This window comes from Nocardioides sp. (assembly GCF_035481145.1).
In the GTDB taxonomy this organism is placed as follows: Bacteria; Actinomycetota; Actinomycetes; order Propionibacteriales; family Nocardioidaceae; genus Nocardioides.
Genome location: NZ_DATIHB010000064.1, coordinates 1 through 53,946, shown reverse-complemented (window position 1 = coordinate 53,946; position 53,946 = coordinate 1). Strand labels below are relative to the sequence as shown.

The window sequence follows — 53,946 nt, the reverse complement described above, 5'->3', positions numbered from 1 at the left end:
CACCTCCCCCTGGTCGGACACCGGCTCGTCGTGCTGCGCCAGCCACGCCTGGAGCACCTCCTCCGTCGCGATCGGGTCGGCCGCGATCGACGCAGCCACCGCAGCGCGCGAGGCAAGCGTGACGCGCCCGTCCAGCACCGTCTGCGCCGTGAGGGAGTGGGTGCTGACGTCATACGGGTGGGGCACCGCGGTCGCTGGATCCTCACCGCGGCCGACGTGGAACCACGAGGTGCCGTCGCTGCGCAGCGGCTTGATGACCGCGAAGCCGTGCGCATCGAAGACGTCACTGGCATGGAGGGCCGTCGCTGCGGCGCGCACGGCATCGGTGGAGTACGCCACGAAGAGCACAGTGTCGGGGCGCTGGCGCAGAGCAGGAGTCAGCAGCATGTCGACGACCGCCCCGACGTGCCCCGGCTCCTCGGGGAGGTCCACGCGCGCGTGGAAGGAGCGGCGGCCGCCGAAGGTGAGCATCACCAGCGACTCCTCGGGGTGGAAGCCGAGCACGGCGGGCACGACGGCCAGCAGGTCCTCGGGAGTGCGGGCCTTGAACACAGCCCCTGCCTGGGTGGTCTCAGTGGTCATGCGCCGACGGTCCCCGCACCCCGCGCCGTGCCGCAGCGTCCGGCGAGCGTCCGGTGGAGGACCAGACCTCCGCGACGCATGTGCACGGAAAGCGGGCTCCGGTAGGTTCCGGCCCATGGAGGCGGGGTCATGAGGCAGCACGCCTCGGTGCTCCACCTCGACCTCGACGCCTTCTACGCCTCGGTCGAGCAGCGCGACAAGCCGTCCCTGCGCGGCAAGCCGGTGATCGTCGGCGGCACGGGTGGCCGTGGCGTCGTCGCCACCTGCTCCTACGAGGCCCGTGCCTTCGGCGTACGGTCCGCCATGTCGACCCGCGAGGCGCGTGCCCGCTGCCCGCACGCGGCCTTCCTCGGCGGCCGCTTCCCGGCGTACGGCGAGGCCTCGCGCGTGGTGATGGGCATCCTCCGCGAGGTGTCGCCGCTGGTCGAGCCGCTCAGCCTCGACGAAGCGTTCGTCGACCTGGCGGCGGGCGGCGTGAGCGACTTCAGCCTCGAGGGCCTCACCGCCTTCGGGCACGCGCTCCGCGCGCGCGTGGCGGACGCGACGGGCGGGCTGACCGCCAGCGTCGGCATCGGCACGAGCAAGTTCATGGCGAAGGTCGCCAGCGACCTCGACAAGCCGGATGGGCTCGTCGTCGTCGAGCCGGGGCGGGAGCAGCAGCTGCTGCGGCCGATGTCGGTGAAGGTGATCCCCGGCGTCGGCCCCGCGACCGCGGAGCGGCTGCGCCGCATCGGCGTCACCACCGTGGCCGACCTCCAGTCACGAGGCGAGGAGGAGCTGGTCCTCGAGCTCGGCCAGTCACATGGCCATGGGCTCTGGCGGCTCTCCCGCGCACTCGACGAGCGCCCCGTGGTGGCCGAACGCGAGGCGAAGTCGGTCAGCGTCGAGGGCACCTACGAGGAGGACCTCACCGACCGACGCGTGATGGAGGCCGTGCTCGCGCGCCAGGCGTCGTCGGTGGCCACGCGCCTGGTCAAGCACGGGCTCTCGGGGCGCACCATCAGCATCAAGGTCCGGCTCCACGACTTCACCACGCTGTCGCGCTCGACCACCCTGCCGAGCCCCACCGACAGTGCCGCGACGATCGCCCGCCTGGCCCGCGCCATGCTCGCCGACCTCGACCCGACCGGTGGCGTACGCCTCCTCGGCGTCGGGGTGAGCGGCCTCGCCGACTGGGTGCAGGACGACCTCTTCGGCACTGTGGCGGACGCCGAGCCCGAGGAGGAGCTGCCGGAGCTCCCCTCCCGCATGCGCGCCCAGTGGTGGCCGGGCCAGGACGTCGTGCACGCCTCGATGGGCCGTGGCTGGGTCTGGGGCGCCGGCAGCGGTGTCGTCACCGTGCGCTTCGAGACCGCCGAGACCGGCCCGGGGCCCGTGCGGTCCTACAAGGCCGACGACGCCGACCTCGCACCATGGACACCTGAGCCCCGCAACGACGAGACCTCCTGATTCGCTGGGCTCTCAGCCGCGCCGGAAGCGCACTGCCTCCCCCGGCCTGACCTGCGCGCACACCCACAGGTCCTCTGCGCGGACCACGGCGGCCACCGGGTAGCCACCGGTGACCGGATGATCGGCGAGGAAGACCACCGGCTGCCCCGAGGGCGGCACCTGCACGGCCCCGAGGACCATCCCCTCGCTCGCCAGCTCCCTGCCCTCGTACGCCGGGTTGCGCCGCAGCGCGGGCCCCTCCAGGCGGAGCCCCACCCGGTTGGAGTCGGCCGCAACGACCCACGGACCGGCCACGAGCAGGCCGACGGGATCGCCCTCGAACCAGTCCGCGCGCGGACCGGGCAACAGCCGCAGCGCCCCGGCGACTGGCGCGCGCGGGGTGTCCAGCGGGTGCGGCTCCCCCACCTGCGCCCCGACCGGCAGCGTCTGGCCGGAGGTGACCGCCGGCGGCCCCACCCAGGCCAGCGTGTCGGTGGCGCGAGACCCGAGCACGGGGTCCACGTCGATCCCGCCGGCAACGGCGAGGTAGGCACGGACTCCGGTCACCGGCAGGTCCACCCGGATCATCCCGCCCGCGGGCACGCGCACGGGCTCACCGAAGGCGACCACGCGACGGTCGACCCGCACCCGGGAGTGCGCACCGGTCACCGCAACCCAGGTGGGCCTCTCGGCACGAGCGATCATCGACCCCAGCGACAGCTCCAGCACCGCCGCTGAGGGGCCGTTGCCGACGAGCCTGTTGGCCAGCGCCGCCGCGGACGCGTCGAGCCATCCCGATCGAGGGAGGCCCAGGTGTGCGTAGCCGGGTCGGCCGGCGTCCTGCACCGTCACCAGTCCGACGACCTCGAGGATCCGCAGCATCAGGACCCACCACCCCAGGAGGCGACCTCCACGAAGCGCACCCGGGTCCCCGGCTCGAAGAGAGCAGGACGAGGAGCAGACGGGTCCCACAGCACGACGTCGGTGCGGCCGATCAGCTGCCATCCGCCGGGAGAGGCCGTGGGATAGACACCCGTCCACGCACCCGCAAGACCCACCGACCCAGGCTCCACCCGAGGCCGCGGCGACGCGAGGCGCGGCACCTCCCAGGGCGAGCCCTGCAGGTAGCCGAAACCCGGAGCGAAGCCACAGAAGGCGACCACGTGCTCGACCGCCGCGTGTGCCGCGACCAGCTCATCGACCGCCAGTCCGAGGAGCTCGGCCAGCGGCGCCAGGTCAGGGCCGTCGTAGACCACCGGCACCTCGACGAGCGGGCCGTCGGGCACCTCGGTCGACCCCGACCACTCCTCCACCAGCGCTGCCACCATCGATGCCGGGCAGCCATCGACGAGCACGGTCCGCGCGGCCGGAACGATGTCGACGGCGACAACCCGCGCACGCAGCCAGAGGGAGAGCGCGAGGGCCCGCGACGGGTCATCGACCTCGACCAGCGCAGCAGCCGACCCCACCGGCCGAACCCCCGTCACCCCGGTCACCCCCGTCACGGAGAGCACGGCCGTCACCGGGCGAAGGGTGCCAGCGACCAGCCTGCGTCCTCGAGCGCCCGGCGTACGGCGTGGGCCGTGGCGACTGCGTCGGGAGAGTCGCCGTGCACGCAGATGGAGTCGACCGACGGCCCCAGGGCAACGGCGTTGGAGGCGATCTCCGCAGCGTCGTGGACCAAAGCATCGGGCTTGTCCCGCGGAACCAGGCGACCCTCGGGCGTGTAACGGCGGTCCGGGAAGCCCTCCCGGAAGACGGTCCTGCCTGCGGCCTCGGCCAGCGACAGCAACACCCCACCGGGCAGCCCCAGCACCGGCAGCTCCCCCGACCCCTCGAGCACCGCAGACGCCTGCTCCTCGTCGGTCACCACCCGGTTGTAGAGCGCGCCGTGCGGCTTGACGTACGACACGGAGACCCCGGCGGCGTCGGCGATCTCGCAGAGCAGCCCCACCTGCTCGAAGACGTGCTCGCGCAGCAGCGACGGCTCGATGTCGAGCGAACGCCGGCCGAAGTGCTCACGGTCGGCGTAGGAGACCTGTGCGCCGATCACCACGCCGAGCCGCGCGGCCTCCTCGCAGACGAAGCGCATGGTCTCCGGCGTACCGGCGTGGTAGCCGCAGGCCACGTTGGCCGACGTCACCACGGCGAGCAGGGCGGCGTCGTCGGTGACCTCCTCGCCGAGGTCAGCGTTGAGGTCGATCGTCCGGGTCATGGCTCCATCTTGCCCGTTAGGCTCACCCGCATGTCTGAGCAGCCTCCGTCCGTCGCTCCCACGGCCAAGAAGGTGCCTGTCACCACGACGCACCACGGCGACACCTTCGTCGACGACTACGAGTGGCTGCGGGCCAAGGAGGACCCCGAGGTGATCGCCCACCTCGAGGCAGAGAACGCCTGGACGACCCGTCAGACCGCGCACCTCGCCGACCTGCGCCAGCAGCTCTTCGACGAGATCAAGGCGCGCACGCGCGAGACCGACCTCTCGGTCCCCTACCGGATCCGCGGCCACTGGTACTACTCGCGCAGCTTCGCCGGCAAGGAGTACGGCGCGAGCTGCCGCGTGCCGGTCGCCGCACCCGACGACTGGACGCCCCCGAAGCCCGCCGAGGACTGCGCCCCCGACCAGCCGGCGCTGCCGGGCGAGCAGGTCCTGCTCGACCTCAATGCCCTCGCCGACGGCCACGACTTCTTCTCGCTGGGCGGGTCGAGCATCTCGCCCGACGAGCAGCTCCTCGCCTACGCGACCGACGTGGTCGGTGATGAGCGCTACACGATCCGCGTGAAGGACCTTGCGACCGGAGAGCTCCTGCCCGACACCATCGAAGGCGTCATGGGCGGCGCCACGTGGGACCCCGACGGCACCGCGTTCCACTACGCGACGGTCGACGAGTCGTGGCGGCCCGACAAGATCTGGCGCCACGCCCTCGGCACCCCGCAGGCCGACGACGAGCTGCTCTACACCGAGCCCGACGCCCGCTTCTGGCTCGGCGTGGGCCGCAGCCGCAGCGACCGGTTCCTGATGATCGCCAGCGGCTCCAAGACGACGAGTGCCTACCGCGTGCTCGACACCCGCGACCGTGCGAAGGGCTGGCAGGAGTGGCCCCGCGTCGAAGGCGTGGAGTACTCCCTCGAGCACGCGATCATCGGTGGCGAGGACCTCTTCCTGGTCCTGCACAACGCCACCGGTCCGGACTTCGAGCTGGCCACCGCCCCCGTCACGCCCACCCCGGTCGAGGCCTGGAAGCCGCTCATCCCGCACCAGCAGGGCGTCCGCCTGGAGGACGTCGACGCCTTCGCCGGCCACCTCGTCGTCCACCAGCGGAGCGAGGGGCTCACCCGCCTGCGACTGCTCCCCCTGGACAGCAGCGGCATCGCCGACGACTTCCTCGTGGAGTTCGACGACGAGGTCTACACGATCGGCTCGGGCTCCAATCCCGAGTTCACCCAGCCCGTCGTCCGCCTCGGCTACACCACGATGGCCCGCCCCGGCGCCGTCTACGCGTACGACGTGGCGTCGCGCGGCCTCACCCTGCTCAAGGAGTCGGAGGTGCAGCCTGCACCCGACGGGCGCCCGTTCGACCCCGCGGCGTACGAGCAGCACCGGATCTGGGCCACCGCCGAGGACGGCACGCGGATCCCGATCTCGATCGTCGTGCCGGCAGGTGCCCCGCGCGACGGCTCCGTGCCCGTCCTGCTCTACGGCTACGGCTCCTACGAGGCGTCGATGGACCCCTACTTCTCCGTCGCACGGCTGAGCCTGCTCGACCGCGGTGCCGGCTTCGCGATCGCGCACGTGCGCGGCGGCGGCGAGATGGGCCGGCACTGGTACGAGGAGGGCAAGCTCCTCGCCAAGCCCAACACGTTCACCGACTTCGTCGCGTGCGCCCGGCACCTCGTCGCCGAGGGCTGGACCTCTCCCGACCGGCTCGTCGCCGAGGGCGGCTCGGCGGGTGGCCTGCTGATGGGCGCGATCGCCAACTTGGCGCCTGAGCTGTGGGCCGGCATCGTCGCGCAGGTGCCGTTCGTCGACGCCCTCACCACCATGCTCGACGCGAGCCTCCCGCTCACCGTGATGGAGTACGAGGAGTGGGGCAACCCGACCGACGACCCCGCGACGTACGCCTGCATGCGCGGCTATGCACCGTTCCACAACGTCGCGGCGGTCGACTACCCGCCGATCCTCGCGGAGACGTCGCTCAACGACACGCGGGTGCTCTACGTCGAGCCCGCCAAGTGGGTCGCGAAGCTGCGCGACACCGCCGTGGGACGCCGCCAGTTCCTGCTGAAGACCGAGATGGCGGCCGGTCACGGCGGTGTCTCCGGGCGTTACCAGGCCTGGCACGACCGCGCCTTCACCCTCGCCTGGATCCTCGAGCGGATGGGCCTGGCCTGAGCTGGCTCCTGCGCCAGGACTGAGGCGTCCTGAGAAGTCCCTGAGATTCGTTGCCGCGGGCAACTTCCCGGCCTGATCACACGTCAATGTGTGTGAAGGCAACACCGGGGTACGGGGGGAATCCCGCACCCACACGGGACGTTGCAGGAACGTGTGGCAGTACTCCCCGCTGCCACGCAGACGGGAAGGAGGGCTGCCATGACTGCAGGAACCCGTGAGATCGAGGGACGCGACAGCGTCGGCCTCTACCTGGATGAGATCGCCCGCAATCCGCTGCTCGACGCGGCGACCGAGGTCGAGCTCTCCAAGGCCATCGAGGTAGGCCTGCTCGCCGAGAAGCTCCTGGCCGAGGGCCGCTACGCGACGCGCGGCAAGAACCGCGCCCCGGGCGGCGCCACTCGGGAGGAGCTGGAGTGGCTCGCTGAGGAGGGCCAGCGCGCCGTCGACCGGTTCATCACCGCCAACCTGCGCCTCGTGGTCTCGATCGCGCGCAAGTACGGCCGCGCGCAGATGCCGATGCTCGACCTGATCCAGGAGGGCAACACCGGCCTGATCCGTGCGGTCGAGAAGTTCGACTACACCAAGGGCTACAAGTTCTCGACGTACGCGACGTGGTGGGTCCGCCAGGCGATCACCCGTGGCATCGCCCAGCAGGCGCGCGTCGTCCGCCTCCCCGTCCACGTCGTCGAGGAGATCAACCAGATCGGCTCGGCCCGTCGCACCCTCGAGCGCCAGCTCGGCCGCGACCCGGAGCCCGAGGAGATCGCCCAGGAGCTCGGCACGCCGCTGGAGCGGGTGCTCGACCTGATGGCTTGGGGCCGCGAGCACGTCAGCCTCGACGCCCCGATCGACGACGACGGCGACACCTCGCTCGGTGACCTGATGGCGCAGGACTCCTCCCCCGGCCCCGACCTGGAGTTCCTCGACGTCGAGGCGCGCGACCGGCTCAACACGCTCGTCGAGAAGCTCGACGAGCGCGCGGCCGACATCATCCGCTCCCGCTACGGCCTCGTTGACGGGCGCCAGCACAAGCTCGCCGACATCGGCGCGAAGCACGGCATCTCCGCCGAGCGCGTGCGCCAGCTCGAGCGCGAGGCCCTGCAGAAGCTCCGTCGCTTCGCCGATCCCGACCTGGCTGCCTAGTCGCTTGGGCGCCAGTCGTCAGCCCGCCTCGCTCGAGGCGGGCTGACGCCATTTCGTGGCGTGGACTGCCTAGCGCGGAAGCTGCTCCCAGACCTCGCGTACCCGGTCGTGGAGCGCGGCGAGGGTTCCGGTGTTCTCGATGACGTACGTCGCGACCGCCAGCCGCTGCTCGCGCGATGTCTGCGCGGCGATCCGGCCCTGGGCCTCCTCCACCGTCATGCCCCGGTCTCGGACCATGCGCTCGACCTGCAGCTCCGTCGGTACGTCGACCACGACGACCGCGTCGAAACGGTCGGCCTGGTTGGTCTCGACGAGCAGCGGGATGTCGTTGATGACGACGTCGTGCTCACCCGCTGCCTCGTCGATCTCCAGCGCGCGCAGGAAGACCCGCGGGTGGATCACCTGCTCGAGGACCTTCCGCATCGCTGGGTCGGCGAAGACGATCGCCCCGACCTTGGCGCGGTCCATCTCGCCGGCCTCGGTCAGGATCTCGTCACCGAAGGCCTTCACCACCTCCGCGAGTCCCTCGGTGCCGCGCGCCACGACCTCGCGGGCGAGGACGTCGGAGTCGATGATGATCGCGCCGAGCTCGGCGAAGATCCTCGAAACCGTGCTCTTGCCGCTCGCGATGCCGCCGGTGAGGCCGAGACGAAGGGTCATGCGCGGGATTCTGACATGCCCCCGACTCACCCCGCCGCCAGGAGCCCTACGGACAGCAGGAGACCGAGGGCACTGACCCCCGCGACTCCCACGAGGACGCCGAGCGCGCGGCGCTCGCGCCACCCGAGGACGCACGCGGCAATCGCGACGACCACCGCCAGCACGATCGATCCGCCGCCGAGCGCGTTGGTCGCCCAGGTCGTGCCGACGGCACACGCCGCAAGAGCGGCGGCCGCCAGTCCGGCACCCGCGGGAAGCGCCCGGCCCCGCATCGTCGCCGCCAGAGCGGCTCCGACCAGCGCGACCCCGGCGTACCAGAGCAGGTGGCCGACCTCCTCGTCCCACAGGTGCGCGGTCTCTCCCGGCGCGACGTTGCCGATGGAGTTGGCCGCGAGGTGGACGCCGTGACCCGACGTGTAGAGCAGCGCGCCCACGGCGAAGACCGCCCACACGCGCCGGGAGGCACCCGCGACCACCAGCACCCACGCGGCGGAGCCCAGCACGAGCCAGGGGACGAGCAGGTCGAGCCAGTCGTTCCACCGCGTCCCGGTCGGGCCCTCCCAGGCGGGCAGGAGCCCGAGGTGGTGCAGCGACGCGTAGGCCAGCGCAGCGACGAGGAGCGCGCCGTTGCAGGACCGCTGCGCGCTCTTGTCCGGTCCCATGCGAGCACCGTAGCGACGACGCCGCCCGTCGACCGGGAGAATGGCCCCATGCCCCTCCAGCCCGGTGACCGCGTCGCCCTCCTCGTCCCCGGCTCCCGGACGTACGTCGACGCCGTGCTGTCGCTGCTCGCCGACGGCGTCTTCCCGATCCCGCTGGACCCGCGCCTGACGTCGTACGAGCGTGAGCGGATCCTGGGGAACCTGGAACCTGCACTGGTCGTCACCGAACCGGACGAGCTCGCTGCACTGGCTTCGACAGGCCCCACCGGCGCTCTCCCGCTCGGTCGCCCCATCCATGTCACGAGCGGCACCACCGGGACCCCGAAGGGCGTCTTCAGCGGGCTGCTGGCCCCTGGCGACGCTGCCGCACTGGTCGCCGAGGAGCGCGACCTCTGGGGCTTCACCGACACCGACGTCAACCTCGTGCTGAGCCCCCTCTACCACTCCGCTCCCCTGCGCTTCGCGATGGGAACGCTGCTGGCCGGCGGGCGGATCACCGGATTCGACGGCGACGGCAACCAGGCCGGGTTCGACCCCGGAGCCGTCACGGCCGTGATCGTGCGCGAGCGCCCGACGACGATGTTCTGCGTGCCCGCGCACCTGCAGCGCCTCTTTGCGCACTGGGACGAGCACGGGCAGCCCGACCTGGGCAGCTTCCGGCTCGTCGCGCATGCCGGCGCGGCCTGCCCCGAGCCGCTCAAGCGCCGGGTCATCGAGGCGTTCCCCGCGGGGAGCACGTGGGAGTTCTACGGATCCACCGAGGGCCAGTTCACCGCGTGTCGGAGCGAGGAGTGGCTCGAGCGCCCGGGCACGGTCGGGCGGGCACGTCCGGGCCGCACGCTCCAGGTCGACCCGGACGGCCAGATCTGGTGCACCGTGCCGGCGTACGCCCGGTTCAGCTACGTCAACGACCCCGGGAAGACGGCCGCGGCCTGGCGCGAGACGGCGAGCGGGCCGGCGTTCACCGTGGGCGACCTGGGCCGCATCGACGACGACGGCTACCTCTGGCTCGACGGGCGCCGCGAGGACCTGATCATCACCGGCGGCGTCAACGTCTACCCGGCCGAGGTCGAGAGCACCCTCGCTGCACACCCCGGCGTCCTCGACGTCGCGGTCTACGGCGTGCCGGACGCGCGCTGGGGTCAGCGCGTGGTCGCGTCGGTGGTCGGCACCGCCACGGCGGACGAGCTCGACGCCTTCGCTCGCGAGCGGCTCGCCCCGCCGAAGCGGCCGAAGGAGTACCGCGCGCTCGACGTCCTGCCGCGGACGCTCACCGGGAAGGTGCGCCGCCGGGAGCTCGCCTCGGAGTAGCCCTCAGAGCCGCTCGTCGAACCATGTCAGGAGCTCGAGCGAAGCGGCGACCGGCGCGGGCCAGTGCACCGCGCCCTCCACCGGCACGTAGGTGAAGGTCGATCCCTTCGCCAGCCTGCCCTCCAGCCAGTCGGCCGGCGGGAAGGTGACCGTGCGGCCGAGGATCGTCGTCGAGCCTCCGCCGATGGGGACCACGGGGTCTGCGGTGCCGTGCCAGTGACCGATGGTCACGGGCCCGCGGTCACATCGTCCGCGCCAGCTGGCTGCCCAGACCGCGACGACCTTGAAGAGATCCGGGCGCTCACACGCCGCCTTCGTCGCGAGCATGCCGCCGTTGGACATGCCGACCAGGCCCACCCGCTCGGGGTCGATCGGAGCCGCGTCACCGACGTCGGCGATCACGTCCTGGAGATACCCCACCTCGTCGACCTCCTCGACCGTGCAGCAGATGTCAGCGTCCCAGACCCGGGTGTCCCCGGCGCTCATCCCGAAGACGATGACGGCGTTGCCCTGGGTGACCTTCCACATCGTCGACACGAGGTACGACGCGTTGGCCCTGCTCTCGACCTGGCGGGCACCGTGCAGCCAGACGATCAGCCTGCGCGGATGGTCCAGCCAGTCGGCACACGTCGCGGAGCCGACACACGTGGGCACACCGACCCAGTAGGCACGGCCGTCGCCCACGCGGCGCTGCTCGAGGCTCCAGCCAAGGCGCGCGTCAGGGCCAGGGTCCGGCAGGGCCGTGGGCGTGGCGGCCGGAGTCTTCGACCTCGACGGGGTGGGAGTGGGCTCGGCGGCCGGGTCGCCGCCGCGGCAGCCGGACAGCGTCAGGACGACCAGGAGGAACCCGGCGAGGAGCCGCATCGGAGTAGGCATCGTGGGCAAGTCTCGCCCACCGCTCAAGCGGTGCCCGCGGCCGGGCAGAACGTACGCCGGTACTGCTGCGGGCTCACCCCGCGCGAGCGCGTGAAGTGGTGGCGCAGCGTCGCCGCGTTGCCGAAGCCGACCTGGTCGGCGATCCACTCGACCGGCTGCTCGGTGGTCTCGAGCAGCTCCTCGGCAGCAGCCACGCGCTGGCGCGTGACCCAGCTGTGCGGCGTCGCACCGGTCTCGTCGCGGAACCTCCGGGCGAACGTACGGGGCGACATGTGCGCCCGACGTGCCAGCGACTCGACGCTGTGGTCGTCGCGGAGGTTCTCGACGACCCAGACCAGGAGCGGTCCCAGCGTCTCGGCCTCGCACGCCGGGACGGCCCGGGCGATGTACTGCGCCTGACCCCCATCGCGGTGCGGGGGCACCACCGCCCGCCGGGCGACCATGCTCGCGATGTTCGCGCCGTACTCCTGGCGCCAGATGTGGAGGGCGGCGTCGAGGCCGGCGGCACTGCCAGCCGAGGTGACCACCTGGCCGGTGTCGACGTACAGCACCTCCGGCACGACCCGCGCGGTCGGGAACTGCTTCTGCAGGCGCTCGGTGTACATCCAGTGCGTCGTGCACTCGCGCCCGTCGAGCAGCCCGGCCTCCCCCAGCGCGAAAGCGCCGCTGCAGACCGAGAGGATCCGTGCCCCGCGGGCGTGTGCCGCCCGGAGCTCGGCGAGGACCGGCTCCGGCGTGCCGCCCAGGGACGGCGTCGCAGAGACCGCGACGAGGTCCGCAGCGCGCACCCGGGAGAGATCGTGCTCGGGCTGCATGGTGAGGCCCATCGCCATCCGCACCGGACCGCCGCCGGGCGAGCAGACCGCGAAGTCGAGGGGCGGCACACCGTGCTGCGAGCGGTCCAGCCCGAAGGCCTCGCAGAGCACGCCGAGCTCGAAGGGAGCCGCACCGTCCCAGACCATCACGGCGACGTTGGTCAGCATGGCGCCACTCTTCCAGCGTGATGGCAGGAAATCAACCAACAACGACATATCTGCCACTGGTGGCAGGATGTCCATGAGCGAAGAATTACTGCCATGACCACCATCCTCGCCCTCCTCGTCGTCGCCGCCCTCTTCGCCCTGCTGGCTCACTTCGCCAGCAACGACCGGTTCAGCGCCGGCCCCGTCCCCCACGACCGCTTCCGCGACAGCGATGCCTGGCTCTTCCACGGCATCACCCGGCTCCCCTGAAATGCCGAACGGCGGCCACCCCGAGGGGATGGCCGCCGTTGCGGAGTGGGTCACTGACCGCCGGTGAGCTTCTCGCGGAGCGCCTGGAGCGCCTCGTCGGAAGCGAGCGAACCGCCGGTCTCCTCGGCCGGAGCCGCGGAGGAGTACGACGAAGCCTCGCCGGCCTCGGCGTCAGCAGCCTTGGCCTCGGCCTGCTGCTTGACGTGCGCCTCCCAGCGAGCGTGCGCCTTGGCGTACTGCTCCTCCCAGACCGCGCGCTGGTCGTCGAAGCCCTCAAGCCACTCGCCGGTCTCCGGGTCGAAGCCCTCGGGGTAGACGTAGTTGCCGGCCTCGTCGTAGGTGGCCGTCATGCCGTAGAGCGTCGGGTCGAACTCCTCGACGTTCGCAGCGGTGTCGGTCTCGTTGGCCTGCTTGAGCGAGAGCGAGATGCGGCGACGCTCGAGGTCGATGTCGATGATCTTGACCATGACGTCGTCGTTGACCTGGACGACCTGCTCCGGGATCTCGACGTGGCGCTCGGCGAGCTCCGAGATGTGGACGAGACCCTCGATGCCCTCCTCGACACGGACGAAGGAACCGAACGGGACGAGCTTGGTGACCTTACCCGGGACGATCTGGCCGATCTGGTGGGTCCGGGCGAAGTGCTGCCACGGGTCCTCCTGCGTCGCCTTCAGCGACAGGGAGACACGCTCACGGTCCATGTCGACGTCGAGGACCTCGACGGTGACCTCGTCACCGACGGTGACGACCTCGGACGGGTGGTCGATGTGCTTCCAGGAGAGCTCGGAGACGTGGACGAGACCATCGACGCCGCCGAGGTCCACGAACGCACCGAAGTTGACGATCGAGGAGACGACACCCTTGCGGATCTGACCCTTCTGGAGCTGGGTCAGGAAGCCCTGGCGGACCTCCGACTGGGTCTGCTCGAGCCAGGCGCGACGCGACAGGACCACGTTGTTGCGGTTCTTGTCGAGCTCGATGATCTTCGCCTCGAGGACCTGGCCGACGTACGGCTGCAGGTCGCGCACGCGGCGCATCTCGACGAGGGACGCGGGCAGGAAGCCGCGGAGGCCGATGTCGATGATGAGGCCGCCCTTGACGACCTCGATGACGGTGCCCTCGACGACGCCGTCCTCCTCCTTGACCTTCTCGATCGTGCCCCAGGCGCGCTCGTACTGCGCACGCTTCTTGGACAGGATCAGACGGCCTTCCTTGTCCTCCTTCTGGAGGACGAGGGCCTCGACCTGGTCACCCACGGAAACGACCTCGTTGGGGTCGACGTCGTGCTTGATGCTCAGCTCGCGCGAGGGGATGACACCCTCGGTCTTGTAGCCGATGTCGAGGAGGACCTCGTCGCGGTCCACCTTGACGATGGTGCCCTCGACGATGTCGCCGTCGTTGAAGTACTTGATGGTCGCGTCGATAGCCGCGAGGAAGTCGGCCTCGGAACCGATGTCGTTGACGGCCACCTGGGGCGCGTCGTAGTCCGGGGCAGTCGAGAGGGTGCTCGTCATGAGGAGGAAGTAGTCCTTGGGGATGGATGGAGTCGTGCGGGCACGCCAGAAGCGTTGATTCATCACCCGTGGTGATGAGCGAGCGAACGTCCCCTCTGTCCGGGACGAAGGCACACTTCTTGCGCAACCGTCAGGATACCCGCGAGCGCCCCGCCTGGTCCAACCGGGGCCTACCCCCACACCCCGTCGTACGCCGACTGCGCAGCGTCGGCGAGCGGCTGCGGCGCCCAGCCCAGCACCGTGGCGAGGTCGTCGCCGGGCGAGCCCGCATGTGCGCTCTCCCAGTCGAGCACCCCGGTGACCCGCAGGCCGATCGGGTCGACGAGGAGGCGCGCCGGGGTCAGGTCGCCGTGGACCAGTACCGCCCGGCTTGCGGTGCGCTCCCCCGGCGGGAACGGAGCGATCGCGAGCTCGGCGTCACGGAACTCCCCCGCGCGCAGCAGGGCGACGCCAGCGAGCCGCGCAAGGACGGCGCCGACGGACGTGCCCACGCGACGCTGTGCCTCACCGTCGAGCGTCGGCAGCAGCTCATCGAGCCGCTCTCCGGGCAGGAAGCTCGTCACCACCAGGGGTGGCATCTCCCCCACCGGCCGCCGCACCTCCCGCACCTCCGGCACCGGGACGACGCCGCGGAGGAGCGTCATCAGCGCGACCTCGATCGCATAGCCCTCCGAGCCACGACGGTCGGGCCGGAGGCAGAGCCGGACCACGCTGACCTCGTCGCCGGCCTGGGCCAGGAACGACGACTCCGACCGTCCGCCTGGGAGGGGGCGGAGGCCGGAGTCGAAGAGGTCCACGGACGGGATCCTCCCACGCGTCACACGGTGCGGTGTGACGCGTTCTCGTTCTTCAGGGTGCTGTTGAGGTTGACCTTCGCGCCTGCCGCGACGGACTGGTAGGACCCGCCGTAGCCGGTGTTGAAGTAGACCCGGACGGTGCGGCCGGTGCGGTTCCAGACCGAGGCCGCGTGGTTCTTCACGCAGACCCCCTGGCCGTTGCCGGCCGTCTTGAACACGTAGCAGCCCGGCTGCGTCGCGCCGTAGTCCGCCTGCGAGGGCTTGTGGTCCGACATCGAGCCTGCCTGGTAGCTGTTGTAGTAGTAGCAGAACTCGCCCGTCTGGCAGACCCCGTTGCGGGTCGGCGTGACCGCACCACCGGCGAACGACTTCAGCTGCGTCAGCGTGCCGTTGAAGTAGTTGCGGTCGATCGTGGTGTCGGGGACACCCGCCACCCGCGCGGAGGAGGTGTACTGCCACATCTTCCAGCTGGACCAGCCACCGGGGACCCGCGGGCCGGTGCTCGTGTAGTGCGCGATCCAGAGTGGGTTGGCGGCGTGCGCGTTCGTCTTCATGTACGTGTCCCAGAAGGACGGATAGGTGTACACGATCGGCGTCCGGCCCGAGAGGCGCTTCGTCTCGGCGAGGAACGCCGAGACCCAACCCTGGAGCTGCGTCGGGGTGAGCCCCTTGGCCTTCTCGATGTCGAGCGCCGGCGGCAGGACGCCGGCCACCTGGCGGCTCTTGATCACCGACCAGTAGTGCCGGGCCTCACCCACCGCGTCGTCGACGACCGGCGTACCGGGGTCGGCGAAGTGGTAGCTGCCGACCACCATGCCGGCGGCCTTGGCGCCGTCGAAGTCACGGCCGAACCAGGCATTGTCGTAGTTGCCGGTCAGGCCCTCGGTGGCCTTGACGATGGCGAACTCCTCGGTCTGCGCGACCGTGCGCCAGTTGATGGCCGCCCCGTTGGGGTGGTTGTGCGCCGAGACGTCCACACCGGTGACGCTGTACGTCGCGGCGTCGGCCGGAGCGGCGACCTCACCGACGCCGGTGACCACACCGGCCGTCAGTGCGAGCGCGGCGAGCGGGCCCAGGGCCCTGCGGAGGCTGATCCTCATGACTGTCTCCCGTCCCGATCAGTGGAGCGAGTCGTAGCCCTGCGACGTCCAGAAGGTCGTCGGGTTCGGGTTGTCGAGGTGGTAGTCGTTGACGCTCTTCGCGGCCGACGTCTGGTAGCCGAGGCGCATCTCGACGTGCGTGTGGTGACCGCTGCTGGAGCTGATGCCGCGCCACGACTCGACGGCGATCTGCTGGCCACGGGCGACGGTGTGGCCGACGGCCAGCGAGGCGAGCGGCTTGGTGTGCAGGTAGACGACCGTCTTGTTGAGCGTGGCGTTGTAGATCGCGATCTGCGAGAGGCCGCTGCTGCCGGTGTAACCACGCGTCAGGCGGACCACCTTGCCCGGGATCAGGGCCTTGACCGGCGACTCGATGCCGCGACGGATGTCGATGCCCTCGTGGCGACCGGGGGTGGTGCGGTAGCCGTCGAAGCCAGCGGTGATGTAGCCGCCGGTCGCCCGGTAGAGGCCATACGAGATGCGGGTCGAGGTCGTGCTGGGCTTCGGGCCGTGCGAGGCGTTCTGGTTGTAGAGGCCGGTGCCGGCGAGGTTCCGCTTCGCGCCTGCGGCGATGTCGACGTACTTGCCGGAGTAGCCGCTGTTGTAATAGACGCGGATCGTCTTCGTGGTGCGGTTGAAGACCGAGGCGGCGTTGTTCTTGACGCACTTGCCGTAGCCGGCGCGACCGGCCGTGCGGAACGTGTAGCACGACGGCGTCGTGGCGCCGTAGTCGGAGAGCTGGGCGCCGTGGTCGGAGATCGACCCGGCGTAGTCGCTGTTGTAGTAGTAGCAGAACTCGCCGGTCTCGCAGACGCCGTTGCGGAGCGTCGCTGCCTGTGCCGAGCTGATCGTCGCCACGACCGAGGCAAGCAGGCCGGCGAGGAGGGCGAAGAGCGCCATGGCCCTGATCCGAAGCATGATTTCTCCCTGGGTGTGTGGTGTGTGCACCGGTTGGTGGCTTCACCCTCGCGGCGGTGCATCCGCCCGCGGAATGGGGAGAAGTCCCCTCAGGGCCCTGCGGCATGGGGAGAACTCCCCACTACGCTTCGGCGCATGGAGCAACAGCCGCACCGGCCGGTCCGCGTCGAGCGGCGCCCCGTGTCGGAGCAGGAGTCACGGCGCGCCAACGGACCCGACTGGGACAGCTATGCCGACGAGTACCAGTCCACGCACGGCGAGTTCCTCGGCGACGTCGGCTTCCTGTGGGGGCCCGAGGGCCTGACCGAGGAGCAGTTGCGGATCCTCGGTGACGACCTCGACGGCAAGGCCGTGCTCGAGGTCGGCAGCGGCGCGGGTCAGTGCTCGCGCTGGCTCGCCTCGCAGGGGGCGTGGGCGGTCGGACTCGACCTCAGCTTCCGGCAGCTGCAGCACTCGCTGCGCATCGACGACCAGTCCGGCATCTCCGTCCCGGTCGTGCACGGCACCGCCACCGACCTGCCGTTCGCCGACCGCAGCTTCGACATCGTCTTCTCGTCGTTCGGCGCGCTGCAGTTCGTGAAGGACATCGACCACATGGTCGGCGAGGCTGCGCGCGTGCTCCGGCCGGGTGGCACCTTCGCGTTCTCCATCACGCACCCCACACGCTGGATGTTCCCCGACGACCCCTCCGAGGAAGGGCTCGTCGCGTCGCAGTCCTACTGGGACCGCGCGCCGTACGTCGAGGTCGACGACGAGACAGGGGTCGTCTCCTACGTCGAGCACCACCGGACTCTCGGAGACTGGGTCACGATCCTGGCCGGCGCCGGCTTCCGAATCACCCGGCTCGAGGAGCCGGAGTGGCCCGAGGGCCACGAGCGGATCTGGGGTGGCTGGTCGCACGTGCGGGGGAAGTACACCCCCGGCACGGCGATCTTCGTCGCCACCGCCTGACCCGCCCGCGGCCCCTCAGCCTCAGGCCAGCAGCCGCCTCCGCAGCAGGAACGCACCGCCACCCGCGGCGAGCAGAACGGACCCACCGGCCGCACGCACCCAGTTGCGGCCGCCTTCCCCGTCCTCGGCCCCGATCACGTAGGTGTACGCCGTGAGCCCGGCGGCACCGGTGGGTGCGCCGTACGCCATCCGCTCGGCGTCGGCGCGCTTCGCCCCCTGCTCGAGGACGGCGTACAGCGTGCCGTAGTCCTGCGCCGTCGCCGCGCCCTTGCCGGCGATGACCCGCGTGCCCTCGTCGGAGAGGCGGCCCGCGCCATCGACCAGCTTCGGCGCACCGGCAGCCGCCTCGCCGAGGCCCTCGGCAAGACGCGTGGAGCCGTCAGCGGCGTCGCCCAGACCCTCCGCAAGGTCGTGTGCTCCTGTGTCGAGCTCGCCGAGGCCATCGGCGAGGTCACCCGCACCGGCGGCCAGCTGGCTTCCGCCGTCGTCGAGGAGCCCGAGACCGTGGACCAGCTCGGTGACGCCCGCGCTCAGCCGCAGCGTGCCCGTGCTCAGTGCGTTGGCACCGCACTGCAGGGTCTTGGTGGTGTCGCAGCCGGCGGCGCCCGTGCCGATGGCGCCGAGCAGCGTCGTGCGGATGTTGCTGCTGACCGCGTTGACCAGCTGCGGGATCCCGCCCTGCACCGCGAGGAGTGCCTCGCGCGCACCGCAGCCCGCCGGGTTCGCGGAGCAGGTCGCCGGGCTCACCCCGGCCGAGATCCGGGACCTCATCAGGTTGATGCCCGGGATCATGCGGTCGTCCCCCGCGTCGGAGAGCGCACCGAGGGCCTCCGAGGCCTGCTGGAGCTTCGTCGGAAGTGCCGTCAGGCTGGGGATGATGGCGTCGAGACTGGCGGAGCAGACCGGGTCGGTGGCGCACCCGGCCGACGTACGCGCGGCGTGCAGCGCAGCTCCGAGCGCGCCGGCGCCGGCACGCTGGCTGTCGATGCCCGCCTTGACGGTGTCGATGCCGTCCAGGATTCCGCACTTCGTGCCTGGAGCATTCACGCAGTCGGCACCGGCCGGGTAGCGCAGGCCGTAGGTGAGCCCCTTCAATCCGCCGAGCAGGGTGTTCTCGGCCGGGTTCGCACGCGGCTGGTCGGCCAGGGTGCCGATGCCGGCGAGCACGGCGCTGAGTGCGCCCGTCAGGGCCTGGTACTGCGGGTCCGCAGTGACCTGGGCCTGCACCTGCGCCGGCAGGTCCTCCACGCCGGCGTACAGCTTCTCGAGGCCGGCGGCCAGCGCCTTCTGGCCGGCAACGAGCTGCGCTGCGCCCGTGTCGAGCTTCGCGCCGCCGTCGTCCGCCTTCCCGATTCCAGCGCTGAGGTCGCCGGCGCCCGCCGCAAGCTTTCCGCTCCCCGCGAGGGCCTTGCCGGTGCCGTCCGCGAGCCGACCAGCGCCCGGCGCCGCCTTGCCGACAAGACCGGACTGGAGCTTCTCCGAGCCCGCCTGCAGCTGCAGCAGGCCGGCGAGCAGGTCGCTGGCCCCGTCGCGGAGCTTCAGCAGGTTGGAGTCGATCTCGAGGGCACCATCGGCCAGCTGCGCGCCCGTGTCCGCGCCCGACTGGTAGCTCGTCGCGGCAGTCTTGAAGCTCGGGCTCTTCAGCGGGTTGACCGGGAGCGCGCTGACGTCGATCCGCGGCACGACGCCATCGGTGATCGCGGCGGTGTAGCCAAACCTCGCCTCGGGCGACCCGATCGGCGGGAAGAGGGTCATGGTGAAGCTCAGCTTCGTGCCGCCGCGGCCGTCACCTGCCATGTTCGCCTGGTCGGACTGCACGTCCGCGAAGTTCGGGGGCGCCACGGTCGTGAGCGAGCCGACCATCGGGATGGCAACGTCGACCGTGCGCGTGACCGAGCCGCCCTTGCCATCGGGAACGGTCACCTCGCGAGACTCGGAGGTGGTGTTCTTCACGACGAACGTGACGTCGAGACGTCCGTCCTTGCCGACGACGTCGCCCGGCTTCACCTTCGTGCCGTTCAGCGAGTACTCCACGTCGATGTCGAGCGGAAGCTCGCCGTCGAAGTCACTGACGCTCCGGGCCCTCGTGGCCCCGTCGACGTCGAACGTGCCGACCTGCTCGCCGTCCTTGACCTCGAACCCGCCGAAGCCGTCGAGGTTGCGCAGGCCCTTGGTGGAGACCGGGTTCTCGACGTCGACCGTGCCCTTGCCGGTCAGGACGAGCTGCTCGTAGACCCGGCGCGACTCCACCCTGCCGTCGGCGTCCATGTAGACCTGCACGGTCTCGGTGTTGACCACGTCGACCTTGCCATCGCCGGTCGTGCCGGCTGCGAGGGCCACAGGACCGCTGGTCGTCAGCGCGGCGAGGGCGACCGCCGACGCGGCCGCAGCAGTACGCCGCGTCGTGCGGCTCATCGAGCGGAGCTTCCTCATCGGCCGGCCTCCGTCATGCCCTCGGAGTCGTCGAGCGGACGGATGAGCGAAGCGGCCAGGAACCCGACCCCGATCGTGAAGAGCAGGGTGGTCACGGCCGTCATCGAGGTGTCGATCATCTGCGACGGCGCCTCGGAGTAGGTGAGCTCGTAGCTGCCGGACAGGGCCGCCGTGCCGAGCAGAAGGCTCCACAACGGGACGCGCCCGCGGGCCACGGCCGCCACGACGGCACAGGCCATCACGACCAGGAAGGCGGCAACCGCCCGTCCTCCCGAGGTGTCAGGCAGCAGCAGGGCGCGGGCGGCGTACCCGACCCACGCGATCACGAAGCCGGCGCCGAAGCCGGCCAGCCGCATCGGTGCCGTGCGGTCGGGCACCAGGGCGACGACCGCGCCGAGCGCGGCACCCAGCAGCGCCACCGACTCGAGCTCGAGGCCGAGCGTCGCGCTCGACCAGACGACGAGGACCGCGGCAGTTGCCAGCAGCAGTCCGGACAACAGGTTGACGCGCATGGTCAGGCGTCCCTTCTCGGGCGCGCAGCGGCGCCCCATCCCTCCGTGCGGGCCTCCCAACCCGCAGCACCTACCGTCACCCCATGACAGTGCTACTGGACAGTAACATCGGCGTGTGATCCACACAACATCAGGGCTCCATCCGGCGTCTGTCGCGGGTTAACGATCTGGTCACGGACCCCGTGGGAGACTCGATCGCGTGAACCGCTTGCATGCCGCTGCCGACCGACTGCTCCGCAGCGGCAGCTCCATCGCGGTGGCCATGGCGGTGATGAGCGTCGCGACGTACGGCTTCACGATGATCGCGGCGCGCATGCTCGGCCCCGGCGCCTACGGCGCCCTCGTCGCCATGATGAACACCCTGCTCGTCATCTCTGTCCTGCAGCTCGGGCTGCAGGCCACCGCGGCCCGCAGGATCTCCTCCGCTCCCGGTCAGGTCGCCCAGATCGAGCACGGCATCCTCCGACTGAGCTGGCGGGCCTCCCTCGTGCTCGGCGCCGTGCTGCTCGCGCTCGCGCCCGCGATCGACCGGCTGCTCCGGCTCGACAGCCTGCCGACGGCGGCGATCCTCGCGCTCACCGCCGTCCCGATGACCATGCTCGGCGGGCAGCTCGGCATCCTCCAGGGCGAGCGGCGCTGGTACCCCCTCGCCGTCGTGTACGTCGCCAACGGACTCCCCCGCCTCCTGATCGGCGTGGCACTGCTGGCCTGGCGCCCCGACGAGCTGACCGCGATCGTGGCGGTCACCCTCGGCCAGGTCGTCCCCGTGGTCTGCGGCTGGTGGATCCTCCGTGGCGCGCGGACGTCGGAGGCCGACCTCGGCGACCACGGCGCCGCGTCCGTCCTCCGCGAGACGCTGCACAACTCCCAGGCGCTCCTGGCCTTCTTCGCGCTGTCGAACCTCGACATCCTCATCGCGCGCAACGTCCTGGACGACCACCTGGCAGGCCTGTACGCCGGTGGCCTCATCCTCACGAAGGCGGTGCTCTTCCTCCCGCAGTTCGTCGTGGTCGTCGCGTTCCCCACGATGTCGAGCGCGGGCGAGCGCCGTCGGGCCCTCACCCGGAGCCTGCTCGCCGTCGCCGGGCTCGGGCTCTGCGCGATCTTCGGTGCGCTGCTCCTGCCCCAGGTCGCGATGGTCTTCGTCGGCGGCGGCGCCTACGCCGCGATCGAGCCACGCCTGTGGGCGTTCGCGGTGCTGGGGACCCTGCTGTCGATGCTCCAGCTCCTGGTCTACGCGGTCATCGCCCGGCAGGGCCGGCACACCGTCCTGCTGGTCTGGGCTGGCCTCGCTGCCATGGTCGCGCTGGGCCTCACCACGAGCTCGCTCGGTGGCCTGCTCGCCGTCGTCGTCGGCGTCGATGCCGTCCTCTTCGTCGCCCTCGTCGCGATCAGCTACTGGCTCGTGGAGCAGCCGGCTCCCACGCCGAGCGACCAGCCGGTGCCGGCTCGCGCCTGAGCGGCCGTCAGCGGGTGTCCGTCAGTGAGCGGCGTCGTGCCAGGACCGGCCGGTGCCGACCGAGACGTCGAGGGGCACGGCGAGGTCCGCGGCGCCGCCCATGCGCTCGCGCACCAGGGCGGTGAGCGCCTCGGTCTCCCCCGGCGCCACCTCGAGCACGAGCTCGTCGTGCACCTGGAGCAGCATCCGTGAGCGGAGCCCGGCCTCGGCGATCGCCGCGTCGACGTCGAGCATGGCGACCTTGATCAGGTCGGCGGCGGAGCCCTGGATGGGTGCGTTGAGCGCCATCCGCTCGGCCATCTCGCGTCGCTGGCGGTTGTCGCTGGTCAGGTCGGGCAGGTAGCGGCGCCGCCCCATGATCGTCTCGGTGTAGCCCGAGCGCCGCGCCTCGTCGACGATGCCGCCGAGGTAGTCGCGGATGCCGCCGAAGGTCTCGAAGTACTCGTCCATGAGCACCCTCGCCTCGGCGGGCGTGATCTTGAGCTGCTGGCTCAGGCCGAAGGCGGAGAGGCCATAGGCGAGGCCGTAGTTCATGGCCTTGATCTTCGCCCGCTGCTCGACGCTGACCTCGGCGGCCGGCACCTCGAAGACCTTCGACGCCGTGATCGAGTGGAAGTCCTGGCCCGAGCGGAACGCCTCGATCAGGAGCTCGTCCTCGGAGAGGTGCGCCATGATCCGCATCTCGATCTGGCTGTAGTCGGTGGTCATCAGGACCTCGTAGCCCTCGCCGACCACGAACGCCTCACGGATCCGGCGGCCGGACTCCGTGCGGACGGGGATGTTCTGCAGGTTGGGGTCCGTGCTGGACAGGCGCCCGGTCGCTGCGATCAGCTGGTTGAAGGTCGTGTGGATCCGGCCGTCAGGCTGGACGGTCTTGAGCAGTCCCTCGACGGTCTGCCGCAGCCGGGTGACGTCACGGTGGCGCAGCAGGTGGAGCAGGAACGGGTGCTCGGTCTTCTCGAAGAGCCCCTGGAGCGCGTCGGCGTCGGTGGTCCAGCCGGTCTTGGTCTTCTTCGTCTTCGGCATGCCGAGCTCGTCGAAGAGGACCACCTGCAGCTGCTTGGGCGATCCGAGGTTGATCTCCTTGCCGATGACAGCGAAGGCCTCCTCGGCCGCGGCCCGGACCTCCACCCCGAAGTCGGCCTCGAGCCCCTCGAGGTGGGCCACGTCGACGGCGATGCCGGTGCGCTCCATCGCGGCCAGGTTGGCGATCAGCGGCAGCTCGACGTCGGCCATCAGCCGGGTGCCGCCGTGGTCCTCGACCTCCGCCGTCAGCACGACAGCCAGGTCGAGCACGGCGCGTGCCTGCAGCATCGCCGTGGTCGCGGCACTGTCGATGGCCCCCTCCCCGTCGAGGAAGGCGTCGTCGAAGAGCGCGTCCTGGTCCTGCGCGGCCTCCTGGCGCAGCTCGCGCTTGAGGTAGCGGAGCGTGAGGTCGCCGAGGTCGTAGGAGCGCTGGTCCGGCTGCACGAGGTACGCCGCCACGGCGGTGTCGGTGGCCAGGCCCGCCAGCGTCCACCCCTGGGCCGCGAGCGCGAGGACCGGCCCCTTCGCGTCGTGGAGCACCTTCGGTCGGTCGGCGTCAGCCAGCCAGACGGCGAGCGCGCTGTCGGCCTCCGGGGTCAGCCCCGCCGCGTCGACGTACGCCGCCCGGTCATCCGCCGTGGCCAGGGCGAGGCCCTCGACCCCGCCGGTACCCGAGCCCCAGGTGCCGCGCACCTGCACGCCGACCGGCTCGTTGCCCACCTCGGCGAGGAAGCCGGCCACCTCCTCGGGCGCGAGCACCCGCCCGTCGAGCGCGAAGCCGGTGTCGGCCTCGACCGGCTGCTCGGCGGCGCCGACCACGTCGAGGAGCCGGGTGCGCAGCTCACCGCGGAACTCGAGCTCGTCCAGGAGCTCCAGCCCGGTCGTGCGGTCCCACTCGGAGCGGACGAAGTCGATCGGCCCGACGGCCAGCGGGAGGTCGCAGACCAGGGCGTTGAGCCGGCGGTTGCGGAGCACGTCGGTCAGGTGGGCGCGGAGGTTCTCCCCCGCCTTGCCGCCCACCTTGTCGACGTGGGTGACCAGGTTGTCGAGGCCGTCGTAGGTCTGGATCCACTTCGCGGCGGTCTTCGGTCCGACACCCGGCACGCCGGGCAGGTTGTCGCTCGCCTCGCCCACCAGCGCGGCCAGTTCGGGGTAGCGGTGCGGGGGCACGCCGTACTTCTCCTCGACGGCTGCGGGCGTCATCCGGGCGAGGTCGGAGACACCGCGCATCGGGTAGAGGATCGTCGTCCGGTCGTTGACCAGCTGGAGGGAGTCGCGGTCGCCGGTGAGGACGAGCACGTCCATGTCCTCGGCGTTGGCCTGCGTGGCGAGCGTCGCGATGATGTCGTCCGCCTCGTAGCCCTCGTGGTGGAGCCAGGTGATGTTGAGGGCGTCGAGCATGCGCTGGATGAGCGGCAGCTGGCTCTTGAACTCATCGGGGGTCTTGTTGCGCTTCGCCTTGTACTCGCTGTACTCCGCCAGCCGGAAGGTCTGGCGACTCAGGTCGAAGGCGACCGCGACGTGGGTCGGCTGCTCGTCCCGCAGCACGTTGGCCAGCATCGAGGTGAACCCGTAGACAGCGTTGGTGTGCTGCCCTGCGGCGGTCGCGAAGTTCTCGACCGGCAGTGCGAAGAAGGCACGGTAGGCGAGCGAGTGGCCGTCGAGCAGGAGCAGGCGGGGGCTGGTCACAGGGGCGACCCTATCGTTGGGGCATGACTGCAAACGCTGTGCCCGACGACCTGACCGACCTGAGCATCGAGGAGTACAACCGCCTCTTCCCGGCGGGTGCCCTCAACGAGAAGATGGGCGTGCAGCTCCTCGAGGCCTCGGCGCAGCGCGTCGTGGGCACGATGCCCGTCGAGGGCAACACCCAGCCCTACGGCCTCCTGCACGGCGGGGCCTCGGTCGTGCTCGCCGAGACGCTCGGGTCGGTCGGCGGCTTCCTGCACGCGTGGCCCGAGAGGGTCTCGGTCGGGGTCGACATCAACGCCACCCACCACCGGTCGGCCACGAGCGGGATCGTCACGGGCACGGCCACGGCGATCCACCTGGGCCGCACGTCGGCGGCGTACGAGATCGTCATCACCGACGAGGCGGGCAAGCGGGTCTGCACCTCGCGGATCACGCTGGCGCTGATCCCGAACCCGACCCGCTGACCCTCGGGCGGAACTGCTCGGACGGACTGCTCAGACGGACTGGGAACGGCGCGTCGCGCGCCGGGCGGCCAGCACCTGACCCAGGTTGTTGCGCTGCCCGGCGCCGGAGCGGACCAGGGCGGGCACCTCCACCGGGAGCTTCGCCCGCAGGGCTGCGGTGGGCGCCGCGCGCACGACAGCGACAGGGCTGAGGCCGAGGCGCGCGAGGAACCGGCTCGACTCCCGCGAGGTGCCTCCCGCGACCGTCACCACGTGGCTGGTGCCGTGCTCCTCCGCCCAGCTCACGATGGCCTCCATGATCCCGCGCGCGACGCCGCGCCGGCGGAACGCCTCGTCGACCTTGAGCAGGTGGACGAAGACGGCCTGGTCGCTCGTCAGGGGCATCAGCGGGCCGAGCCTCAGGTAGGCCGCCCCCACGATCAGGTCGTCGACCACCGCGACGACGATCCGGTCGTTGCTCCCCGCGAGGACCTTGCGGATCGTCGACGGGATGTCGTGGCGTGCAGCCTCGTGCTGACCCAGCCGGCTGTCGGCGTGCCACAGCTCGGAAAGGCCAGCAGCGTCACCCGCCTCGACGCAGCGGATCTGGAACGGTGCACGGCTCACGAATACCTCCCGGATGCCGGTGATGCGAGGGGAAGCCTATGCCTCGGACAGTGGTGCTGTCTGCCGGGTCTCAGACATCGCCGCCGAGGTAGGCCGCCTTGACCGCCGGGTCACCCGCGAGCTCCTTGCCGCTGCCGGACCGGACGATCTCACCCGTCTCCAGGATGTGCGCCTCATGCGAGCGCTTGAGCGCCTGTGCGGCATTCTGCTCGACGAGGAGCACGGTCGTGCCCTGCTGGTTGATCTCGGTGATGATCGAGAAGATCTGCTGGATCAGCTTGGGCGCCAGGCCCATCGACGGCTCGTCGAGCAGCAGGAGCTTGGGGCGGGCCATGAGCGCACGACCCATCGCCAGCATCTGCTGCTCACCGCCGGACATCGTGCCGCTGACCTGGTCGATCCGCTCCTGGAGGCGCGGGAAGAGGGTGAGCACGCGGTCCAGGTCCTCCCGGTACGCCGCCGACTTGCGGTCCTTGCGGGAGTACGCCCCCATCTCGAGGTTCTCCCGCACCGTCATGCCGATGAAGCAGCGACGACCCTCCGGCGACTGCCCGATGCCGAGCGTCACGCGGTCGTACGGTGCGAGGGCGGTGATGTCCTTGCCCTCGAACCGCACCGAGCCGGCCCGCACCTTGCGCAGGCCCGAGATGGTCTTCAGCGTCGTCGTCTTGCCGGCCCCGTTGGCACCGATCAGCGTGGTGACCGTGCCCTCGGGGACCGAGAAGCTGATGTCACGGATGGCCTCGATGTGCCCGTAGTTGACGCACAGGCCCTCGACCTCAAGAAGCATCTTCTTCGTCCACTCCCAGGTAGGCGGCGATGACCGCGGGGTTGTCACGGATCTCGGCAGGGCTGCCCTCGGCGATCTTGCGACCGAACTCGAGCACGACGATGCGGTCGGTGACGCCCATGACCAGCTTCATGTCGTGCTCGATGAGCAGGACGGTGAAACCTTGGTCGCGCACCTTGCGGATCAGGTTCATCAGCTCGACCTTCTCGGCCGGGTTGAAGCCGGCGGCCGGCTCGTCCAGGCAGATCAGCTTCGGTTGCGTCGCCATCGCACGCGCGATCTCGAGACGGCGCTGGTCGCCGTACGAGAGGTTCGACGCGAGCTCGTCGGCCTTGCCGGCGATGCCCATGAAGCGCAGCAGCTCCATCGCCCGGGTGTGGCCGTCGTCCTCCTCGCGGCGGTGCTTCGGCAGCCGGAAGAGTGCCGTCAGCATGCCCGTGGAGTGCTGGGCGTCCGCGCCGACCAGGACGTTCTCCAAGGCGGTCATGGCCGGGAAGAGCCGGATGTTCTGGAACGTCCGGGCGATGCCGTTCTTGGTGATCTGGTGCTTCTTCATGCCGACGATGGAGGCGCCGCGGAAGCGGATCCCGCCCGACGTCGGGCGGTAGACGCCGGTGACGGCGTTGAAGCACGTGGTCTTGCCCGCTCCGTTGGGACCGATGAGGCCGAGGATCTCGCCCTCCTCGATGCGGAACGAGACGTCATCGAGGGCCGTCAGGCCGCCGAAGCGGAGCGTGAGGTTCTCGACCTCCAGGATCGTCTCAGCCACGAGCGACCTCCTCCTCCTGAGAGCCCGGATCGGTGCCCTCTTCGAGTTGTTCGATCTCCTGCTGCGCCTGCCGCGCCCGGACCGTACGCCGTGGGGGCAGCAGGCCCTGCGGGCGCACGGTGGCCAGGACGACGAGCGCGAGACCGAAAGCCAGCACGCGGAAGTCGTCGAACTCGCGGAAGCGCTGCGGAAGGTAGGCGACCAGGGCAGCACCCAGCAGGACGCCCCACCGGTTGCCCTGGCCACCGACGACGACGGCCGCCAGGTAGAGGATCGAGAAGAGCAGCAGGAACGACTGCGGGTTGATGAAGCCCTGGCGCGTCGCGTAGAGCGCCCCGGCGAATCCGCCCACGAACGCGCCGGTCGCGAAGGCCAGCAGCTTGAACTTGAACGTCGGCACGCCCATCAGCTCGGCGGCGTCCTCGTCCTCACGGGTCGCCTCCCATGCACGCCCGACCCGACTGTTCTTGATCAGCACGTCCGCGAAGAGGATGACGATGACGGCCGTCAGGCCCATCCAGTAGAACGGGATCTGGTCGCTGTAGCTGAACCGCAGGAACGACGTCGTGTCGTCGGTGTCGAGCAACACGGTGCCATTGCCCCAGAAGAGGTGCGGCACGTCGAACATCCCCTGGTCGCCGCCGATGTTGGGCGGGAGCTTGATGTTCTTGATGCCGCGGGCGTCGCCGAGCCATTCGATGTTGGTCGCGACCAGGCGGATGATCTCGCCGAAGCCGAGCGTGACGATCGCGAGGTAGTCGCCACGGACCCGGAGCGTGGGCGCGCCGAGGATCACCCCGGAGATCATCGCGGCGAGCACCGCGACCGGGATCGCGGCCAGCAGCGGCCAGTTGGCGTGGAACGACGTCAGGATCGCGACGGTATAGGCGCCGATCGCGTAGAAGCCGACGTAGCCCAGGTCGAGGAGGCCCGCGTAGCCGACGACGATGTTGAGGCCGAGCGCGACGAGGCAGTAGATCGTGACGGTGAAGAGCACACCGCCGAAGTCGACACCGGGCGTCGAGATGAACGGCGGCTCCAGCACGGGGAGCGCGTAGGCGAGCAGCGCGAAGGCGAGCCAGAGCAGGATCTTGACCGGCTTGGGCAGGTGCGCCACGCGCGAGAGCGGGTTGTTCATGCGCGCGCCTTTCCGAGGGACTCACCGAGGATGCCGGTGGGTCGCACGAGCAGGATCAGGACGAGCAGGACGAAGGCGATCACGTCGCGCCACTCGCTGCCGATGATCGCCTGACCCCAGTTCTCGGCCACGCCGAGGACGAGGCCGCCGAGCAGGGCACCCCGCAGGTTGCCGATGCCGCCGAGCACAGCGGCGGTGAACGCCTTGACGCCGAGCAGGAAGCCGACGTCGTAGATCGTGGTCTCGATCTTGAGCATGTAGAGGAACGCTGCGACACCGGCCATGAGGCCGCCGATGAGGAAGGTGATCTGGATGGTCCGGGTCGGGTTTACACCCATCAGCGCCGCGGTCTCGGGGTCCTGCGCCGTAGCGCGGATGCCCTTGCCCAGGCGGGACCGGCGGACGAACTGGTCGAGCAGGATCATCATGCCGATCGCGGCGACGATAACGATCAGGTCGATCGACGAGAGCGTCATGAAGCCGAGGTCCCACCGCGGAGCGTCGATGACACCGGCCATCGAGTTGTTGATGCGGGCCTTGCCGACGTACGCCGACAGGGTGTCGTCGAGACCCACCCACTCCGCGATCCGGTCACGCAGACCCATGATCTCGGCGAGGACGAACGACGCGCCGATCGCGGAGATCAGGGCGATCAGTCGTGGGGCGTTGCGCTTGATCAGCGGCCGGTAGGCGACGCGCTCGAGCAGCAGGGCGATCACTGCCGACATCGCCATCGCCGCGACCAGCGCCGCCAGGAGGATCGCGACGAGCTTGATGCCGTCTGCCTGGGCACCCCCGAGGGCCATCACCGTCCAGAGCATGGCGAACGTGCCGTACATGAAGACCTCGGAGTGCGCGAAGTTGATCAGCTGCAGCACGCCGTAGACCATCGTGTAGCCGAGCGCGATCAGCGCGTAGATGGCACCGAAGGCCAGCCCTGTCACGGTGAGTGACGGCAGGTTGTTGAAGAAGAATTCGAAGTTCAGGTTCACGCGATCCTCCTGGCCGACCCGGACATGGACGCGGCCGGGGAGATGATCCCCGGCCGCGTCGCTGTCACGAGCTCAGACGTCGTCGTACTTACTTGATCTCGCCCTCGGCGACGATCTTGCCGTCCTTGACGGTGTACGCGTAGACGTGGACGTCGGCGGGCTCACCGGCCTCGTCGAACTTGAGCTGCTTGGTGATGCCCTTCGTGTCGTAGGCGTTGACGAACTCGAGCATCTTCTCGCGGGTGTCGGCGCCGTCCTCGAGACCGTCGAGGAAGATGTTCGCCGCGTCGTAGGCCTCGGCGGCGTAGGTGCCGGGCGCCTCGCCGAACTCGTCCTCGTACTGCTTCGCGAAGTCGGCCACGGCGGGGTCGGTGTCCGGGATGCACGGGCAGGTGATGATCGTGCCCTCAGCGGCCTTGCCCGCGTCGAGGTACGCCGGGTCCTTCACGCCGTCGGCGACGACGAAGGTGCCGTCGAAGCCGCCCTTGCGGAGCTGACCGATCAGGATGGTCGCCTCGGCGTAGTAGCCGCCGAAGAAGACGGTGTCAGCGCCCGACGAGGTCACCTTGGTCACCACGGCCGAGAAGTCGGTCTGCTTGGCCTGGATGGTGTCGGTCTCGACCACGGCGGCGCCGAGGTCCTTCTCCACGATGCCGGCGAGGCCGGCGCCGTACTCGGACGCGTCGTCGATGACGAAGACCTTCTTGGCCTTCAGCCCCTCCTTGATGTACTTCGCGGCGGCCGGGCCCTGGGTGGCGTCGTTGCCGAGCGCACGGTGGAAGGTGTCCCAGCCGTTCTCCGAGAGACCCGGGTTGGTGCCCGACGGGGTGATCGTCGGCAGGCCCTCGTTGGCGAAGATCGGGCCGGCGGCCGCGCCCTCACCCGAGAAGGCCGGTCCGACGACGCCGATCAGGGCGTCATCGGCAGCAGCGTCCGTGGCCAGGGACGGGGCCTCGTCACCACTGCCCTGGGAGTCGTACTTGACGTACTCGACCTCGCAGTCGGCGTCTTCGTTGTACTGGTCGATCGCGAGCTGGGCGCCCTGGATGATCGGCTTGCCGAGGCCCGCCGCCGGTCCGGTCTCCGGACCGAAGAAGGCGAGCTTGACGTCACAGTCGTCGCCGGTCGCGCCGTTGTCGCTGGTCGTGCCGCAGGAGGTCAGCGACGCGGCGGCGAGGCCGACGCCGGCGATCAGGCCGGCAACACGCTTCGAGGAAAGGAACACGTTTGTTTCTCCGATCGATGAGTGCGGACGGCGATGTCCGCGATCGGAGGCAACGTAGCGTGTGACCCAGCCCACCCGACAGGGAAGACGCGCCGGGTTGCCGGATTGTGACCGAACTTTTGTCCGATTGGACGACGGACGGGCCTGTCAGGCGCCCGCAGCGCCCGTCGCGCCGTGCTCGACGACGCCGTCCGCGACCTGGCGCATCGAGAGGCGCAGGTCCATCGCGGTCTTCTGGATCCAGCGGAACGCGTCGGGCTCGCTGAGGCCGAGATCCTTCTGCAGCACACCCTTGGCCCGGTCGACCGCCTTGCGGGTCTCGAGCCGCTCGGTGAGGTCACCGACCTCGGCCTCGAGGGCGGCGACCTCGCGGAACCTGCTCACGGCCATCTCGATCGCCGGCACCAGGTCGTTGCGGCTGAACGGCTTCACGAGGTAGGCCATCGCACCTGCGTCACGCGCCCGCTCCACCAGCTCGCGCTGCGCGAACGCGGTCAGGATCACCACGGGCGCGATCCGCTCCCCCGCGATCCGCTGCGCGGCGGCGATGCCGTCGAGCTTCGGCATCTTCACGTCGAGCACGACGAGATCCGGCCGCAGCTCCTCGGCCAGCGCGATCGCCTGCTCGCCGTCCGCGGCCTGGCCGACCACGTCGTACCCCTCCTCGGCGAGCATCTCGGCGAGGTCCATGCGGATGAGGGCCTCGTCCTCGGCGATGAGGACGCGGCGGGGTGCGGTGCTGGTCACGGCCGCAAGGCTAGCCGCCCGGCGTACGACGCGCGACTGCGATGCGGCTAGGGTTGGCGCCGCTGCCGCCCCGGTATCCCAACGGCAGAGGAAGCGGTCTCAAACACCGTCCAGTGTGGGTTCGAATCCCACCCGGGGCACAAAAGCCGTCGCACGCACCGAGCTGGGATCGGTGCGTGCGACGGCAAGGCTGAGGACGAGGGTCAGTCGGCCTTCTTGGCCGCGCGACGGTAGGCCGGCGCGACCTCGTTGATGGCGTCGCCCATGCGGTGCACCCGCAGCGCGTTGGTCGATCCGGGGATGCCCGGGGGCGAGCCGGCGATGATGACGACGAGGTCGCCCTCGTCGACGCGACCGCTGGCGAGCAGCGCCTCGTCGACCTGGCGGACCATCTCGTCGGTGTGCTCGACGACCGCGGTCTGGAAGACCTCGACGCCCCACGCGAGGCAGAGCTGCGAGCGCGTGTCGGCCTCCGGGGTGAAGGCCAGGATCGGGATCCGGCCGCGGTAGCGCGAGAGCCGGCGGGCGGAGTCGCCGCTTGTGGTGAAGGCGACGATGTACTTCGCGTTGACCCGCTCGGCGACCTCGGCGGCGGCCTTGGCGATGACGCCACCCGTCGTACGCGGGTTCCAGTTGATCAGGGCCATGTGCTCGAGGCCGTGGTCCTCGGCGGAGGTCGCGATGCGCACCATCGTCTGCACCGCCGTGATCGGGTGCGCGCCGACGCTGGTCTCGCCCGAGAGCATGACGCAGTCGGCGCCGTCGATGATCGCGTTGGCGACGTCGGAGGCCTCGGCGCGCGTCGGGGCGGGCGAGCCGATCATCGACTCGAGCATCTGGGTGGCCACGATGACCGGCTTGGCGTGGCGACGGGCCTTCTCGATGACCGACTTCTGGATGAAGGGGACCTCCTCGAGGGGGCACTCGACGCCGAGGTCACCGCGGGCGACCATCAGGCCGTCGAAGGCGTCGACGATCTCGTCGATCGCGTCGACCGCCTGCGGCTTCTCGATCTTGCCGATGACCGGAACCATCCGGCCCTCCTCGCGCATGATCACGCGGACGTCCTCGGCGTCAGCCGCGTTGCGGACGAACGAGAGCGCGATGAAGTCGACACCCAGCTGCAGCGCGAAGCGGAGGTCCTCGACGTCCTTCTCCGACATCGCCGGCACGGAGACGGGGACGCCGGGCAGGTTGATGCCCTTGTTGTTGCTCACCGTGCCCGCCACGACGACCTGGGTCTGCACGTCGGTGTCGCTGACGCCGGTGACGACCAGGCGGACCTTGCCGTCGTCGATCAGGATCGGGTCGCCGATCTTCACGTCGCCGGGCAGGCCCTTGTACGTCGTGCCGCACTCGCTGTGGTTGCCGTCGACGTCGCGCGTGGTGATCGTCCAGCGCTGGCCCTGCTCGAGGTCGACCGGCCCGTCGGAGAAGCGCTCGAGCCGGATCTTCGGCCCCTGCAGGTCGGCGAAGATGCCGACCGAGCGGCCGGCCTCCTCGGCCGCGTCGCGGACGAGGCGGTAGATCCGGGAGTGGTCGTCGTGCGACCCATGGCTCATGTTCATCCGTGCCACGTCCATGCCCGCGTCGACGAGGGCCCGGATCTTCTCCGGGGTCCCGACGGCAGGGCCGAGGGTGCACACGATCTTTGCTCTCCGCACACCGTGACACTAGCGTGCTCAGCCGCTCACTGACAGCCGGGAGGACATACTTCCGTCCTTCGGACAGCAAAAGTGCAGGAGCGCGACCCCTAGGGTTGCCCCGTGAACAGCCGCTTCCCCGTGCTCGCCGCCCGCGCCGCTGCTGCGGAGGCGCGTCGACAGACCTTCCTCATCGTGCTCGCGGGCTCATCCACCACCGCCGGCACCGGCTCCTCGGACCGTGGTCGGCGCTCGTACGCAGCCACGCTGGAGCGCGCCGTACGGTCCCGGCACCCGCGGGCGCGCTTCGAGAACCACGGCGTCGGTGGCACGACCGCCGCGACCTATCTGCCCGACGCCCTCTGCGACGCCCTCGCTGCGCAGGCCCCGGCAGCCGTGATCCACATGGTCGGCGGCAACGACTACGCCCGCGGCGTCGGACCGTCGGCGTACGGCGAGGCGCTGCGCGACCGGCTCGACCGGATCGACCGCGCCGCCCCGCTCCCCTGCCAGCACGTCCTCGTGCACACCTTCGCCCGTCCCGACGTACGGGAGCCGGCGGCGCCGTGGAGCGCCTTCCGGGCCGAGCTCCACGCGGCGGTGGAGGGTCGACACAACAGGGCGATCATCGACGTCGCCGACGACTTCGCCTCCGTCGGCGTCGGCTTCGAGGGCACCGATCCGATCGGCCTGCTGGCCACGGACGGCATCCACCCCGGCGACGGCGGCCACCGGCTCCTGGCCCGCTACGTCGCGGGCGCCCTGCTCGCCTGACGCCGAGAGGGCGCCAACCTGCAGCAGACGTGCGCCGAGGCGGCGCGAACCTGCACGGAAATGCCACCGAGGCGGCGCAAACCTCTGCAGGTTCGCGCCGCCTCGGCGTCTGGTGCGTGCAAGTACGCGCCGCTTGGGCGAATCAGGCCATCAGCGGACGTGCGGTCGGCGGGATCGGCGCCGGCAGGTTGGTCGAGCCCGTGAGGAACGCGTCGACCGAGGCAGCCGCGGAACGACCCTCGGCGATCGCCCAGACGATGAGCGACTGGCCACGGCCCGCGTCACCGGCGACGTAGACGCCGGGCGTCGAGGTCGCGTAGCTGTTGTCGCGCTTGACGTTGCCACGCTCGTCCAGCTCGACACCGAGCTGCTCCACGATGCCGGGCTTCTCCGGACCGACGAAGCCCATCGCGAAGAGGACCAGCTCGGCCGGGATCTCGCGCTCCGTGCCGGAAACCGGCTGGAACTTCGCGTCGACCTCGGTGACCTTGAGCGCCCGGACGTTGCCCTTGCCGTCGTCGAGGAACTCGACGGTCGAAGTCGCGTAGACGCGCTCGCCACCCTCCTCGTGGGCCGAGGAGACCTTGTACGTCATCGGGTACGTCGGCCACGGCTGGCCCGCGGGACGCTCCTCGGTCGGACGCGGCATGATCTCCAGCTGCGTGATCGACTTCGCGCCCTGGCGGATCGAGGTGCCGAGGCAGTCGGCACCCGTGTCACCGCCACCGATGATGACGACGTTCTTGCCGGTCGCGAGGATCTGCTCCTCACCATCCGGCAGAGCGGCGTCGCCGTACGCGATGCGGTTGGCCTGCGGCAGGAACTCCATCGCCTGGTGGATGCCGTTGAGCTCGCGGCCCGGGACCGGGAGGTCACGCGGGACGGTCGAGCCGACGGCCAGGATGACGGCGTCGTAGCGCTCGCGGAGCTGGTCGCCCGTGATGGTCTCGCCGACGTTGACGCCGGTGCGGAAGACGGTGCCTTCCTTCTCCATCTGCGCAAGACGGCGATCGACGTGCGACTTCTCCATCTTGAACTCGGGGATGCCGTAGCGGAGCAGGCCACCGGCACGGTCGGCACGCTCGTAGACGGCGACCGTGTGGCCGGCGCGGGTGAGCTGCTGGGCAGCGGCGAGGCCAGCGGGGCCCGAGCCGATGACCGCCACCGTCTTGCCGGACAGCCACTCGGCCTGCTCGGGACGGACGTAGTTGCTCTCCCAGGCCTTGTCGATGATCGCGACCTCGATGTTCTTGATCGTCACCGGGTCCTGGTTGATGCCCAGGACGCAGGCGGTCTCACACGGGGCCGGGCAGAGGCGACCGGTGAACTCCGGGAAGTTGTTGGTCGCGTGGAGGCGCTCGATCGCCGCCTCCCAGTCGTTGCGCCAGACCAGGTCGTTCCACTCGGGAATGATGTTGCCCAGCGGGCAACCCTGGTGGCAGAACGGGATGCCACAGTCCATGCAGCGGCTCGACTGCACGTTGATGATCGGGAGCAGGGTCTTGCCGATGCCACCATCGGGGTAGACCTCGCGCCAGTCACCGACGCGCTCGTCGACGGGACGACGGGTCGCGACCTGGCGGCCGTTCTTCAGGAAGCCCTTCGGGTCAGCCATGGAGCACCTCCATAATCCGGGCGGCGGCCTCGTCCTCGTTGAGACCCTCCTCGAGGGCCTCCTCACGAGCCTCGAGCACGCGCTTGTAGTCACTCGGCATGACCTCGGTGAACCGCGGCAGTGCGGCCTCCCAGTCAGCCAGGAGCGCCTCGGCGACCGACGAACCGGTCTCCTCGAGGTGCTTGGAAACGATCTCCTTGAGCTCATCGGCAGCCTTGCCGGTCACCGGGGCGAGCTCGACGAGCTCGGGGTTGACCAGCGCAGCGTCGAGGTCGAGCACGAAGGCGTAACCGCCCGACATGCCCGCCGCGAAGTTGCGACCCGTCGGACCCAGCACGACCACACGACCACCGGTCATGTACTCGCAGCCGTGGTCGCCGACGCCCTCGGTCACGACCGTGGCACCGGAGTTGCGGACGCAGCAGCGCTCGCCGACCATGCCGGAGAGGTAGAGCTCACCGGAGGTGGCACCGAACGCGATCGTGTTGCCCGCGATGACCTGCTGGCTCGCCTCGAACGACGACCGGCGGTCCGGACGGACGACGATGCGGCCACCGGAGAGGCCCTTGCCGACGTAGTCGTTGGACTCGCCCTCGATGCGCAGCGTCACGCCCTTCGGCAGGAACGCGCCGAAGGAGTTGCCGCCGGAGCCGGTGAAGGTGATGTCGATCGTGTCGTCGGGGAGACCGGCGCCCTTGTAGCGCTTGGTGACCTCGTGACCGAGCATCGTGCCGACCGTGCGGTTGACGTTGCTGACGGTGAGCTGCGCGGTGACCTTCTCGCCGGACTCGAGAGCCGGCTTGGCGAGCGCGATGAGCTCGTTGTCGAGCGCCTTGTCGAGGCCGTGGTCCTGACCCTTGGTGTTGTAGAGGGTCTGGCCCTCGTACTGGCCGTGGTCACCGGCCGGGTCGACCTTGTGCAGGATCGGCGACAGGTCGAGACCCGAAGCCTTCCAGTACGACGAGGCGTCACGCGTGTCGAGGGCGTCGACCTGGCCGACCGCCTCCTCGAGGGTGCGGAAGCCCAGCTCGGCGAGGATCTCGCGGACCTCTTCGGCGATGTACTCGAAGAAGTTGACGACGAACTCCGGCTTGCCGGAGTAGCGACTGCGCAGGACGGGGTTCTGCGTGGCCACACCCACGGGGCAGGTGTCGAGGTGGCAGACCCGCATCATGATGCAGCCCGAGACGACGAGCGGCGCGGTCGCGAAACCGAACTCCTCGGCGCCGAGCAGGGCGGCGATGACGACGTCGCGACCGGTCTTGAGCTGACCGTCGGCCTGGACGACGATGCGGTCGCGCAGGCCGTTGAGCAGCAGGGTCTGCTGGGTCTCGGCGAGACCGAGCTCCCAGGGACCACCGGCGTGCTTCAGCGACGTCAGCGGCGACGCGCCGGTGCCACCGTCGTGGCCGGAGATCAGCACGACGTCCGCGTGGGCCTTGGAGACGCCGGCGGCGACCGTGCCGACACCGACCTCCGAGACGAGCTTCACGTGGACCCGAGCCGCCGGGTTGGCGTTCTTCAGGTCGTGGATCAGCTGCGCCAGGTCCTCGATCGAGTAGATGTCGTGGTGCGGCGGCGGGGAGATCAGGCCGACACCGGGCGTCGAGTGACGTGTCTTGGCCACCCACGGGTAGACCTTGTGACCGGGCAGCTGGCCGCCCTCGCCGGGCTTGGCACCCTGCGCCATCTTGATCTGGATGTCGTCGGCGTTGGTGAGGTACTCCGACGTGACACCGAAGCGACCCGAGGCGACCTGCTTGATCGACGAACGGCGAACCGGGTCGTGGAGACGCTCCGGATCCTCGCCACCCTCACCGGTGTTGGACTTCGCACCGAGCTGGTTCATCGCGACCGCGAGGGTCTCGTGGGCCTCCTGCGAGATGGAGCCGTAGGACATGGCTCCGGTCGAGAAGCGCTTCACGATCTCGCTGACCGGCTCGACCTCGTCGATGCTGATCGACGGACGGTCGCTCTTGAACTTGAAGAGACCGCGCAGCGTCATCAGCCGCTCGGACTGCTCGTCGATCGCCTGCGTGTACTGCTTGAAGACGTCGTAGCGGCCCTGGCGGGTTGCGTGCTGGAGGCGGAAGACCGTCTCCGGGTTGAAGAGGTGGGGCTCACCCTCACGACGCCACTGGTACTCGCCACCGATGGGCAGCGTGCGGTGGGCCTGGACGATGCCGTCCGCGGGGTACGCCGTGGCGTGGCGCTTGGCCACCTCCTCGGCGATCGTGTCGATGCCGATGCCACCGAGGCGCGACGTCGTACCGCTGAAGTACTGGTCGATGACCTCCTGCGACAGGCCGATGCACTCGAAGATCTGCGCACCGGTGTAGGAGGCGACGGTGGAGACACCGATCTTCGACATGACCTTGAGGACGCCCTTGCCGAGGCCCTTGACCATGTGCTTGACAGCGGTCTCGGGGTCGACCTTGACGAACGAGCCCTCGCGAGCGAGGTCCTCGGCGGTCTCCAGGGCGAGGTACGGGTTGACCGCAGCGGCACCGAAGCCGATCAGGGTCGCGACGTGGTGGACCTCGCGGACGTCACCGGCCTCGACGACGAGACCGACCTGCGTGCGGGTCTTCTCGCGGACGAGGTGGTGGTGGACGGCCGAGGTGAGCAGCAGCGACGGGATCGGCGCGAGCTCGGCGGTCGAGTGCCGGTCGGAGAGGACGACGATGCGGGCACCGTCGGCGATCGCCTGCGACACCTCGGCGCAGATCTCCTCGATCTTCGCCGCCAGGGCGGCGCCGCCACCCTTGACGTCGTAGAGACCGCGGGAGACGTGCGCGATGAAGCCGGGCTGGTCACCGTCACGGTTGATGTGGCGGATCTTGGCCAGGTCGTCGTTGCTGAAGACCGGGAACGGCAGGATGACCTGCTTGCAGGACTCCTCGCTCGGGACCAGCAGGTTGGACTCCGGTCCGATGGTGCCGTTGAGCGAGGTGACGAGCTCCTCGCGGATGGCGTCGAGCGGCGGGTTCGTGACCTGCGCGAAGAGCTGCGAGAAGTAATCGAAGAGCAGACGGGGCTTCTCGCTGATCGCGGCGATCGGCGAGTCGGTGCCCATCGAGCCCAGGGCCTCCATGCCGGTGTTGGCCATGGGAGCCAGCAGCACACGCAGCTCCTCCTCGGTGTAACCGAAGACCTGCTGGCGACGCGCGACCGACTTGTGCGTGTGGACGATGTGCTCGAGCTCGGGGAGGTCGCCCAGCTTGATGCGGCCGGCCTGCAGCCACTCGGCGTACGGGTGCTCCGCTGCGAGGGCGTCCTTGATCTCGTCGTCCTCGATGATCCGGCCCTCGGCCGTGTCGACGAGGAGCATCTTGCCCGGCTGGGTGCGGCCCTTGCGGACCACCGACTCCGGTGCGATGTCGTGGAGGACACCGGCCTCCGAGCCGTAGACCACGAGGCCCTCGTCGGTCACCCAGAGGCGACCGGGGCGCAGGCCGTTGCGGTCGAGGACTGCGCCGACCTGGGTGCCGTCGGTGAAGACGACGTTGGCGGGGCCGTCCCACGGCTCCATGACGGTGCTGTGGAACTCGTAGAACGCGCGACGCTCGGGGCTCATCGTGGCGTGGTTCTCCCACGCCTCGGGGATCATCATGAGCATCGCGTGCGGGAGCGTGCGGCCACCGAGGTGGATCAGCTCGAGCACCTCGTCGAACGACGCGGAGTCCGAGGCCTCGGGGTCGACGATCGGGTAGAGACGCGAGAGGTCGCCCGGAATCGTGTCGGAGGCCAGCAGGGCCTCACGCGCACGCATCCAGTTGCGGTTGCCCTTGACCGTGTTGATCTCGCCGTTGTGCGCGATGAAGCGGAACGGGTGCGCCAGCGGCCAGCTCGGGAACGTGTTGGTCGAGAAGCGCGAGTGGACGACACCGATGGCCGACATGACGCGCTCGTCGACGAGGTCCGGGAAGACCTGGTCGAGCTGCTCGGTGGTGAGCATGCCCTTGTAGGCGATGGTGCGCGAGGAGAGCGACGGGAAGTACGCGCCCGTCTCGTGCTCGGCGCGCTTGCGCAGGCAGAACGCCTGGCGCTCGAGCGGGAGCCCGGTGAGCGCCTCGGTCGAGGCGACGAAGAGCTGGCGGAACAACGGCATGCAGGAGAGCGCGGTGGCACCGAGCATCTCGGTGGCGACCGGGACGTCGCGCCAGCCGAGGACCTTGAGGCCCTCCTCGACGGCGATCTCCTCGATGCGCGTCTGGACCTTGGCGACCGCGTCGGCGTCACCGTCGATGAACGCCGTACCGGCGGCGTAGCCACCGGCGGCAGGAAGCTCGAAGTCGACGACCTCGCGGAAGAACGCGTCCGGCACCTGCATCAGGATGCCGGCGCCGTCGCCCGAGTTGGGCTCGGCACCCGCGGCACCGCGGTGCTCAAGGTTCTTCAGCGCGGTCAGCGCCTTCTTCACGATGTCGTGGCTGGCAACACCCGTGAGCGTGGCCACAAAGGCAACTCCGCAGGCGTCGTGCTCGTGGCCCCCGTCGTACAGCCCTTGGGGCGGCGGGAATGCGTGCATGGGCATTCTCCCGTCGTCGTCTGCGCCGGCCCCGAGGGCACGGCGAATCGGCAATGCAAGAAGCAAAAGGGAACCGCAGGGGACGACGTTGGCCCTAGCGGAAAGGTCAGGCTACCACCGCGAGCGGTTTCGACGCCCGTCGTGAACCGACCCCCGGGGCCGGAGTGACCCGTGTCTCAGACCGTGCCACCGACGGCGACACCCACGGCGTAGGTCAGCGCGAACGCCGCTCCGCCGAGCACGACCTGGCGCAGTCCGCCGAACCACCACGGCCGCGTGGTGAGCCGGGTGACGACCGCGCCGCAGACGAAGAGCGCGACGAGCGTCAGCACGATCGCCGGGGTGAGCACGGTGGCACCGAGCAGATAGGGAAGCACAGGCACGAGCGCACCGAGGGCGAACGAGATGAACGAGCTCACCGCCGCCACGACCGGGGAGGCGAGGTCGTCGGAGGTGACGCCGAACTCGGCGAGGCTGTGCACCTCGACGGCCGAGTCGACGTCACGGTGCATCTGGGCCGCCGCCCGCTCGGCCGTCTCACTGTCGACGCCGCGCATCCGGAGCATGTCGGCGAGCTCGGCCTCCTCGCCGGCCGGGTTCTCCAGGATCTCCTGGCGCTCCCGTTCGATCTCGAGCTCGGCGGCCTCGGACTGGCTCGCGACCGAGGCGTACTCCCCCGCCGCCATCGAGAACGCGCCGGCGGCCAGACCTGCCAGCCCCGCGAGGACGACCGCGCTGGCGTCGGTGTGGTCGCGCGTGCCTCCGGCGACACCGGCGATCAGTGCGGCGTTGGAGACCAGACCGTCCATCGCCCCGAAGACGGCCGGGCGCAGCCAGCCGCCGTTGACGTCGGGGTGGCTGTGGTCAGTCGGTGCCGGCTCGCTCGGCGACTCCGTCGTGCTCATGTCCTCCACGGTAGATGCTCTCCTCTCGGCCCGGGCGGGTGCGGGCTGCCCACAGGAGGTACCCCGCAGCGAGGGCGAAGACCACCATCGACATCCAGACGTTGAAGCGGAGGCCGCCCACGTCCTGGAGCTCGACCGGGTCGATGCGCAGCGTCTCGATCCAGCCGCGGCCGGCGGTGTAGAGCAACGCGTAGAGCGCCACGACCTTGCCGTGACCGAGCCGGAAGCGGCGGTCGAGCAGGATGATCACCGCGAACGCCGCCAGGCACCACAGCGCCTCGTAGAGGAACGTCGGGTGGAACGTCGCGACGTCCTCGTAGCCGGGCGGGCGATGGTCGCGATCGATCTCGAGGGCCCACGGCAGGTCGGTCGGCTTGCCGAAGAGCTCCTGGTTGAACCAGTTGCCGAAGCGACCGATCGCCTGCGCGACGAGGACACCGGGCGCGAGCGCGTCGAGCGCGGGCAGGACCCGGATGCCCATCACGCGGCCACCGATCACCACACCGATCGCACCGAGGATGATCGCGCCCCAGATGCCGAGGCCGCCCTGCCAGATCTTGAGGGCGTCGACGGCGTTCTTGCCCTCGCCGAAGTAGAGGTCGTGGTCGGTGATGACGTGGTAGAGCCGACCGCCGATGATGCCGAACGGCACCGCCCACAGGGCGAGGTCCTGGATCTCTCCGGCCTTGCCGCCGCGGGCGACCCAGCGGCGTTCGCCGATCCAGACCGCGGCGATGATGCCGAGGATGATGCAGAGCGCGTAGGCGCGGATCGGCACCGGGCCGAGGTGCCAGATCCCCTGTGCCGGGCTGGGGATGCTGAGGCTCACGAACGGAGCGGTCAGGGCGTTCACGTCACTCCTCGAGGAGACTGCTGATGTCCTGGGCGAGCTGCTGGGCAGTCACGTCACGGTTCCAGAACGCCGTGGCCTGCCCCTCCTGCATGGCGTAGGTGTAGTCGGTGTGCTCGACGAGGTAGCCGCTGCGCCCGGGGTTGTTGCTGTCGGGGGCACCCTGGCCTCCCGGACCGGACTTCGCCCCGTAGGCCTTGAACGCCTCGGCCATCGCGGTCAGGTCCTGCGCCGAACCCGTGACGCCGACGTACGCCGGGTCGAAGGCGCCGAGGTAGCGCTCCAGCGCCAGCACGGAGTCGCGCTTGGGGTCGGTGGTGATGAAGACGACCTCGACGTCGTGGCGCTGCTGCTCCGGGATCCGGACCAGCGCCGAGGTGATGTCGGCCATCTCCTGGCTGCAGACGTCGGGGCAGTTGGTGTAGCCGAAGAAGACCAGCGTCAGCGGCGCCTTCTCGGTCGTCGCCGACCAGGAGCCGTCGTGGGTGGCGCTCAGCTCGGTCGCGGGGATCGTCCATGGCTGCGGGATGCGCGACCCGTGGAACTCGGACGCGTCGGGCGCCGCCGCACAGCCGGTGAGCGCGACCGCGACCGCTGCCGCACCGAACGTGCGGCGGAGACGTCGGTCAGCCACGGCCGCGGACTCCGGCAGCCAGCTCCTCGGTGAGTGAGGCCAGGTTGCGCAGGCCCGTCGCCCGGTCGGGCGCGTCGAGCAGCGTGCGCACGAAGGCCGATCCGACGATGACACCGTCGGCGTACTCGGCGAACTGGGCAGCCTGGGCGCCCGTGCTGACGCCGACGCCGACGCCGACGGGCAGGTCGGTGGTCGCCTTGGTCCGCTCGATGAGCGGGCGGACGATGTCAGCAGTGGCCTGCTTGCCGCCGGTGACGCCCATGACGCCGGTGGCGTAGACGAAGCCGCGACTCGCGGCGGTCGTCATCGCGATGCGTGCGTCGGTGCTCGAGGGGGCGACCAGGAAGACCTTGTCGAGGTCGTGCTCGTCGGCGGCGGCGATCCACTCGGCACCGAAGTCCGGGGTGATGTCGGGCGTGATCAGGCCCGCTCCCCCGGCGTTGGCCAGGTCGGCGGCGAACTGGCCGACCCCGTAGCGCTCGATGGGTCCCCAGTAGGTCATCACGAGCGTGGGTGCGCCCGCCTTCGCGACGGCCTCGACGGCCTCGAGGACCTGCTTGGTGCGCGTGCCGCCGTCGAGCGCCTGCTGGGCGGCGGCCTGGATGATCGGGCCGTCCATGACCGGATCGGTGTAGGGCAGGCCGATCTCGATGACGTCGCAGCCGTGCTCGACCATCACCGTGAGCGCCTCGATCGAGCCGTCGAGGTCCGGGAAGCCGGCGGGCAGGTAGCCGACGAGCGCGGCGCGGCCCTCGGCCTTGGCGCGCGCGAACGCGCTCGCAGTCGTCGTCACTTGGTCTCACCCTTCTTCGACGAGGCGAGCTCGAAGTAGTCGAGCGCGGTGCCCATGTCCTTGTCGCCACGGCCCGAGAGGTTGACCAGCAGGATCGCGTCGGAGCCCTTCTCGGCGGCGAGCTCCGGCGCGAGCCGGAGCGCGCCGGCAAGCGCGTGGCTCGACTCGATCGCGGGGATGATGCCCTCGGTGCGAGCCAGGAGCTGGAACGCCTCCATGGCCTCCGTGTCGGTGACGCCCTCGTACGTGGCGCGGCCGCTCGAGGCGAGCCACGCGTGCTGCGGGCCGACGCCCGGGTAGTCGAGGCCGGCCGAGATCGAGTGCGACTCGATGGTCTGGCCGTCGTCGTCCTGCAGCACGTAGGTGCGGGCGCCGTGCAGCACGCCCGCGCCACCTGCCGCGATCGTCGCTGCATGCCGGCCGGTCTCGATGCCGTCACCAGCCGCCTCGTAGCCGTAGATCGCGGTGTCGGCGTCGTCCAGGAAGGCCGTGAAGAGGCCGATCGCGTTGGAACCGCCACCGACGCACGCGGCGACGGCATCGGGGAGCCGGCCGTACGTCTCCAGGCACTGGGCACGGGCCTCGTCGCCGATGCCGCGGGTGAAGTCGCGGACCATGCTCGGGAACGGGTGCGGGCCCGCCGCCGTGCCGAAGAGGTACGCCGTGTGGTCGACGCTCGCGACCCAGTCGCGCAGCGCTTCGTTGATGGCGTCCTTGAGCGTGGCCGAGCCGGACTCGACGGGAATGACCTTCGCGCCGAGCAGCTCCATGCGGGCGACGTTGAGCGCCTGGCGCTCGGTGTCGACGCGGCCCATGTAGACCGTGCAGTCGAGCCCGAAGTAGGCCGCTGCCGTGGCGGAGGCGACGCCGTGCTGGCCGGCACCTGTCTCGGCGATCACGCGCGACTTGCCCATGCGCTTGGTGAGCAGCGCCTGGCCGAGCACGTTGCGGATCTTGTGGGCGCCGGTGTGGTTGAGGTCCTCGCGCTTGAGCAGGATCCTCACGCCGTACTGCTCGGAGAGGTGCTTCGCCTCGTAGAGCGGGCTCGGCACGTTGGCGTAGTCGACGAGGGCGTCCTCGAAGGTCGTGACGAACTCAGGGTCGGCCATCGCCTCGGTGTAGGCGACAGTGAGCTCGTCGAGTGCGGCGACGAGGGCCTCGGGCATGAACCGGCCGCCCCACGCGCCCTCGCCACCGAACCAGCCGAACTGGTCGGCGTCCCACTGAAGCTTCTCGGTCATGCGTCCTCTCCCGTCAGTCCGGTCATGGAACGGACGGCGGCCTCCGGGTCGCCGTCCTTCACGAGGGCCTCGCCGACCAGCACGACCCGCGCACCCTCGCGGGCAAACCGCTCGACGTCGGCGGGACTGGTGATGCCGGACTCGGCCACCTTCACCCGGTCGTCGGGGATCAGCGCCGCGAGGCGGCCGAAGGTGTCGTTGTCGACGGCGAGCGTCTTGAGGTTGCGTGCGTTGACGCCGATCAGCTCGGCGCCCAGGTCGACCGCGCGGCGGGTCTCCTCCTCGTCGTGGACCTCGACCAGGACGGTCATGCCGAGGCCGGTCGCCTCGTCGTACAGGCTCGTGAGGTCGGCGTCGGAGAGGGCGGCGACGATGAGGAGGACCAGGTCAGCGCCGGCCGCGCGGGCCTCCTGCACCTGGTAGCTGGTGACCATGAAGTCCTTGCGCAGGACCGGGGTGTCGACAGCGGCGCGCACGGCGCGGAGGTCGTCGAGGGAGCCGTTGAAGCGGCGCTGCTCGGTGAGCACGGAAATCGCGTGGGCGCCGCCGCGGGCGTAGGCCTGCGCGAGGGCGGCCGGGTCGGCGATCGGGGCGAGGTCACCCTTGGACGGCGACTTGCGCTTCACCTCGGAGATGACGCTCGTGCCCGGCGCGCGGAACGCCGGCATCGGGTCGCGCGGCGCGGGCGCCGCCTTGGCAGCGGCGCAGACCTCCTCGTAGGAGACCTGGGCCTCGCGGGCGGCGAGGTCCTCGCGGACCCCGGCGATGATCGAGTCGAGGACCGTCGTCCCTGCGGGGCCCTCTGCTGGTGCGTCACTCACGCGGCCAAGCGTCTCACGCGGCACCCAGCGGATTACCGCGGGTTCCACCGACGCAGCGCGCTGCGGTTCCATGCAGGGGCCACACGACGCTAGGGTCCGGGGCAACCTGCGTCACACTCGGCGTGACGCATCGAGTCCCCAGGGGGAACACATGTCAGAGCAGACTCCGCCGCCGCCGCCGTCGTACGGCGCGCCCGTGGGCCAGCCGGCCGGCACGCCGCCGCCGAACTACCTCGTGTGGTCGATCCTCACGACGATCTTCTGCTGCCTGCCGTTCGGCATCGCGTCCATCGTCTTCGCAGCCCAGGTCAACGGCAAGTGGGCCGCGGGCGACGCCAACGGCGCTCTCGAGTCCTCGCGCAAGGCGAAGCTCTTCGCGATCATCGCCGCCGTTGCCGGCCTGGTGGTCATGGCGCTCTACGTTGTGTTCTTCGTCGTGATCGCTGCCAACAGCGACCTCGACACCATCGACACCACGCAGTACTGAGTCATCGTCCGATGACGGAGAGCCCCGTGTCCGCGACCCGTCGCGGGCACGGGGCTTTCGTCTTCGCCGGCGTCACCGCCGCGGGCGTCGCCGCCGTCGCGGTGCTCGGCGTCGTCTCGCCCGAGCAGCCCGGTCACTATCCGACCTGTCCGTTCCTTGCCGTGACCGGCCACTGGTGTCCCGGGTGCGGTTCACTGCGCGCCGTCCACGCGCTCGCCGTGGGTGACCCGATCACGGCGCTCGACCGCAACCCGCTCCTGATCGCCCTGCTCCCGCTGCTCGCGCTGGCCTGGCTCGGCTGGGGCCTGCGGGTGGCCGGCCGACCCGCCGGCTGGCGCCTGCACCCGACGCGCGTCCCCGTCGCGGCCGTCTGGGCGCTCTTCGTCGCCATCACGACCTTCTGGTTCGCCCGCAACGTGCCGGGGTGGACCTGGCTCTCCCCCGTCTGAGGCGGCTACGGGCTGAGGCGACTACGGGCTGAGGCGCGCTATGGCGCGAGCCAGGCACCCCAGGGCGTGACGCGCAGGATCCCGAAGGCGACCAGCAGCACGAGCGCGACGACCACGAGGCGCGGGCTCGGCCCCCGCACCTGCTCACCAGCCCAGGCGCGCCGCACCCAGACCAGCCAGCCGAAGGCGAGCAGCGGGATGCTCGCCACGAAGTAGAGGTTGCTCGACGCCGCGGCCACGAGGTCGCCGTGCGACAGGTCGTTGACCGCGCGCAGGCCGCCGCAACCCGGGCAGGGGTGACCGGTCAACGCGAGGAACGGGCAGAAGCCCCACGAGCCCTGCTCGTGGGGGTCGCGGACGTGCAGCGCGACGCTCGCTGCCGCGATCACCGCAGCGAGTCCGAGGGGTGCCACCAGCTCACGCGAACGGCGTGAGCGGGGCACGGCCGAGGCCGTCAGGGCCTCAGTGGCCGGTGCCCTCACCGAAGCCCATCTTGTTGAGCACGACGAGCGCGACCGGCGCGATGGCCAGGATCACGACACCGACCCAGAAGAGGGGCCAGTTGAGCGGGGTGAACATCAGGCCGATGCCGCCCACGACGAATGCAGCCAGTCCGATGAAGACCGCGGTCCAGGCCGCCGGGGTGTTGCCGTGAGAGTCAGACATGCGCGTGGTTCTCCTCGTCGTGCAGCGATTGCGGCGACAGTCTAGTCAGGCCGACGGGCCGTCGTCGGCCTCCGGGTCACTTCCGGAATGAACGGTCGGATCGTGGCCTGCGTCCAGCGACTTCCACAGGTCGGCGCTCGACTGCTGCTCGAGCGGCACCGCGGTGGCCGGCGTGCCTGCGGAGGGGGCGTCGTACTTGCTGCCCATCTCGGGCCAGCTCCGGCAGAGGACCACCGCGAGCACGGAGGCGACGACCGCGAGCAGACCGGCAGCGAGCGCGACCAGCCACCAGCTGTTGTTCATGTGGACGGTGACGAAGCCGCAGCCCTCGGGCATCGTGCCGATGCGCTCGCGACCCTCCTCGCGCGCTGCCTCCTTGAGGAACGAGCGCGCCGACGCCGCGGTTGCCAGGAAGCCACCTGCGGCAAGCACAGCGAGTACGCCGACCACGCGCCGCGTGCGGGCGCGCGTCACCAGCAGGACACCCCAGGCTGCGAGCAGGACCAGTCCGAGTGCGCCGGCCAGCGGCGCGCCCTGCTCGATCGTGGAGAAACTCACGCCGGGAGCCACGTGGATCTCGCACTCGCCGCCCGGCGGCCCGACCTCGATCCAGGGCTTGTTGCCCGCGACGGCCGCCAGCGCTGCGGAGCCGAGCCCGAGGAGGACGATCGACCCGAAGCTGCCCCTGCGGGTCACGTGGGGCCCAGCAGGTCGGCGTCGAAGCAGGTGCGGTCACCGGTGTGGCAGGCGGCGCCAGTCTGGTCGACCTTCACCAGGAGCGTGTCGCCGTCGCAGTCGAGGCGGACCTCCTTGACGTGCTGCACGTGACCGGAGGTGTCGCCCTTGGCCCAGTACTCCTGGCGACTGCGGCTCCAGTAGACGGCGCGACCCGTGGTGAGCGTGCGGCGCAGCGCCTCGTCGTCCATCCAGCCCAGCATCAGCACCTCGCCGGTGTCGAACTGCTGCGCGATCGCCGGCACGAGGCCGTCCGCGGTGCGCTTCAGGCGGGCGGCGATGGCGGGGTCGAGGAGCGCGTCGTTCACGGCGCCCAGCCTAGTGCGCCTGCTGGGCGACCCAGCTCGCATGCAGGTCGGCGTACGGACCCGGGCGGGTGACCAGCACGGCGTGCGCGCCGCGCTGGACGATCCGGCCGCGGTCGACCACGACGACCTCGTCGGCGTTCTCTGCGGTGGTGAGGCGGTGCGCGATGGTGACCGAGGTCCGCCCGGACATCAGCTGCTCGAGGGCACGCGCCATGCGCATCTCCAGCTGGGGGTCGACGGCGCTGGTCGCCTCGTCGAGCACGAGCAGGTCGGGGTCTGCGAGGTGCGCGCGCAGCAGGGCAACGAGCTGGCGCTCCCCCGCGCTCATCGCCTCGCCGCGCTGGCCGACGGGGGTGTCGAGGCCGCGCGGGAGCGAGTCGAGCCAGTCGGAGATGCCGAGCTCGTCCGCACTCGCGAGGATCGCCTCGTCGGTCGCCCCCGCGCGCCCCCACTGGGCGTTGGCCCGGACGGTCGCGTCGATGAGGAAGCCCTCCTGCGGCACGAGCACGACACTGCGGCGGAGGGAGTCGTTGGCGATGGAGCGCACGTCGACGCCGTCGAGCAGCACCGCGCCTGACGTCGGGTCCATCAGGCGGGTGAGCAGCTTGGCGAGCGTGGACTTGCCGGAGCCGGTCTCGCCGACGATCGCGACGCGGGTGCCGGCCCCGACGTGCAGGTCGATCTCCTGCAGCACGAGCGGGCCGCCCGGGTAACCGAACGAGACGTCGCGGAACTCGACGTCGATCGGGCCGCGCGGCAGGACCGCCCCCTCGGCGCCGGGGTCGACGAGCTCGGCAGGCGTCTCGAGCACACCGATCACGCGGCGCCATCCGGCGAGCGCGTTCTGCGCATCGGTGAGCACCTGCGTGCCCATCTGCACCGGCCCGACGAAGAGGGTCACGAGGAACGCGAAGGCGATCACCTCACCCGCACTCAGCACACCGGCGAAGCCGAGCCAGATGCCGATGACGATGACGCCGGCGTTCGCCAGGCCCCCGGAGAGGCCTCCCAGCGAGAACGAGAACGCAGTGAAGCCCTGGGCCCTCGTCGCGGCCGCCTGGTTGGCTGCGATCGCCTCGTCGATGCGGGCCTGCGTGCGGGCCTGGACGGCGTACGCCCGGATGACGGCGGCGCCGACGACCGGCTCCGCGATCGCACCGAGCATCACGCCGACCTGGGCGCGGACCACGCCGTAGGCGTCGGAGAGCCGCTGCTGGAACCACTTCAGGCTCAGGAAGAGCGGGGCGAAGCAGATCCAGACGACGAGGCAGAGCTGCCAGCTGTAGAAGAGCATGATCACGGTCGCGACGATGATCTGTCCGATGCTGACGATCGCGAAGACGCCGCCGAAGACGAGGAACTGGCTCACCTGGTCGACGTCGCTGGTCACCCGCGAGACGAGCGCGCCCCGGCGCTCGGTGTTCTGGGTGAGGAGCGGGAGGTCGTGCACGTGGCGGAACGCCTTGATCCGCAGCGTGGCCAGGCCCCGCTCGGCCTGGGTGAAGAGCCGGCTCGTCATGACGTACGACGCGACGCCGGTCGCGAGGATCGCCACCGTCGCCAGCAGGCCCATCCGCACCATGTAGCCGACGTCGGCGCCTCCCGCGCCGAGGCCGTGGTCGACCGTCTTCTGCACGGTGATCGGCACGACGACCTGGCCGACCGTCGCGACCAGGGCGAGCAGCAGCGTGACGCCGAGGCCCTCGCGGAGCTCCGGAGAGATCTGCATGCCACGCCGGATCGTCGCCATCGCGGCGATCTCGGCGCCGGTGCCGACGGCCGGCTCGGTGGCGGGTGCTGTGGTGCTCACGCGTCCTCCTCCTGGGTCTCGTAGGCGTTGACCAGGTCGGCGTAGGCGCTCGACCGGGCGAGCAGGTCGGTGTGCGGGCCGCGGTCGACGATCCGGCCGTCGGCGAGGTGGAGCACCTCGTCGGCCAGCGCGATCGTCGCCTTGCGATAGGCGACCACGAGGAGCGTGGAGGTGCCCTCGCGGAGCGCGCCGAGGATGCGCGCCTCCACCTCGGGGTCGACCGCCGAGGTCGCGTCGTCGAGAACGAGGAGCCGCGGCTTGCGGACGAGTGCGCGGGCCAGCGAGATCCGCTGGCGCTGCCCGCCGGAGAGGCTGGTGCCGCGCTCGCCGAGCTTCGTGTCGAGCCCGTGCGCCAGGGCCGCGACGAAGCCGTCCGCCTGGGCGGTCCGCAGGGCAGCCCAGACCTCCTCGTCGGGCACGTCGGCACCCAGTGTCACGTTGCCGCGCACCGTGTCGTCGAAGAGGAACGCCGCCTGCGGCACGACCGCCACGGAGCGCGCCAGCTCACCGGCCGACAGCTCGCGCAGGTCCACGCCGTCGACACGGACGGCGCCGGCATCGGGGTCGACGAGCCGGGTGACGAGGGTGGTCAGCGTGCTCTTGCCGGAAGCGGTCGCACCGACCAGCGCGACCGAGCGCCCCGGATCCAGCGCGAAGTCGATGTCGGTCAGCACCGGGGCGCCGGGCTCGTAGGCGTAGCTCACCCGCTCGACCGCGAGCGATGCTGCGCCGGACGCCGGCAGCGTGGACGCGCCGTACGCCATCTCGCCGGTGGCGGACAGGACGCGATCGACCCGCCGGAAGCCCACGACGCTGCGAGGGAACTCGCCGAGCAGCCACCCGATCGACCGGATCGGCATCGCCACGATCGTGAGCAGGTAGCCGATGGTGACGACGTCACCGGGGTCGGTCTGTCCGGCCTCGACCCGGGCCACCCCGACGCCGAGGACGAGGAGTACGCCGAGCGAGGGCACCGCCGCGATGACCGGGTCGAACGCCGCGCGGATCCGGCCGGCGCGCACGTTGACATCGCGCAGCTCGTGGGCGACCGCCGCGAACCGCTCGGTCTCCGACGTCTCGCGGCCCAGGGTCTTGACCACCTGCGCGCCCTCGAAGGACTCGTGGGCGATCCCGCTCAACCGCCCGCGGAGCGCCTGGGCGTGCGTCATCAACGGCGAGGAGGCGTTCTGGTAGGTGACCGTGGCGAGCACGACGAGCGGGAAGACGAGCAGGCCGATCAGCGCGAGCACGAGGTCGGCGGCGAACATCTGCCCGATCGCGATCACCATCATCACCACCGTGCCGACCGCCATCGGCAGCGGAGCGATCGGGCTCCACGCGGCCTCGACGTCGGCGTTCGCGTTGGAGAGGAGCTCGCCGGTGGGGTGGCCCTGGTGCCACTCCATCGGGAGCCGGAGGTACTGACGGGTGACGGCCCGGCGGTCGTGCGCCTGGAGGCGGTACTGCATGATGCCCGCGCCGAGCCGGCGCGCGACGATGCCCACCGCGCGCAGGATCGCGACGCCGACGAAGAGGCCGACCACCGCCCACAGGATCCCGGCGCCGATCTCGCCGTCGCGGAAGGCGGGGATCACCGCGTGCTCCGTCGCCCAGCCGAGCACCCACGCGTCGGCGACGGTCAGCGCACCGAAGAGGACACTGCCCAAGGTCGAGACGGCGAAGACCCACGGCTCGCGCCGGATCGCCACCCCCAGGACCGCGAAGCCTTCGCGCAGGGTCGATGTCGGGGTGCTCACGAGGGCGCAACCACCTCACGCATGTCTGGCATTCCCAAGAGCCTAGGGTGGTCGTCATGACCCGGTCTCCCGCACGCCTCGAGCGCGACCAGCTCTGCGACCTCGCCCTGGCTGTCGGTCCCGATGCGCCCACGCGCTGCGGCGAGTGGGACGTCCGCCACCTGATGGCCCACCTGCTCGTGCGCGACCGCCAGCCGCACAACGCGGTCGGCATCTTCGCCCGGCCCTTCGCCGACAGGCACGACGTCGCGGTCGCCCGGGTGGCCCGCGGCGACTTCGCGACGACGGTGGCTGCCGTCCGCGCCGCGCGTTCGCCGCTGGCGCTGCCCGGCGTCGACGTCCTGGCCAACACCATCGAGTACTTCGTCCACCACGAGGACGTACGCCGCCGCGCGGGCGCGACGTGGGCGTCGCGGACCCTGCCTCGTGCCACCGTGACTGCGCTGTGGCGCGCGCTCCCGGTCATCGGGCGCGTCATCGTGCGAGACGCCGGCGTGCCGGTGCAGCTCCGTCGTACCGACACCGGCGCGACGCTCCAGCTGCGCCGCGGGTCGAACCCGGTCGTGATCGTCGGCGAGGTGGCCGAGCTCGTCCTCTTCCTCTACGGCCGTGGCGACGTCGCCGAGGTCACCTTCGAGGGTCCCGACGCGCACATCACCGCGCTGAAGTCCGCGGACCTGGGGCTGTGATGTCGGGCGCGCAGGGCCAGCCGGGCCTGCCGGGCCTGCCGGGCCGCGCGATGCTGGTCCTCGGCCTCCTCATCGTCCTCGTCGACCTGCGCTTCAACGGCTTCGACATCGTGAGCGATCCGGTCGGCTGGGTGCTCGCGATGGTCGTTCTTCTCGGCCTCGCGCGTCGACACACCGGCTTCGCCGTCGCCGCGGCCTCGGCGATCGCGGGCACCTTCGTCTCCCTCTGCACGGTGCTCTCCGAGCCGGGCACCGTGCTCAGCGTGGTCGAGGGCGTGGCGCTTACCGGCGTCGTCTTCGGCACCTGCACGGCGTTGATCGCCCTCGCCCTCTCCCCCACCGACCGGCGCGCAGCCGACATCATCCGCTGGCTCGACCTCGGCCTCACGGTGCTGAGCCTGCTCGCGGCCGGCACCGCCGGCGACGAGACGGTCCAGGTCGGGGGCGCTGCCGGCCTGCTCGTCGTGATCGGGGTCATGGCCGCGATCGTGACGGTGGTCTGGTTCCTGGTCGTGGTGTGGCGGGTGGAGCTACGGCCGGAGCCGGCCACGGCGCTGGGCTGAACTGTCTGGGCTGATCAGCTGAACGGGCTGGTGGGGGCGACCGTGACCTCGCGGTCGCCGATGTGGACCGTCAGCGTCGCTCCGTCGATCGCCCCCTCCTCGGTCGGCCACCAGGCTCCGAAGATCCCGTTGGCCACGCTCGCGGTCACCGTCGTGCCGTTGGCGAGGTGGACGTCGACGCCCGTGACGGCGGAGCCGACCAGGCCGTAGACCTGGGCGACGCTCAGCTGGCGGATCGAGGGGTCGGGGTCGGGCTCCACCTCGCTCATGCCGACCACGAGGACCTCCTCTGTCGACGGTCGCTCGACCGGCCGGTCGTGGACGACGCCGTGCATCGTGTTGAGCGCGTCGCTTCCCTCATCGGCGCGGATCCCCGCCAGCCCGATGAACGGCTCCTCCTCCGTGCCGCTGCCCAGGGCGATGTCCACGCAGAAGACGAAGTCGCCCCGTCGGTCGACCAGGACATCGCGCGGCGTCCAGTCGGGGACGGGCACTCCGACGAACCCGATGCCCCCGGTGCCCAGGTCCGTGCAGCGCGAACGCCACTCGGTGCGGGCCTCCTCGTCGTCGACGGAGGAGTCGGGCGCGGCGGTCCAGGAGGCGTAGGACGGTGGCGCACTCGGGTCCGCGACGACCAGGGTCGTCGCGACTGCGGCTGTCACGACCGAGGCCGCCGCTACGCCGATCAGGGTCGGCCGGCGCCAGCTCGCCGCCGGGCGGGGGGCTGGGCGGCGGATGGACTCGGTGTCGACGTGGTCGACGAGCATCGTGCGGATGGCGTCGTGGCGCTGCTGGGACATGGGCTTCAGGTTCGTGGACATCACGCCTCCTCGAGGGCGTCGACGGGACGGGTGGTGGGGTCTGGTGCGACTTCGGCCCGGAGTCGTTCGCGGGCTCGGCTCAGGCGGGAGCGGACGGTCCCGACCGGTACTCCGAGTGCCACGGCCGCGGAGGCGTAGTCGAGCTCCTGCCACACGCAGAGCAGGAGCACGTCACGGTCGATCGGCCGCAGCCGGGCCATCGCCTCCTGGATCGCCGCGAGCTGGTTGCGGTCGTCGATCTCCTCCGCCACCGCGTCGGCGTGATCGGCCTGCACGAGGTCGTGCGGCAGCCGCGCGAGCGCCGCGCGGTGACGACTCGCCGTGCGCCGGCGGTGCAGGATGCTGCGGCGGGCCACGCCGTACAGCCACGGCAGGACGACGCCGTCGACGAAGACGACGGTCTCGCGCTGGCGCCAGGCCTCGAGGAAGACGAT

Annotated in this window: 52 protein-coding genes and 1 tRNA gene; 14 read left to right on the top strand and 39 right to left on the bottom strand. The window is 70.7% G+C overall.

What is annotated here, in order from left to right; translation table 11 throughout:
• A partial coding sequence (locus tag VLF38_RS05490) for a DUF4192 family protein (RefSeq protein ID WP_325270276.1) occupies window positions 1–582 on the bottom strand: 582 nt, incomplete at its 3' end.
• 129 nt (window positions 583–711) lie between these two features.
• Here VLF38_RS05490 and VLF38_RS05485 point away from each other — a divergent pair.
• Complete coding sequence (locus tag VLF38_RS05485; protein WP_325270275.1) at window positions 712–2,031, top strand: DNA polymerase IV; 1,320 nt, start codon at window positions 712–714, stop codon at window positions 2,029–2,031.
• Window positions 2,032–2,043: 12 nt separating this feature from the next.
• Here the strand turns inward: VLF38_RS05485 and VLF38_RS05480 are convergent, their stop codons facing one another.
• Genes VLF38_RS05480 through VLF38_RS05470 form a run of 3 tightly spaced genes read right to left on the bottom strand, consistent with a single transcriptional unit; the run spans window position 2,044 to window position 4,225 of the window.
• On the bottom strand, window positions 2,044–2,892 hold the full coding sequence (locus VLF38_RS05480) for a biotin-dependent carboxyltransferase family protein (protein WP_325270274.1): 849 nt from the start codon (window positions 2,890–2,892) through the stop codon (window positions 2,044–2,046).
• Complete coding sequence (locus VLF38_RS05475; protein WP_325270273.1) at window positions 2,892–3,533, bottom strand: allophanate hydrolase subunit 1; 642 nt, start codon at window positions 3,531–3,533, stop codon at window positions 2,892–2,894. The genes VLF38_RS05480 and VLF38_RS05475 overlap by 1 nt, the downstream gene beginning before the upstream one ends.
• Window positions 3,530–4,225 carry a 5-oxoprolinase subunit PxpA gene (locus VLF38_RS05470; RefSeq protein ID WP_325270272.1) on the bottom strand — a complete coding sequence of 232 codons (696 nt, stop codon included), beginning with the start codon at window positions 4,223–4,225 and terminating at the stop codon, window positions 3,530–3,532. The genes VLF38_RS05475 and VLF38_RS05470 overlap by 4 nt, the downstream gene beginning before the upstream one ends.
• Window positions 4,226–4,255: 30 nt before the next feature.
• On the opposite strand from VLF38_RS05470, the gene VLF38_RS05465 reads away from it, so the two are divergent.
• The gene (locus tag VLF38_RS05465) at window positions 4,256–6,403 is read left to right on the top strand and encodes a S9 family peptidase (RefSeq protein WP_325270271.1); all 2,148 of its coding nucleotides are present in this window, start codon (window positions 4,256–4,258) and stop codon (window positions 6,401–6,403) included.
• 198 nt (window positions 6,404–6,601) lie between these two features.
• On the top strand, window positions 6,602–7,546 hold the full coding sequence (locus VLF38_RS05460) for a sigma-70 family RNA polymerase sigma factor (RefSeq protein ID WP_325270270.1): 945 nt from the start codon (window positions 6,602–6,604) through the stop codon (window positions 7,544–7,546).
• A gap of 69 nt (window positions 7,547–7,615) precedes the next feature.
• On the opposite strand, the gene coaE is transcribed toward VLF38_RS05460, so the two are convergent.
• Window positions 7,616–8,206: a dephospho-CoA kinase gene (coaE, locus tag VLF38_RS05455; protein WP_325270269.1), complete on the bottom strand. Its 591-nt coding sequence runs from the start codon at window positions 8,204–8,206 to the stop codon at window positions 7,616–7,618.
• Between the two features lie 26 nt (window positions 8,207–8,232).
• Window positions 8,233–8,868, bottom strand: coding sequence for a hypothetical protein (locus VLF38_RS05450; RefSeq protein WP_325270268.1), 636 nt, complete (start codon window positions 8,866–8,868; stop codon window positions 8,233–8,235).
• Between the two features lie 48 nt (window positions 8,869–8,916).
• On the opposite strand from VLF38_RS05450, the gene VLF38_RS05445 reads away from it, so the two are divergent.
• Window positions 8,917–10,179, top strand: a complete 1,263-nt coding sequence (locus tag VLF38_RS05445) for a class I adenylate-forming enzyme family protein (protein ID WP_325270267.1) — start codon at window positions 8,917–8,919, stop codon at window positions 10,177–10,179.
• A gap of 3 nt (window positions 10,180–10,182) precedes the next feature.
• Here the strand turns inward: VLF38_RS05445 and VLF38_RS05440 are convergent, their stop codons facing one another.
• Both VLF38_RS05440 and VLF38_RS05435 read right to left on the bottom strand, forming a co-directional pair.
• The gene (locus tag VLF38_RS05440) at window positions 10,183–11,055 is read right to left on the bottom strand and encodes an alpha/beta hydrolase family esterase (protein ID WP_325270266.1); all 873 of its coding nucleotides are present in this window, start codon (window positions 11,053–11,055) and stop codon (window positions 10,183–10,185) included.
• Between the two features lie 23 nt (window positions 11,056–11,078).
• On the bottom strand, window positions 11,079–12,038 hold the full coding sequence (locus VLF38_RS05435) for a helix-turn-helix domain-containing protein (RefSeq protein WP_325270265.1): 960 nt from the start codon (window positions 12,036–12,038) through the stop codon (window positions 11,079–11,081).
• A 93-nt stretch (window positions 12,039–12,131) separates the two neighbouring features.
• On the opposite strand from VLF38_RS05435, the gene VLF38_RS05430 reads away from it, so the two are divergent.
• The gene (locus tag VLF38_RS05430; protein WP_325270264.1) at window positions 12,132–12,287 is read left to right on the top strand and encodes a hypothetical protein; all 156 of its coding nucleotides are present in this window, start codon (window positions 12,132–12,134) and stop codon (window positions 12,285–12,287) included.
• Window positions 12,288–12,337: 50 nt separating this feature from the next.
• Here VLF38_RS05430 and rpsA read toward each other — a convergent pair whose 3' ends face one another.
• From rpsA to VLF38_RS05410, 4 genes are all read right to left on the bottom strand, one after another.
• On the bottom strand, window positions 12,338–13,801 hold the full coding sequence (gene rpsA / locus VLF38_RS05425) for a 30S ribosomal protein S1 (RefSeq protein WP_325270263.1): 1,464 nt from the start codon (window positions 13,799–13,801) through the stop codon (window positions 12,338–12,340).
• A gap of 170 nt (window positions 13,802–13,971) precedes the next feature.
• On the bottom strand, window positions 13,972–14,598 hold the full coding sequence (locus tag VLF38_RS05420) for a phosphotransferase family protein (protein ID WP_325270262.1): 627 nt from the start codon (window positions 14,596–14,598) through the stop codon (window positions 13,972–13,974).
• A 20-nt stretch (window positions 14,599–14,618) separates the two neighbouring features.
• Complete coding sequence (locus tag VLF38_RS05415) at window positions 14,619–15,698, bottom strand: GH25 family lysozyme (RefSeq protein WP_325270261.1); 1,080 nt, start codon at window positions 15,696–15,698, stop codon at window positions 14,619–14,621.
• Between the two features lie 18 nt (window positions 15,699–15,716).
• Window positions 15,717–16,616, bottom strand: a complete 900-nt coding sequence (locus VLF38_RS05410) for a peptidase inhibitor family I36 protein (RefSeq protein WP_325270260.1) — start codon at window positions 16,614–16,616, stop codon at window positions 15,717–15,719.
• 135 nt (window positions 16,617–16,751) lie between these two features.
• Here VLF38_RS05410 and VLF38_RS05405 point away from each other — a divergent pair, with 135 nt between their 5' ends.
• Window positions 16,752–17,567, top strand: a complete 816-nt coding sequence (locus VLF38_RS05405) for a class I SAM-dependent methyltransferase (RefSeq protein ID WP_325270259.1) — start codon at window positions 16,752–16,754, stop codon at window positions 17,565–17,567.
• Window positions 17,568–17,588: 21 nt separating this feature from the next.
• Here VLF38_RS05405 and VLF38_RS05400 read toward each other — a convergent pair whose 3' ends face one another.
• The gene (locus tag VLF38_RS05400) at window positions 17,589–20,000 is read right to left on the bottom strand and encodes a hypothetical protein (RefSeq protein WP_325270258.1); all 2,412 of its coding nucleotides are present in this window, start codon (window positions 19,998–20,000) and stop codon (window positions 17,589–17,591) included.
• Window positions 19,997–20,512, bottom strand: a complete 516-nt coding sequence (locus VLF38_RS05395) for a hypothetical protein (protein ID WP_325270257.1) — start codon at window positions 20,510–20,512, stop codon at window positions 19,997–19,999. The genes VLF38_RS05400 and VLF38_RS05395 overlap by 4 nt, the downstream gene beginning before the upstream one ends.
• A 199-nt stretch (window positions 20,513–20,711) precedes the next feature.
• Between VLF38_RS05395 and VLF38_RS05390 the strand changes: the two genes are divergently transcribed.
• The gene (locus VLF38_RS05390) at window positions 20,712–21,971 is read left to right on the top strand and encodes a polysaccharide biosynthesis protein (RefSeq protein ID WP_325270256.1); all 1,260 of its coding nucleotides are present in this window, start codon (window positions 20,712–20,714) and stop codon (window positions 21,969–21,971) included.
• Between the two features lie 21 nt (window positions 21,972–21,992).
• Here the strand turns inward: VLF38_RS05390 and polA are convergent, their stop codons facing one another.
• On the bottom strand, window positions 21,993–24,686 hold the full coding sequence (polA, locus tag VLF38_RS05385; protein ID WP_325270255.1) for a DNA polymerase I: 2,694 nt from the start codon (window positions 24,684–24,686) through the stop codon (window positions 21,993–21,995).
• A gap of 113 nt (window positions 24,687–24,799) precedes the next feature.
• Between polA and VLF38_RS05380 the strand changes: the two genes are divergently transcribed.
• Entirely contained in the window at window positions 24,800–25,153 is a 354-nt protein-coding gene (locus tag VLF38_RS05380; protein WP_325270277.1) for a hotdog fold thioesterase, read from the top strand.
• A gap of 30 nt (window positions 25,154–25,183) precedes the next feature.
• Here VLF38_RS05380 and VLF38_RS05375 read toward each other — a convergent pair whose 3' ends face one another.
• From VLF38_RS05375 to VLF38_RS05345, 7 genes are all read right to left on the bottom strand, one after another.
• Window positions 25,184–25,759, bottom strand: coding sequence for a GNAT family N-acetyltransferase (locus tag VLF38_RS05375; protein ID WP_325270254.1), 576 nt, complete (start codon window positions 25,757–25,759; stop codon window positions 25,184–25,186).
• Between the two features lie 70 nt (window positions 25,760–25,829).
• The gene (locus tag VLF38_RS05370) at window positions 25,830–26,549 is read right to left on the bottom strand and encodes an ABC transporter ATP-binding protein (RefSeq protein ID WP_325270253.1); all 720 of its coding nucleotides are present in this window, start codon (window positions 26,547–26,549) and stop codon (window positions 25,830–25,832) included.
• A complete protein-coding gene (locus tag VLF38_RS05365; protein WP_325270252.1) occupies window positions 26,539–27,318 on the bottom strand; it encodes an ABC transporter ATP-binding protein in 780 nt (259 codons plus the stop codon). The genes VLF38_RS05370 and VLF38_RS05365 overlap by 11 nt, the downstream gene beginning before the upstream one ends.
• A complete protein-coding gene (locus tag VLF38_RS05360) occupies window positions 27,311–28,456 on the bottom strand; it encodes a branched-chain amino acid ABC transporter permease (RefSeq protein ID WP_325270251.1) in 1,146 nt (381 codons plus the stop codon). The genes VLF38_RS05365 and VLF38_RS05360 overlap by 8 nt, the downstream gene beginning before the upstream one ends.
• Window positions 28,453–29,448 (bottom strand): branched-chain amino acid ABC transporter permease, encoded by a 996-nt coding sequence (locus VLF38_RS05355; RefSeq protein WP_325270250.1) that lies wholly within the window; start codon window positions 29,446–29,448, stop codon window positions 28,453–28,455. The genes VLF38_RS05360 and VLF38_RS05355 overlap by 4 nt, the downstream gene beginning before the upstream one ends.
• Before the next feature lie 88 nt (window positions 29,449–29,536).
• Window positions 29,537–30,673, bottom strand: a complete 1,137-nt coding sequence (locus tag VLF38_RS05350; RefSeq protein ID WP_325270249.1) for a branched-chain amino acid ABC transporter substrate-binding protein — start codon at window positions 30,671–30,673, stop codon at window positions 29,537–29,539.
• 147 nt (window positions 30,674–30,820) lie between these two features.
• On the bottom strand, window positions 30,821–31,420 hold the full coding sequence (locus VLF38_RS05345; RefSeq protein ID WP_325270248.1) for an ANTAR domain-containing response regulator: 600 nt from the start codon (window positions 31,418–31,420) through the stop codon (window positions 30,821–30,823).
• Between the two features lie 67 nt (window positions 31,421–31,487).
• Here VLF38_RS05345 and VLF38_RS05340 point away from each other — a divergent pair.
• Window positions 31,488–31,560: transfer RNA gene (locus VLF38_RS05340), tRNA-Leu, on the top strand.
• 63 nt (window positions 31,561–31,623) lie between these two features.
• Here the strand turns inward: VLF38_RS05340 and pyk are convergent.
• On the bottom strand, window positions 31,624–33,084 hold the full coding sequence (gene pyk, locus VLF38_RS05335; protein WP_325270247.1) for a pyruvate kinase: 1,461 nt from the start codon (window positions 33,082–33,084) through the stop codon (window positions 31,624–31,626).
• A 102-nt stretch (window positions 33,085–33,186) separates the two neighbouring features.
• Between pyk and VLF38_RS05330 the strand changes: the two genes are divergently transcribed.
• On the top strand, window positions 33,187–33,837 hold the full coding sequence (locus VLF38_RS05330; RefSeq protein ID WP_325270246.1) for an SGNH/GDSL hydrolase family protein: 651 nt from the start codon (window positions 33,187–33,189) through the stop codon (window positions 33,835–33,837).
• Between the two features lie 142 nt (window positions 33,838–33,979).
• Here the strand turns inward: VLF38_RS05330 and VLF38_RS05325 are convergent, their stop codons facing one another.
• The 8 genes from VLF38_RS05325 to trpC form a co-directional block, all read right to left on the bottom strand.
• Window positions 33,980–35,452 (bottom strand): glutamate synthase subunit beta, encoded by a 1,473-nt coding sequence (locus tag VLF38_RS05325; RefSeq protein ID WP_325270245.1) that lies wholly within the window; start codon window positions 35,450–35,452, stop codon window positions 33,980–33,982.
• Window positions 35,445–39,983 carry a glutamate synthase large subunit gene (gltB, locus tag VLF38_RS05320; protein WP_414689366.1) on the bottom strand — a complete coding sequence of 1,513 codons (4,539 nt, stop codon included), beginning with the start codon at window positions 39,981–39,983 and terminating at the stop codon, window positions 35,445–35,447. Before gltB ends, VLF38_RS05325 begins: the two co-directional genes overlap by 8 nt.
• 176 nt (window positions 39,984–40,159) lie before the next feature.
• A complete protein-coding gene (locus VLF38_RS05315) occupies window positions 40,160–40,888 on the bottom strand; it encodes a VIT1/CCC1 transporter family protein (protein ID WP_325270243.1) in 729 nt (242 codons plus the stop codon).
• On the bottom strand, window positions 40,848–41,741 hold the full coding sequence (lgt, locus tag VLF38_RS05310) for a prolipoprotein diacylglyceryl transferase (protein WP_325270242.1): 894 nt from the start codon (window positions 41,739–41,741) through the stop codon (window positions 40,848–40,850). The genes VLF38_RS05315 and lgt overlap by 41 nt, the downstream gene beginning before the upstream one ends.
• 1 nt (window position 41,742) lies before the next feature.
• Window positions 41,743–42,372 (bottom strand): SCO family protein, encoded by a 630-nt coding sequence (locus VLF38_RS05305; protein ID WP_325270241.1) that lies wholly within the window; start codon window positions 42,370–42,372, stop codon window positions 41,743–41,745.
• On the bottom strand, window positions 42,365–43,165 hold the full coding sequence (trpA, locus tag VLF38_RS05300) for a tryptophan synthase subunit alpha (protein WP_325270240.1): 801 nt from the start codon (window positions 43,163–43,165) through the stop codon (window positions 42,365–42,367). Before trpA ends, VLF38_RS05305 begins: the two co-directional genes overlap by 8 nt.
• Entirely contained in the window at window positions 43,162–44,406 is a 1,245-nt protein-coding gene (gene trpB / locus VLF38_RS05295; RefSeq protein ID WP_325270239.1) for a tryptophan synthase subunit beta, read from the bottom strand. Before trpB ends, trpA begins: the two co-directional genes overlap by 4 nt.
• On the bottom strand, window positions 44,403–45,227 hold the full coding sequence (gene trpC, locus VLF38_RS05290; protein ID WP_325270238.1) for an indole-3-glycerol phosphate synthase TrpC: 825 nt from the start codon (window positions 45,225–45,227) through the stop codon (window positions 44,403–44,405). Before trpC ends, trpB begins: the two co-directional genes overlap by 4 nt.
• Window positions 45,228–45,378: 151 nt before the next feature.
• Between trpC and VLF38_RS05285 the strand changes: the two genes are divergently transcribed.
• The gene (locus VLF38_RS05285; protein ID WP_325270237.1) at window positions 45,379–45,714 is read left to right on the top strand and encodes a CD225/dispanin family protein; all 336 of its coding nucleotides are present in this window, start codon (window positions 45,379–45,381) and stop codon (window positions 45,712–45,714) included.
• A 26-nt stretch (window positions 45,715–45,740) separates the two neighbouring features.
• Window positions 45,741–46,163 (top strand): DUF2752 domain-containing protein, encoded by a 423-nt coding sequence (locus VLF38_RS05280; protein ID WP_325270236.1) that lies wholly within the window; start codon window positions 45,741–45,743, stop codon window positions 46,161–46,163.
• A 38-nt stretch (window positions 46,164–46,201) separates the two neighbouring features.
• On the opposite strand, the gene VLF38_RS05275 is transcribed toward VLF38_RS05280, so the two are convergent.
• The 6 genes from VLF38_RS05275 to VLF38_RS05250 are packed head-to-tail and all read right to left on the bottom strand — an operon-like array spanning window position 46,202 to window position 51,439.
• Window positions 46,202–46,576, bottom strand: coding sequence for a DUF2752 domain-containing protein (locus tag VLF38_RS05275; RefSeq protein WP_325270235.1), 375 nt, complete (start codon window positions 46,574–46,576; stop codon window positions 46,202–46,204).
• 49 nt (window positions 46,577–46,625) lie between these two features.
• A complete protein-coding gene (locus VLF38_RS05270) occupies window positions 46,626–46,829 on the bottom strand; it encodes an HGxxPAAW family protein (protein WP_325270234.1) in 204 nt (67 codons plus the stop codon).
• A 45-nt stretch (window positions 46,830–46,874) separates the two neighbouring features.
• Complete coding sequence (locus VLF38_RS05265; protein ID WP_325270233.1) at window positions 46,875–47,525, bottom strand: Trp biosynthesis-associated membrane protein; 651 nt, start codon at window positions 47,523–47,525, stop codon at window positions 46,875–46,877.
• Window positions 47,522–47,872, bottom strand: coding sequence for a phosphoribosyl-AMP cyclohydrolase (hisI, locus tag VLF38_RS05260; protein WP_325270232.1), 351 nt, complete (start codon window positions 47,870–47,872; stop codon window positions 47,522–47,524). The genes VLF38_RS05265 and hisI overlap by 4 nt, the downstream gene beginning before the upstream one ends.
• Before the next feature lie 10 nt (window positions 47,873–47,882).
• Window positions 47,883–49,682 (bottom strand): ABC transporter ATP-binding protein, encoded by a 1,800-nt coding sequence (locus VLF38_RS05255; RefSeq protein WP_325270231.1) that lies wholly within the window; start codon window positions 49,680–49,682, stop codon window positions 47,883–47,885.
• Window positions 49,679–51,439, bottom strand: a complete 1,761-nt coding sequence (locus tag VLF38_RS05250) for an ABC transporter ATP-binding protein (protein ID WP_325270230.1) — start codon at window positions 51,437–51,439, stop codon at window positions 49,679–49,681. The genes VLF38_RS05255 and VLF38_RS05250 overlap by 4 nt, the downstream gene beginning before the upstream one ends.
• A 56-nt stretch (window positions 51,440–51,495) precedes the next feature.
• Here VLF38_RS05250 and VLF38_RS05245 point away from each other — a divergent pair, with 56 nt between their 5' ends.
• Both VLF38_RS05245 and VLF38_RS05240 read left to right on the top strand, forming a co-directional pair.
• The gene (locus VLF38_RS05245) at window positions 51,496–52,128 is read left to right on the top strand and encodes a TIGR03085 family metal-binding protein (protein ID WP_325270229.1); all 633 of its coding nucleotides are present in this window, start codon (window positions 51,496–51,498) and stop codon (window positions 52,126–52,128) included.
• Window positions 52,128–52,691: a hypothetical protein gene (locus VLF38_RS05240; protein ID WP_325270228.1), complete on the top strand. Its 564-nt coding sequence runs from the start codon at window positions 52,128–52,130 to the stop codon at window positions 52,689–52,691. The genes VLF38_RS05245 and VLF38_RS05240 overlap by 1 nt, the downstream gene beginning before the upstream one ends.
• 14 nt (window positions 52,692–52,705) lie before the next feature.
• On the opposite strand, the gene VLF38_RS05235 is transcribed toward VLF38_RS05240, so the two are convergent.
• Window positions 52,706–53,512: a hypothetical protein gene (locus VLF38_RS05235; protein WP_325270227.1), complete on the bottom strand. Its 807-nt coding sequence runs from the start codon at window positions 53,510–53,512 to the stop codon at window positions 52,706–52,708.
• A partial coding sequence (locus tag VLF38_RS05230) for an RNA polymerase sigma factor (RefSeq protein ID WP_325270226.1) occupies window positions 53,512–53,946 on the bottom strand: 435 nt, incomplete at its 5' end. The genes VLF38_RS05235 and VLF38_RS05230, both read right to left, overlap by 1 nt.

Bases quoted from the DNA above. Each gene is read 5' to 3' on its own strand.
- VLF38_RS05270 (WP_325270234.1), bottom strand. From the start codon at position 46,829: ATGTCTGACTCTCACGGCAACACCCCGGCGGCCTGGACCGCGGTCTTC.
- VLF38_RS05430 (WP_325270264.1), top strand. From the start codon at position 12,132: ATGACCACCATCCTCGCCCTCCTCGTCGTCGCCGCCCTCTTCGCCCTG.
- VLF38_RS05450 (WP_325270268.1), bottom strand. From the start codon at position 8,868: ATGGGACCGGACAAGAGCGCGCAGCGGTCCTGCAACGGCGCGCTCCTC.
- gltB (WP_414689366.1), bottom strand. From the start codon at position 39,983: ATGCACGCATTCCCGCCGCCCCAAGGGCTGTACGACGGGGGCCACGAG.
- VLF38_RS05240 (WP_325270228.1), top strand. From the start codon at position 52,128: ATGTCGGGCGCGCAGGGCCAGCCGGGCCTGCCGGGCCTGCCGGGCCGC.
- VLF38_RS05325 (WP_325270245.1), bottom strand. From the start codon at position 35,452: ATGGCTGACCCGAAGGGCTTCCTGAAGAACGGCCGCCAGGTCGCGACC.
- VLF38_RS05235 (WP_325270227.1), bottom strand. From the start codon at position 53,512: ATGTCCACGAACCTGAAGCCCATGTCCCAGCAGCGCCACGACGCCATC.
- VLF38_RS05445 (WP_325270267.1), top strand. From the start codon at position 8,917: ATGCCCCTCCAGCCCGGTGACCGCGTCGCCCTCCTCGTCCCCGGCTCC.
- VLF38_RS05370 (WP_325270253.1), bottom strand. From the start codon at position 26,549: ATGCTTCTTGAGGTCGAGGGCCTGTGCGTCAACTACGGGCACATCGAG.
- VLF38_RS05415 (WP_325270261.1), bottom strand. From the start codon at position 15,698: ATGAGGATCAGCCTCCGCAGGGCCCTGGGCCCGCTCGCCGCGCTCGCA.
- VLF38_RS05245 (WP_325270229.1), top strand. From the start codon at position 51,496: ATGACCCGGTCTCCCGCACGCCTCGAGCGCGACCAGCTCTGCGACCTC.
- VLF38_RS05405 (WP_325270259.1), top strand. From the start codon at position 16,752: ATGGAGCAACAGCCGCACCGGCCGGTCCGCGTCGAGCGGCGCCCCGTG.
- VLF38_RS05315 (WP_325270243.1), bottom strand. From the start codon at position 40,888: ATGAGCACGACGGAGTCGCCGAGCGAGCCGGCACCGACTGACCACAGC.
- trpB (WP_325270239.1), bottom strand. From the start codon at position 44,406: ATGACCGAGAAGCTTCAGTGGGACGCCGACCAGTTCGGCTGGTTCGGT.
- VLF38_RS05395 (WP_325270257.1), bottom strand. From the start codon at position 20,512: ATGCGCGTCAACCTGTTGTCCGGACTGCTGCTGGCAACTGCCGCGGTC.
- VLF38_RS05485 (WP_325270275.1), top strand. From the start codon at position 712: ATGAGGCAGCACGCCTCGGTGCTCCACCTCGACCTCGACGCCTTCTAC.
- VLF38_RS05465 (WP_325270271.1), top strand. From the start codon at position 4,256: ATGTCTGAGCAGCCTCCGTCCGTCGCTCCCACGGCCAAGAAGGTGCCT.
- VLF38_RS05380 (WP_325270277.1), top strand. From the start codon at position 24,800: ATGGGCGTGCAGCTCCTCGAGGCCTCGGCGCAGCGCGTCGTGGGCACG.
- VLF38_RS05410 (WP_325270260.1), bottom strand. From the start codon at position 16,616: ATGCTTCGGATCAGGGCCATGGCGCTCTTCGCCCTCCTCGCCGGCCTG.
- VLF38_RS05470 (WP_325270272.1), bottom strand. From the start codon at position 4,225: ATGACCCGGACGATCGACCTCAACGCTGACCTCGGCGAGGAGGTCACC.
- VLF38_RS05460 (WP_325270270.1), top strand. From the start codon at position 6,602: ATGACTGCAGGAACCCGTGAGATCGAGGGACGCGACAGCGTCGGCCTC.
- VLF38_RS05360 (WP_325270251.1), bottom strand. From the start codon at position 28,456: ATGAACAACCCGCTCTCGCGCGTGGCGCACCTGCCCAAGCCGGTCAAG.
- VLF38_RS05440 (WP_325270266.1), bottom strand. From the start codon at position 11,055: ATGCCTACTCCGATGCGGCTCCTCGCCGGGTTCCTCCTGGTCGTCCTG.
- coaE (WP_325270269.1), bottom strand. From the start codon at position 8,206: ATGACCCTTCGTCTCGGCCTCACCGGCGGCATCGCGAGCGGCAAGAGC.
- VLF38_RS05480 (WP_325270274.1), bottom strand. From the start codon at position 2,892: ATGCTGCGGATCCTCGAGGTCGTCGGACTGGTGACGGTGCAGGACGCC.
- VLF38_RS05285 (WP_325270237.1), top strand. From the start codon at position 45,379: ATGTCAGAGCAGACTCCGCCGCCGCCGCCGTCGTACGGCGCGCCCGTG.
- VLF38_RS05435 (WP_325270265.1), bottom strand. From the start codon at position 12,038: ATGCTGACCAACGTCGCCGTGATGGTCTGGGACGGTGCGGCTCCCTTC.
- rpsA (WP_325270263.1), bottom strand. From the start codon at position 13,801: ATGACGAGCACCCTCTCGACTGCCCCGGACTACGACGCGCCCCAGGTG.
- VLF38_RS05400 (WP_325270258.1), bottom strand. From the start codon at position 20,000: ATGAGGAAGCTCCGCTCGATGAGCCGCACGACGCGGCGTACTGCTGCG.